The organism is Marinobacterium sp. BA1 (assembly GCF_041155135.1).
Lineage (GTDB): Bacteria > Pseudomonadota > Gammaproteobacteria > Pseudomonadales > Balneatricaceae > Marinobacterium > Marinobacterium iners.
Genome location: NZ_BAAFHC010000001.1, coordinates 691,692 through 749,362, shown reverse-complemented (window position 1 = coordinate 749,362; position 57,671 = coordinate 691,692). Strand labels below are relative to the sequence as shown.

General features: G+C 55.0%; 55 protein-coding genes (2 of these 55 cut by a window edge). 31 read left to right on the top strand and 24 right to left on the bottom strand.

The features are described 5' to 3' along the window. Positions 1–1,301, bottom strand: the 5' portion of a protein-coding gene (locus ACAM29_RS03655; RefSeq protein WP_369623224.1) for an ATP-binding cassette domain-containing protein. Its footprint begins 574 nt before the window's first position; 1,301 of the gene's 1,875 nt are visible here — the first part of the coding sequence; its start codon is at positions 1,299–1,301; the stop codon falls past the left edge of the window. A 152-nt stretch (positions 1,302–1,453) separates the two neighbouring features. Between ACAM29_RS03655 and ACAM29_RS03650 the strand changes: the two genes are divergently transcribed. Further along, complete coding sequence (locus tag ACAM29_RS03650) at positions 1,454–3,388, top strand: transglycosylase SLT domain-containing protein (RefSeq protein ID WP_369623223.1); 1,935 nt, start codon at positions 1,454–1,456, stop codon at positions 3,386–3,388. A gap of 7 nt (positions 3,389–3,395) precedes the next feature. Here ACAM29_RS03650 and ACAM29_RS03645 read toward each other — a convergent pair whose 3' ends face one another. Further along, a complete protein-coding gene (locus ACAM29_RS03645) occupies positions 3,396–3,647 on the bottom strand; it encodes a glutaredoxin family protein (protein WP_242529962.1) in 252 nt (83 codons plus the stop codon). Between the two features lie 300 nt (positions 3,648–3,947). Between ACAM29_RS03645 and ACAM29_RS03640 the strand changes: the two genes are divergently transcribed. Next, a complete protein-coding gene (locus ACAM29_RS03640; protein WP_091823200.1) occupies positions 3,948–5,690 on the top strand; it encodes an alpha/beta hydrolase in 1,743 nt (580 codons plus the stop codon). 56 nt (positions 5,691–5,746) lie between these two features. On the opposite strand, the gene ACAM29_RS03635 is transcribed toward ACAM29_RS03640, so the two are convergent. Further along, complete coding sequence (locus ACAM29_RS03635; protein ID WP_369623222.1) at positions 5,747–7,198, bottom strand: NAD-dependent succinate-semialdehyde dehydrogenase; 1,452 nt, start codon at positions 7,196–7,198, stop codon at positions 5,747–5,749. 172 nt (positions 7,199–7,370) lie between these two features. On the opposite strand from ACAM29_RS03635, the gene ACAM29_RS03630 reads away from it, so the two are divergent. The 4 genes from ACAM29_RS03630 to ACAM29_RS03615 are packed head-to-tail and all read left to right on the top strand — an operon-like array spanning position 7,371 to position 12,503. Continuing rightward, on the top strand, positions 7,371–8,771 hold the full coding sequence (locus tag ACAM29_RS03630; RefSeq protein ID WP_369623221.1) for an MATE family efflux transporter: 1,401 nt from the start codon (positions 7,371–7,373) through the stop codon (positions 8,769–8,771). Then, positions 8,716–9,789 carry a DUF3080 family protein gene (locus ACAM29_RS03625; RefSeq protein WP_369623220.1) on the top strand — a complete coding sequence of 358 codons (1,074 nt, stop codon included), beginning with the start codon at positions 8,716–8,718 and terminating at the stop codon, positions 9,787–9,789. Before ACAM29_RS03630 ends, ACAM29_RS03625 begins: the two co-directional genes overlap by 56 nt. A 57-nt stretch (positions 9,790–9,846) precedes the next feature. Then, entirely contained in the window at positions 9,847–10,560 is a 714-nt protein-coding gene (locus ACAM29_RS03620; protein ID WP_242529963.1) for a transglutaminase-like cysteine peptidase, read from the top strand. Further along, positions 10,560–12,503, top strand: a complete 1,944-nt coding sequence (locus tag ACAM29_RS03615; RefSeq protein WP_206834407.1) for an EAL domain-containing protein — start codon at positions 10,560–10,562, stop codon at positions 12,501–12,503. Before ACAM29_RS03620 ends, ACAM29_RS03615 begins: the two co-directional genes overlap by 1 nt. A gap of 3 nt (positions 12,504–12,506) precedes the next feature. On the opposite strand, the gene trxC is transcribed toward ACAM29_RS03615, so the two are convergent. The 3 genes from trxC to tusA all read right to left on the bottom strand — a co-directional run bounded on the left by trxC (position 12,507) and on the right by tusA (position 13,822). After that, positions 12,507–12,941 carry a thioredoxin TrxC gene (trxC, locus tag ACAM29_RS03610; protein WP_354406036.1) on the bottom strand — a complete coding sequence of 145 codons (435 nt, stop codon included), beginning with the start codon at positions 12,939–12,941 and terminating at the stop codon, positions 12,507–12,509. A gap of 65 nt (positions 12,942–13,006) precedes the next feature. Then, a complete protein-coding gene (locus ACAM29_RS03605; protein WP_091823218.1) occupies positions 13,007–13,576 on the bottom strand; it encodes a ProQ/FINO family protein in 570 nt (189 codons plus the stop codon). Then, positions 13,577–13,822: a sulfurtransferase TusA gene (gene tusA, locus ACAM29_RS03600; protein ID WP_091823220.1), complete on the bottom strand. Its 246-nt coding sequence runs from the start codon at positions 13,820–13,822 to the stop codon at positions 13,577–13,579. It lies immediately after the preceding gene. A gap of 134 nt (positions 13,823–13,956) precedes the next feature. On the opposite strand from tusA, the gene ACAM29_RS03595 reads away from it, so the two are divergent. Then, a complete protein-coding gene (locus ACAM29_RS03595) occupies positions 13,957–14,238 on the top strand; it encodes an antibiotic biosynthesis monooxygenase (RefSeq protein ID WP_091823223.1) in 282 nt (93 codons plus the stop codon). A 6-nt stretch (positions 14,239–14,244) separates the two neighbouring features. Here ACAM29_RS03595 and rlmM read toward each other — a convergent pair whose 3' ends face one another. Next, positions 14,245–15,318: a 23S rRNA (cytidine(2498)-2'-O)-methyltransferase RlmM gene (rlmM, locus tag ACAM29_RS03590; protein WP_369623219.1), complete on the bottom strand. Its 1,074-nt coding sequence runs from the start codon at positions 15,316–15,318 to the stop codon at positions 14,245–14,247. 400 nt (positions 15,319–15,718) lie between these two features. Here rlmM and ccoN point away from each other — a divergent pair, with 400 nt between their 5' ends. From ccoN to queE, 14 genes are all read left to right on the top strand, one after another. Beyond that, positions 15,719–17,149 (top strand): cytochrome-c oxidase, cbb3-type subunit I, encoded by a 1,431-nt coding sequence (gene ccoN / locus ACAM29_RS03585; RefSeq protein ID WP_091823228.1) that lies wholly within the window; start codon positions 15,719–15,721, stop codon positions 17,147–17,149. Between the two features lie 22 nt (positions 17,150–17,171). After that, on the top strand, positions 17,172–17,792 hold the full coding sequence (gene ccoO / locus ACAM29_RS03580) for a cytochrome-c oxidase, cbb3-type subunit II (protein ID WP_354406031.1): 621 nt from the start codon (positions 17,172–17,174) through the stop codon (positions 17,790–17,792). 6 nt (positions 17,793–17,798) lie between these two features. After that, positions 17,799–18,005 carry a cbb3-type cytochrome c oxidase subunit 3 gene (locus ACAM29_RS03575; protein WP_206834414.1) on the top strand — a complete coding sequence of 69 codons (207 nt, stop codon included), beginning with the start codon at positions 17,799–17,801 and terminating at the stop codon, positions 18,003–18,005. Then, positions 18,002–18,898 (top strand): cytochrome-c oxidase, cbb3-type subunit III, encoded by an 897-nt coding sequence (gene ccoP, locus ACAM29_RS03570; protein WP_354406028.1) that lies wholly within the window; start codon positions 18,002–18,004, stop codon positions 18,896–18,898. Before ACAM29_RS03575 ends, ccoP begins: the two co-directional genes overlap by 4 nt. 133 nt (positions 18,899–19,031) lie before the next feature. Next, complete coding sequence (gene ccoG / locus ACAM29_RS03565) at positions 19,032–20,456, top strand: cytochrome c oxidase accessory protein CcoG (RefSeq protein ID WP_369623218.1); 1,425 nt, start codon at positions 19,032–19,034, stop codon at positions 20,454–20,456. A 70-nt stretch (positions 20,457–20,526) separates the two neighbouring features. Next, complete coding sequence (locus ACAM29_RS03560) at positions 20,527–21,042, top strand: FixH family protein (RefSeq protein WP_091823241.1); 516 nt, start codon at positions 20,527–20,529, stop codon at positions 21,040–21,042. A gap of 7 nt (positions 21,043–21,049) precedes the next feature. Next, positions 21,050–23,512 (top strand): heavy metal translocating P-type ATPase, encoded by a 2,463-nt coding sequence (locus tag ACAM29_RS03555; protein WP_369623217.1) that lies wholly within the window; start codon positions 21,050–21,052, stop codon positions 23,510–23,512. After that, a complete protein-coding gene (gene ccoS, locus ACAM29_RS03550) occupies positions 23,512–23,727 on the top strand; it encodes a cbb3-type cytochrome oxidase assembly protein CcoS (RefSeq protein ID WP_091823247.1) in 216 nt (71 codons plus the stop codon). The genes ACAM29_RS03555 and ccoS overlap by 1 nt, the downstream gene beginning before the upstream one ends. Positions 23,728–23,729: 2 nt before the next feature. Beyond that, a complete protein-coding gene (locus ACAM29_RS03545; RefSeq protein ID WP_091823250.1) occupies positions 23,730–24,398 on the top strand; it encodes a sulfite exporter TauE/SafE family protein in 669 nt (222 codons plus the stop codon). 69 nt (positions 24,399–24,467) lie between these two features. Then, positions 24,468–25,859 (top strand): oxygen-independent coproporphyrinogen III oxidase, encoded by a 1,392-nt coding sequence (hemN, locus tag ACAM29_RS03540; protein ID WP_369623216.1) that lies wholly within the window; start codon positions 24,468–24,470, stop codon positions 25,857–25,859. Between the two features lie 105 nt (positions 25,860–25,964). Then, on the top strand, positions 25,965–26,741 hold the full coding sequence (fnr, locus tag ACAM29_RS03535) for a fumarate/nitrate reduction transcriptional regulator Fnr (RefSeq protein ID WP_091823256.1): 777 nt from the start codon (positions 25,965–25,967) through the stop codon (positions 26,739–26,741). A gap of 230 nt (positions 26,742–26,971) precedes the next feature. After that, the gene (locus tag ACAM29_RS03530) at positions 26,972–27,514 is read left to right on the top strand and encodes an adenine phosphoribosyltransferase (RefSeq protein WP_369623215.1); all 543 of its coding nucleotides are present in this window, start codon (positions 26,972–26,974) and stop codon (positions 27,512–27,514) included. A 79-nt stretch (positions 27,515–27,593) separates the two neighbouring features. After that, on the top strand, positions 27,594–28,508 hold the full coding sequence (locus ACAM29_RS03525; RefSeq protein WP_369623214.1) for a recombination-associated protein RdgC: 915 nt from the start codon (positions 27,594–27,596) through the stop codon (positions 28,506–28,508). After that, entirely contained in the window at positions 28,495–29,127 is a 633-nt protein-coding gene (queE, locus tag ACAM29_RS03520) for a 7-carboxy-7-deazaguanine synthase (RefSeq protein WP_369623213.1), read from the top strand. Before ACAM29_RS03525 ends, queE begins: the two co-directional genes overlap by 14 nt. Here queE and ACAM29_RS03515 read toward each other — a convergent pair whose 3' ends face one another. After that, entirely contained in the window at positions 29,128–30,009 is an 882-nt protein-coding gene (locus ACAM29_RS03515; RefSeq protein ID WP_369623212.1) for a bile acid:sodium symporter family protein, read from the bottom strand. 345 nt (positions 30,010–30,354) lie between these two features. Between ACAM29_RS03515 and ACAM29_RS03510 the strand changes: the two genes are divergently transcribed. After that, complete coding sequence (locus ACAM29_RS03510) at positions 30,355–31,524, top strand: cation diffusion facilitator family transporter (RefSeq protein ID WP_091823270.1); 1,170 nt, start codon at positions 30,355–30,357, stop codon at positions 31,522–31,524. A gap of 81 nt (positions 31,525–31,605) precedes the next feature. On the opposite strand, the gene gor is transcribed toward ACAM29_RS03510, so the two are convergent. Next, a complete protein-coding gene (gene gor, locus ACAM29_RS03505; RefSeq protein WP_369623211.1) occupies positions 31,606–32,961 on the bottom strand; it encodes a glutathione-disulfide reductase in 1,356 nt (451 codons plus the stop codon). Positions 32,962–33,138: 177 nt separating this feature from the next. Between gor and xthA the strand changes: the two genes are divergently transcribed. Further along, the gene (gene xthA, locus ACAM29_RS03500; protein WP_206834431.1) at positions 33,139–33,954 is read left to right on the top strand and encodes an exodeoxyribonuclease III; all 816 of its coding nucleotides are present in this window, start codon (positions 33,139–33,141) and stop codon (positions 33,952–33,954) included. Positions 33,955–33,963: 9 nt separating this feature from the next. Here xthA and ACAM29_RS03495 read toward each other — a convergent pair whose 3' ends face one another. Beyond that, positions 33,964–34,902 (bottom strand): universal stress protein, encoded by a 939-nt coding sequence (locus tag ACAM29_RS03495; protein WP_369623210.1) that lies wholly within the window; start codon positions 34,900–34,902, stop codon positions 33,964–33,966. A 147-nt stretch (positions 34,903–35,049) separates the two neighbouring features. Here ACAM29_RS03495 and ACAM29_RS03490 point away from each other — a divergent pair, with 147 nt between their 5' ends. Both ACAM29_RS03490 and ACAM29_RS03485 read left to right on the top strand, forming a co-directional pair. Further along, on the top strand, positions 35,050–35,463 hold the full coding sequence (locus ACAM29_RS03490) for a DUF2892 domain-containing protein (RefSeq protein ID WP_369623209.1): 414 nt from the start codon (positions 35,050–35,052) through the stop codon (positions 35,461–35,463). Between the two features lie 103 nt (positions 35,464–35,566). Further along, positions 35,567–36,850 (top strand): GGDEF domain-containing protein, encoded by a 1,284-nt coding sequence (locus tag ACAM29_RS03485; RefSeq protein ID WP_369623208.1) that lies wholly within the window; start codon positions 35,567–35,569, stop codon positions 36,848–36,850. Positions 36,851–36,888: 38 nt separating this feature from the next. On the opposite strand, the gene ACAM29_RS03480 is transcribed toward ACAM29_RS03485, so the two are convergent. Continuing rightward, positions 36,889–38,292, bottom strand: a complete 1,404-nt coding sequence (locus ACAM29_RS03480) for a xanthine/uracil/vitamin C permease (RefSeq protein ID WP_206834434.1) — start codon at positions 38,290–38,292, stop codon at positions 36,889–36,891. Between the two features lie 393 nt (positions 38,293–38,685). On the opposite strand from ACAM29_RS03480, the gene ACAM29_RS03475 reads away from it, so the two are divergent. Continuing rightward, on the top strand, positions 38,686–38,973 hold the full coding sequence (locus ACAM29_RS03475; protein ID WP_242530195.1) for a helix-turn-helix transcriptional regulator: 288 nt from the start codon (positions 38,686–38,688) through the stop codon (positions 38,971–38,973). A 6-nt stretch (positions 38,974–38,979) separates the two neighbouring features. Here ACAM29_RS03475 and ACAM29_RS03470 read toward each other — a convergent pair whose 3' ends face one another. The 3 genes from ACAM29_RS03470 to ACAM29_RS03460 all read right to left on the bottom strand — a co-directional run bounded on the left by ACAM29_RS03470 (position 38,980) and on the right by ACAM29_RS03460 (position 42,788). After that, a complete protein-coding gene (locus ACAM29_RS03470) occupies positions 38,980–39,309 on the bottom strand; it encodes a branched-chain amino acid transporter permease (RefSeq protein WP_091823294.1) in 330 nt (109 codons plus the stop codon). Next, complete coding sequence (locus tag ACAM29_RS03465; RefSeq protein WP_369623207.1) at positions 39,285–39,986, bottom strand: AzlC family ABC transporter permease; 702 nt, start codon at positions 39,984–39,986, stop codon at positions 39,285–39,287. Before ACAM29_RS03465 ends, ACAM29_RS03470 begins: the two co-directional genes overlap by 25 nt. Before the next feature lie 66 nt (positions 39,987–40,052). Then, on the bottom strand, positions 40,053–42,788 hold the full coding sequence (locus ACAM29_RS03460; protein WP_206834436.1) for a GNAT family N-acetyltransferase: 2,736 nt from the start codon (positions 42,786–42,788) through the stop codon (positions 40,053–40,055). Between the two features lie 217 nt (positions 42,789–43,005). On the opposite strand from ACAM29_RS03460, the gene ACAM29_RS03455 reads away from it, so the two are divergent. Both ACAM29_RS03455 and ACAM29_RS03450 read left to right on the top strand, forming a co-directional pair. Next, positions 43,006–44,736 carry an alpha/beta hydrolase gene (locus ACAM29_RS03455; protein ID WP_206834437.1) on the top strand — a complete coding sequence of 577 codons (1,731 nt, stop codon included), beginning with the start codon at positions 43,006–43,008 and terminating at the stop codon, positions 44,734–44,736. Between the two features lie 254 nt (positions 44,737–44,990). Beyond that, positions 44,991–45,197, top strand: a complete 207-nt coding sequence (locus tag ACAM29_RS03450; protein ID WP_091823303.1) for a PA3496 family putative envelope integrity protein — start codon at positions 44,991–44,993, stop codon at positions 45,195–45,197. Positions 45,198–45,221: 24 nt separating this feature from the next. Here ACAM29_RS03450 and ACAM29_RS03445 read toward each other — a convergent pair whose 3' ends face one another. The 5 genes from ACAM29_RS03445 to ectA all read right to left on the bottom strand — a co-directional run bounded on the left by ACAM29_RS03445 (position 45,222) and on the right by ectA (position 49,978). After that, positions 45,222–46,184 carry a tetratricopeptide repeat protein gene (locus tag ACAM29_RS03445; RefSeq protein ID WP_091823306.1) on the bottom strand — a complete coding sequence of 321 codons (963 nt, stop codon included), beginning with the start codon at positions 46,182–46,184 and terminating at the stop codon, positions 45,222–45,224. Beyond that, positions 46,172–47,602 carry an aspartate kinase gene (locus ACAM29_RS03440; RefSeq protein ID WP_369623206.1) on the bottom strand — a complete coding sequence of 477 codons (1,431 nt, stop codon included), beginning with the start codon at positions 47,600–47,602 and terminating at the stop codon, positions 46,172–46,174. Before ACAM29_RS03440 ends, ACAM29_RS03445 begins: the two co-directional genes overlap by 13 nt. A 95-nt stretch (positions 47,603–47,697) precedes the next feature. After that, positions 47,698–48,096, bottom strand: coding sequence for an ectoine synthase (locus tag ACAM29_RS03435; RefSeq protein ID WP_369623205.1), 399 nt, complete (start codon positions 48,094–48,096; stop codon positions 47,698–47,700). Between the two features lie 81 nt (positions 48,097–48,177). Continuing rightward, positions 48,178–49,452, bottom strand: a complete 1,275-nt coding sequence (gene ectB / locus ACAM29_RS03430) for a diaminobutyrate--2-oxoglutarate transaminase (RefSeq protein WP_091823316.1) — start codon at positions 49,450–49,452, stop codon at positions 48,178–48,180. Positions 49,453–49,465: 13 nt separating this feature from the next. Next, a complete protein-coding gene (ectA, locus tag ACAM29_RS03425) occupies positions 49,466–49,978 on the bottom strand; it encodes a diaminobutyrate acetyltransferase (RefSeq protein WP_206834439.1) in 513 nt (170 codons plus the stop codon). Between the two features lie 270 nt (positions 49,979–50,248). On the opposite strand from ectA, the gene ACAM29_RS03420 reads away from it, so the two are divergent. Next, positions 50,249–50,776, top strand: a complete 528-nt coding sequence (locus ACAM29_RS03420) for a MarR family winged helix-turn-helix transcriptional regulator (protein WP_091823820.1) — start codon at positions 50,249–50,251, stop codon at positions 50,774–50,776. A 92-nt stretch (positions 50,777–50,868) separates the two neighbouring features. Next, a complete protein-coding gene (hisC, locus tag ACAM29_RS03415; protein WP_369623204.1) occupies positions 50,869–51,930 on the top strand; it encodes a histidinol-phosphate transaminase in 1,062 nt (353 codons plus the stop codon). Positions 51,931–51,948: 18 nt separating this feature from the next. Here hisC and ACAM29_RS03410 read toward each other — a convergent pair whose 3' ends face one another. Then, positions 51,949–52,842, bottom strand: a complete 894-nt coding sequence (locus tag ACAM29_RS03410; RefSeq protein WP_369623203.1) for a GGDEF domain-containing protein — start codon at positions 52,840–52,842, stop codon at positions 51,949–51,951. Positions 52,843–53,086: 244 nt separating this feature from the next. Between ACAM29_RS03410 and ACAM29_RS03405 the strand changes: the two genes are divergently transcribed. Next, a complete protein-coding gene (locus tag ACAM29_RS03405; protein WP_369623202.1) occupies positions 53,087–54,325 on the top strand; it encodes an EAL and HDOD domain-containing protein in 1,239 nt (412 codons plus the stop codon). Positions 54,326–54,365: 40 nt separating this feature from the next. On the opposite strand, the gene ACAM29_RS03400 is transcribed toward ACAM29_RS03405, so the two are convergent. From ACAM29_RS03400 to ACAM29_RS03385, 4 genes are all read right to left on the bottom strand, one after another. Then, complete coding sequence (locus tag ACAM29_RS03400) at positions 54,366–54,668, bottom strand: cytochrome c5 family protein (RefSeq protein WP_369623201.1); 303 nt, start codon at positions 54,666–54,668, stop codon at positions 54,366–54,368. Positions 54,669–54,793: 125 nt separating this feature from the next. Next, complete coding sequence (htpG, locus tag ACAM29_RS03395; protein WP_369623200.1) at positions 54,794–56,707, bottom strand: molecular chaperone HtpG; 1,914 nt, start codon at positions 56,705–56,707, stop codon at positions 54,794–54,796. Positions 56,708–56,781: 74 nt separating this feature from the next. Beyond that, positions 56,782–57,243, bottom strand: coding sequence for a PaaI family thioesterase (locus ACAM29_RS03390; protein ID WP_091823336.1), 462 nt, complete (start codon positions 57,241–57,243; stop codon positions 56,782–56,784). After that, a protein-coding gene (locus ACAM29_RS03385) for a PaaI family thioesterase (protein ID WP_091823339.1) crosses the window boundary here: on the bottom strand, positions 57,227–57,671 show its 3' portion. It continues 41 nt past the right edge of the window; 445 of the gene's 486 nt are visible here — the last part of the coding sequence; the start codon falls outside the window, past its right edge; the stop codon is at positions 57,227–57,229. The genes ACAM29_RS03390 and ACAM29_RS03385 overlap by 17 nt, the downstream gene beginning before the upstream one ends.

Here is a 57,671-nt window from a genome sequence, read left to right as displayed (position 1 = left end):
ACCGGGGTCCGCGCACGCTCGGGGCTGAACAGAAAATCCTGCAGATAACTGATAATGTGGCGCGACTGACCGTTGACGTCAATACTCTCGCGCCCACCTGATACGTTGTCGATCACGCTTTTTTCGGGGTCAAGCTGTCCTCTTAGCTGGTCGAAGTAGGCCACCTCCAGCTTGGTGCCGAGCCTGACCACACCAGACTCCGGCTCAAGCTGGCCGAGTACAATCTTCAACAAAGTGCTTTTGCCGCTGCCGTTAGGACCGATCAAACCGATTCGGTCACCACGCTGAATCTTGAGTGAGAAGTCACACAACAATGGTTTGCCGGCGTAACTCATCGAGACATGCTCCAGCTCTGCCACCAGCTTGCCTGACTTCTGCGCCTCTTCAAGGCCAAAGCTTGCCCCGCCCTGGCGCTCACGGCGCTGTGAACGCTCGCGTCGCAGTTGCTCCAGCGCACGAACTCTGCCTTCGTTGCGGGTGCGGCGTGCCTTGATCCCCTGACGAATCCAGCGTTCCTCCTGGGCCAGCTTCTTGTCAAATTCGGCGTTGTGACGCGCCTCCTCATCCAGCAGCTGTTGTTTCAGTTCCAGGTAACGGCTGTAGCTGCCCGGAAAGCTGGTCAGCACACCGCGATCCAGCTCTACGATGCGTGTTGCCAGCTTCTCAACCAGCGCACGGTCATGCGAGACAAACAGAATGGCTCCCCGGAAGTCGAGCATCATCTGCTCAAGCCATTCAATGGTTTCGATATCGAGATGGTTGGTCGGCTCATCCAGCAGCAACAGATCTGGTTTCTGCACCAGTGCCGCCCCCAGGGCGGCACGGCGACGCCAACCACCGGACAGCTCTGCCATACGGGTATCCGGCTGCAGCCCAAGCCAATCCAGCACAGATTGTACTTGTTGTTCAAGATGCCAGCCGTCACGGGCTTCCAACTGATGCTGCAGCTCTTCCAGCTGCTTCAGTGAAGCGGCATCCGTGTTGTGTGAAAGGGTATCGTAGGCACGGCGCAGCTCAACCACTTCGGCAAGACCGGACGCTACCACATCATGTACCGTCCGCTCATCGGCTGCCGGCAGCATCTGGGACAGCTGAGCGATACGAATGGCCGGATCCCGCCAGACAGAGCCCTGATCAGAATGAATCTCGCCGGACACCAGCTTCATCAGGGTCGACTTCCCCGCCCCGTTGAGGCCAACCAGTGCAATCCGCTCGCCTGGATCAATCTGAAAATCAACACCATCCATCAGCGGCGCAGCACTGAAGCTGACCGACACACCTTCCAATTTTATCAGCGGCATACAAACCCGTACCTTACAAACATTCAAGCACGCTAGTGTACCTGAATTCAGTGCTTCTGTTGAAAACAGCAGAACAATGGTTATTTTTGCTTTTAGAGCAGGATACACTGGCCGACAGTATTCAGATTGGTTACGGCTGTTCGGAGATTATTATGTTCAGGCTGAAGTTATTGTTATTGTTGCCGCCACTGCTGCAAGCTGGCGTATCCAGCGCACACGATCATCACGATGAACTGCGTGAACAGTTCAGAAGCGCCTTGCTGCAGGCCACCCCGCTCAGCCATGAGCAAAAAACCGCATTCAGCGCATATCCTCTGTACCCCTATCTCGAGTACCAGCAAATCAACAGCCGGATCGACAGCGCTTCTGCTGAACAACTGCAGGCATTTATCGATGCCAATGCGGATACCCCATTGGCGGGTCGACTGCTGTTTGCCTGGGCTCGCAGCAGTGGCGAAAAAAAAGACTGGCCAGCTTTCAGCCAAGCCTGGCAACAAATTCAGCGCCCCGACACTCGGTTGCAGTGCCTGCATGCGAGCTACCTTCTGGACACGCAGCAACAGCAGGACGCCTGGGAAGCGGCCCGCACGCTCTGGACCGTTGGCCATTCACAGCCTGACGAATGCGACCCCGTTTTCAGTCAGTGGCTGAAATCAAGCCACTTCAGCCAGCAGGATGCACTCAATCGCCACTTGGCTGCATTGATGCGGGGACGCCCCGGCTTGGCAACCTATGCGGCACGCTTCATTACGCAAAGCGAGTTGCAGCAGCAGGCAAAACTGGCTCGTTCCCTGTATGACAACCCGGAGCAACTGACACAGCAACCCCAGTTGCTCAGCCCCGAAACACCGCATGCCGATCAGCTGCTGGTATTGGCGGTCAACCGACTGGCACGTCAGGACCTTGAGCAGGCCATTCGACTCTGGGTACGTGAGCGCGAGCGATTGCAGGTACCGGCCGAACAATACGACTCCGTCAGCAGGCGCCTGGGCGTGCTGATGGCAAAGCGCTTCCCGGCCGAAACCGATCCCCTGCTGGCCTCACTGGATCCCGAGCATAAACTGGCAGACCTTTCTGGGTGGCGAGTTCGTCTGGCGCTGGTACGACAGGACTGGGCCGAAGCGCTGTCCCTGATTGAAAAGCTGGACGAGGCTGAGAGACACACCGACCGCTGGCGCTACTGGAAAGCGATTGCTCTGGAACAGCTAGGTAAGCCCGGCCGAGAGACTCTGTTGCGAGATCTTGCCACCGAGCGCTCATTCTATGGCTTTATGGCAGCCCAGATGCTGGACACACCCTACCAGCTCAATGATACGCCACTGGTTCAGAGCACAGACGCCAAACAACAGCTGGCACAACTGCCTGCGTTTGTCCGCATTCGTGAATTGCTCGCGCTTGAGCGCTATTATGACGCCCGCTCGGAGTGGAATCTTGCGATCAGCCACATGAAGCCCGAGCAAATTCACGCGGCCGCCCACCTGGCCAGAGAATGGGGCTGGTACGATCAAGGCATTCGGGGCGCCATCAGCAGCCAGCGCTGGAACGACATGCAGCTGCGCTTCCCCAACCCCCTGCCGGAGCTGTTTGAACAGCACGCCCAGAATCGCGCCATCGATCCGGCCTGGGCGGTTGCCATTGCCCGTCAGGAGAGTGCATTTTGGATGCAGGCACGCTCCCATGCCGGCGCGCTGGGATTGATGCAGTTGATGCCGGCAACGGCACGCGCCACGGCCAAACGCCATGCCATTCCGTTGCCCAGGCTCAGCCTGCTGTCCGAGCCAGACACCAATATTCGCCTGGGCACCGCCTATCTGAGCGAGATGGCTGAGCGCTTCAACGGCAACCTGGCCTATGCATCAGCCGCTTATAATGCCGGCCCCTATCGCGTCAGCCAATGGTTGGATGCACGGGGTGACCTGCCACTGGACATCTGGATCGAAACCATCCCCTTCGACGAAACCCGCAACTACGTCCAAAACGTTTTGGCATTCAGAGTCATTTACGAACGTTTGGCTCAGCGCCCGGTGACCCTGTTCAGTCCACAGGAGTTCAATATGCTGGCACTGTATCAGCAGAACGGCGGTTAACCTGACCCTAAGGCTGAGCGCAGTTTTGCAGAAACTGCGCCAGCCGCTGACCATCAAAGGGCCAATCAAGCTCGCCACCACTGACCCGATCAACCAATACGGGAATCCGTGTCGCATAGCGCTCCATCAGCGCTTCATCGTAGACAATATCAACCAGATCCACTTCAGCCTCATCCGGTTCAAGCCCCAGCTGAAGTATGGCAACGGCATCATCACACAGGTGACAGCCCTCTGTGGTCATCAGGTCAAGCTGGTACATGATCACTTTTCATCCTGTTTTTAAGCGCATGCAACATTATTACTTATACTGACACAACCTTCACCTCGGCCATGCTCTCTCGACAGCAAAACGCGAAATATTGCATCGCAGTAACACAGGTGCAATAGCAAAGCCTGATGCTAATACTTTATGAGGGCTTGTCAGTGCCATAGGCACCGGTCTATGCTCAAAACAGTTTCCCGCTACAAGCCAAAACCACAGGTTGATTCCGGCGTAAGCGTATTCAGGGCCAGGGAGCCTGCGTTCATACCGGACAACAGAGACCGAAAGCAGGCAGTTATGACGGATAAACAAGGCAACATCGCAACAGACCCGCAGGAATTCATCAATTACGTCAATCACGAGACCAGCAAAATGCTGGAGATGTTCTCGGCAACCGGCGGTGACGATATCCTGCGTCAGTTCACGCAATCATGGACTGAACTGGCCACCCGCTCTCTTGAAGATCCGACTGTATGGGTACGTGCCATCGCTGACTATCAGCAGGCGCAATTCAACCTTTGGCGCAACCTGTTGACGGGCAATACCAGCAGCCCGGTTGCCGAACCACCGCCCGGCGATCGCCGCTTCAAGGCGGATGAATGGTCCAAAAACCCGGTTTTCGACTATATCAAACAGTCCTATCTGCTGACTTCACGCATGCTGACCGAGATGGCCCACAATGCCAATCTGTCGCCACAGGAACAGCAGAAGCTGGAGTTTTACACTCGCCAGTATGTGGATGCGCTCTCCCCCACCAACTTTGCCATCACCAACCCCGAAGTGCTGCAACAGGCACTGGAAACCAAAGGGGAAAGTCTGGTTAACGGCCTGAAAAATCTGCTCGGTGACATCGAGAAAGGCCGCATCTCAATGACCGACGAGTCGTCATTTGAACTGGGCAAGAATCTGGCAACGACTGAAGGTGCTGTTGTTTTCCAGAATGACATCTTCCAGTTGATCCACTACAAACCGCTGACCGAACAGGTTTACGAGCGCCCAACCCTGATCGTGCCGCCAAGCATCAACAAGTTCTACATTCTGGATCTGCAGCAGGATAACTCGTTTGTCCGCTACTGCCTGGAGCAGGGACAGGATGTTTACCTCATCTCCTGGACCAACCCCGGTGCAGAGCAACGCGATTTGAGCTGGGATGACTACGTTGGCGACGGTATTCTGAAGGCACTTGAAGTCACCAAGTCAATCAGCGGTCAGGAAAAGGTCAACACCGTATCCTGGTGCGTTGGCGGTACCCTGATGGCCTCGGCCCTCGCTGTGCTGGCCAACCGCAAGGACAACTCGGTCGGCAGCTGCACCTTCCTCACCACGCTGATCGATTTCAGCAACCCCGGTGACCTGTGCGTATACATCGATCAATATCAGGTCAAGCAGCTGGAATCCAAGGTCAACAGTGAAGGCATTCTGCACGGCCGAGAACTGGCCACATCCTTCAACATGCTGCGCTCCAATGACCTGATCTGGTCCTATGTGGTCAACAATTACCTCAAGGGACAGACACCACCGCCGTTCGACATCCTCTACTGGAACAGCGACCCGACCAACCTGCCGGCAGCGATGTACACCTATTACATAAACAATATGTACCTAGAGAACAAGCTGGTTGAGCCTGACGGTCTGACCATATGTGGCGAGCCGATTGATCTGCGCAAGGTCAAGACTCCCTGCTACTTCCTCTCAACCATGGAAGACCATATCGCCCCCTGGAAAGGAACCTTCAAGGCGCTGGATCTGTTTGGCGGCACAGTGGAGTTTGTGCTGGGTGCCAGTGGACACGTTGCCGGCGTTATCAATCCGGCGAAAAAGAATCGCCGCAATTTCTGGATCAAGGGCGAAATGGGACGCGGTCCCGAAGCTTGGCTGGAAACCGCTGAGCGCCAGGAAGGCTCGTGGTGGAACAACTGGAACGACTGGCTGCGTCGTCGTGCCGGCAAGAAGGTTGATGCACCGAAGGATTACGGCAACAGTGATTACAAGGTGATTGAGCCTGCCCCCGGCAGCTATGTCCGCAAGCGTCTGGACTGATTTAGCCACGCTTTAAAAAACGCCGGGGCGGCATACACAGCCCCGGCGTTTTTATGTCAGATACCACCCATCAGCATGTATTTGCACTCCAGGTACTCTTCCAGCCCCTGGCGCGCCCCTTCACGCCCCAGCCCGGATGCCTTCACCCCGCCAAACGGTGCCAGCTCGGTAGATATAATCCCTTCGTTGATGCCGATCATGCCGTATTCAAGGCCTTCAGCCACCCGCCAGACCCGTCCAAGATCACGACTGAAAAAGTAGGCCGCCAAACCATATTCAGTGTCATTCGCCATGGCGATGGCCTCCGCTTCATCACTGAAGCGAAAAACAGGAGCAAGTGGCCCGAAAGTCTCTTCTGTTGCCACCTGCATCTGTGGCGTTACATCACGCAGCACAGTAGGCTCGAACCATGTGCGTCCCAAGGCATGTGGCTTGCCGCCACACACCACACTTGCTCCCTTGGCAACGGCATCATCAATGTGGCTCTGGATCTTGGCCACTGCAGCGGCGTTGATCAGAGGCCCCTGCTGCACATCTGCGTCAGTGCCACTTCCCACTTTCAGCTGTCGCGTGCGTTCAGCCAACGCCTCGACAAAGCGGTCATAGATTCCGTCCTGCACCAGAAAGCGGTTGGTACAGACACAGGTCTGGCCGGCATTGCGATATTTGGATGCCATGGCGCCATCCAGCGCCCGTTCAAGATCCGCATCATCAAATACGATGAAGGGGGCATTACCACCCAACTCCAGAGAGACCCGCTTCACTGTATTGGCACACTGCGCCATCAGCAGCTTGCCAACCGGGGTGGAGCCGGTAAAAGACAGCTTGCGGACCAGCTCATGCCCGGTCAGTACCGAGCCCAACGCCCTTGGATCTCCCGTAAGAATGTTGAACACCCCGGCCGGAATACCGGCACGGTGAGCCAATTCGGCCAGTGCAAGTGCAGAAAGCGGTGTATCTTCTGCCGGTTTGCAGATGAAACTGCAACCTGCTGCCAGAGCAGGAGCGGCCTTGCGGGTAATCATGGCGGCAGGGAAGTTCCAGGGCGTGATGGCGGCAACCACCCCGACCGGTTCACGACTGACCAGAATGCGAGCATCCTGCTTGTGAGTTGGAATCAGCTCGCCATAGGCACGCTTACCTTCTTCGGCAAACCATTCGACAAAGCTTGCAGCATACTGCACTTCGCCACGAGCTTCGGCCAACGGCTTGCCCTGCTCAAGCGTCATCAACAGTGCGAGGTCTTCCATATTGTCCTGCATCAATTGATACCAGCGTCGCAGCACGGTCGCTCGCTCCTTGGCGGTTGTCGTACGCCACTGCTTGAAGGCCTCATGAGCGGCGGCCACGGCTGCCTTGGCATCCGCCTCTGACATCAGTGGCACCCGGACCAGCTCGTCACCCGTAGCAGGGTTGAAGACAGCGAAGGTCTCTCCACTTTTCGCGTCAACCCACTCACCGTTAACATAGGCCTGCCCACGCAGCAGACTGCTGTCTTGCAGCTTCATCACTCACCTCCGGAATTGATCTATCAGTATCATTGCATCTTAGCGTTGCACTACTGTTAGCGCACCCTTATCCTTGCCCCGCCACAGGAGGATATTCCAACATGCGCAGCCACACCGTGAAAAGGACCCGTTCAATGAACACCACACACGCTCAGCACGCCGCACCTGCGACATGTTGAAGTCTGGTTTCAACCGCAGCGAGGAAATTCGCACCCTGCTACTGCTTGGCTGGCCGATCATGGTAGCTCAGCTGGCCCAGAGCGCCATCGGCTTTATCGACACCCTGATGGCTGCTCGTGCGGGAGCCAACGACCTTGCGGCCATTGCACTTGGCAGTAGCCTCTGGTTGCCATTGTTTCTGGCACTGGGCGGTATACTGATGGCCACCACTCCGCTGGTTGCCCACCTGATAGGCGCCCATCGTGAGCGCCGCAGCCGCCAGGTGCTGCAGCAGGCCGTATGGATTGCGCTGCTGTTGAGCCTGCTGGGGGTCCTGCTGTTGCGCAACCCAGGCCCGATACTCGAATTGCTGCAGTTGGAAGCCCGACTGGAGCAGACTACACGTGACTACCTTGATGCAATAAGCTGGGGATTCCCTGCTTTTCTGCTCTATCAGGTGGTACGCAGCTACAGTGAAGGCTTTGGCAAAACCCATCCGGTCATGCGCATCGCCGTACTGGGCATGCTCTGTAATATCCCGCTCAACTATGTACTGATTTTCGGCAAGCTGGGGCTGCCGGAAATGGGAGGTGTTGGTTGCGGCTATGCCAGCGCCGTTGTGATGTGGGTCATGCTGCTGACCGGCATTGCCTACCTGCTGCGCAGCCCCCGCTTCAGGCCACTGCGTCTTTACAGTCACTGGCAGCGCCCCAAAGGCAGTGTGATTCTGACATTCCTTCGGCTCGGCCTGCCGATCGGCTTTGCATTGCTGATTGAGGTCAGCATGTTCTGCGTGTTGGCGCTGCTGCTGGCCCCGCTGGGCGAGACGGTGATCGCCGCCAACCAAATCACCATTAGCTATACCGGCATGATCTTCATGGTACCACTCAGCATTGCAATGGCACTGACCATCCGTGTAGGCCAGCTTGTCGGGGCCGGTCAAGGCGATGCCGCACGACATGCCGTGATCACCGGCGTTATGATCACCCTGACCATCGCCCTGGTCAGCAGCTCACTTTCACTACTGTTGGCCGAGTCCATTGTAGGACTCTACACTGACCGTGAAGCGATTATTGGCCTGGCCGCCACCCTGATCAGTATTGCGGCCGTTTTTCAGTTTTCCGATGCACTTCAGGTCAGTGCAGCCGGCGCCTTGCGTGGCTACAAGGATACGGCCGTCCCCCTGCTGATGGTGTTCATTGCTTATTGGCTGATCGGCCTTCCGGTCGGGTATGTACTGGGATTCACTCAATGGCTGACAGCGCCACAGGGGGCAGCCGGACTCTGGTATGGACTGCTGATCGGGCTCAGCGTCGGTGCCGTACTACTGACAACACGCCTGGTCAGGATTGCACGTCATGCGGATGTTGATAGCAACTCTGGCGCTGCTTCTGTTGAGCGCCTGCAGCACTGAAAATCCCCAGACGCGATTGGAGGACTATGCCAGTCGCGTTGCCAATGCCATCGATTACCCCATCAATCTGGAGCTTGATACAACCATACCGCCTTACCCTCAAGCACGGGAGCGACTGCTTGATATACCTGAGCTGAGAGAGGGCGTTGTGGATGTGTTTGATCTGCGTCGCTGCGGTCTGATGGAGTTGATCGGAGAGCGCAACAGCTCACTGGGCAAACTGGCATTGCCATCGCAGCGCTTGCTCTATGAGCTGCGTTTTTTGCCACCGTTGCGCCACTGTATACATGAGCTTCAACAGCAGCCGAAACGTGACACGAGCGAAAATGAGCTGCTTGAACGGCTGCAGCACATCGAACAGGTCAAACGCCAGCAGCTGCCACGGGTACTGAGTAACGCCATTTTCAATTCCAGCGAAATGGTCTCCCAATTTTCACGCACTCACCCTGCATTAGAGATGAAACAGGCTCAGCAATCCGGAGCGCTCCAGCCCCCTCTGCAGCGTTTCGAGCAACTGCTTAGAATGAGCCAACAGCCTGACTGGTCTCTGCCTTCCTGGAGCGACCAACTTGAGCAATCCTACTTCGAACTTCATACCCGTCCCTTCGGCGCACCCTGGCTGAAAAGTCTGAATATGCTCACCCAAACACTGGACCAGACCGCCAGCGCCATCAATGCTCGGCTCGATGAGCGCCCGATCTGTTTCAATAATCGCCCCAACAACCGAGCGCGTATCATTCAGTCCGTATTGAACGGCTGGTACGCAAGCGAACTGCAACCGATGATGTCCGCTCTGCACCGCAGTGGTGAACAATGGCGCAACGGCCTTGAACCTCTCTACACAGAACTGCCAACCAGCCCGGCCCTGAAGCACTATTTTCAGGCAACATTGTCTGATCACCATAACAGCCTGTGGCAACAGTACATCCGGGCACGAGACCGCCATACCGACGCCTGGCAGCGCCTGCTCAGTCAATGTGGCTTGATGCCTGGTCACTCTGTTCAGGATGACGCTTGAGCGGCGCGCGTTTTTCAACCATCATGAACTGATAAGACCATTAATGGGAAGCCCCGTTTGAGCAACATCCTCATGTGCCTGCGCAGACCCGGACGCTGTCTGTATCGGTGCTGCGTTGCAGCCCTGTTCGCCGGTCTCACACTGCTAGCCACTGCCGACCAGCCCCAACTGCTTTCAGATGCCAGCATTGAAGGCTACCGTGAGCTGTATGGAGAACAGGCAGCACGCAGGCTGACGGCCTGGCAAAACCTGATACGCGAAGGCAACCAGTTGAGCGAACCGGAGAAACTGGAACGGGTTAACCGATTTTTCAATCAGGTGCGTTTTTTGGATGATATTGCTCACTGGGGTAAGGAGGACTATTGGGCGACGCCGGTGGAGTTCCTGATCAGCAATGGCGGTGACTGCGAGGATTTTTCAATCGCCAAGTACTACACACTGAGGGTGATGGGTGTCGCTGAAGAGCGTTTGAGCCTGAGCTACGTCAAGGCCCTTGAGCTGAACCAGGCACATATGGTGCTGACCTACTACCCCAGCCCCACCGCCATGCCGCTGGTACTGGACAATCTGATCAACTCGATTCGCCCGGCCAATGAGCGCCCAGACCTGCTGCACGTCTATACTTTTAACGGTGAAAGCCTCTGGCTCAGCAAGAAAGGCCAGCGAGCCGAGCTGGTGGGTACATCCGATCGCCTCAAGCCATGGGTACAACTGCAGTCACGCATGGAAAACAACCGGGTCAACATTCAACAGTCGCAGGAGCGCCAATAATGTCCCTTACCAACCAACTGATCGCTGCCGTATTCACCGTATTGCTGGGGCTGGTTCTGGGCACCGTATACCTCCTTTCGGACAGCTCGCGCGACACACTGGTACGCCAGCTCGAATCGCATGCCGAAGATGGCGCCACTCATCTCGGACTGTACCTCGCACCTTATATGCAGCAATCCGACAGCGCGACCATCGCAACCGCCGTCAATGCCATTTTCGATAGTGGCTTCTACCAGCAGATTGAAGTGACCGGAAAGGATGGCTCGGTTCTGTATAGCAAGAGCTACAATCCGGAAGCCGCAGTCAATGCTCCGGATTGGTTCATCAGCATGATGCGCATCACGCCGCCCGCCATGTCTCGCGCCATCGCCTATCAATGGCAACAGGTCGGTGAGATCCATGTGCGCAGCCGTGCTGGATATGCCTATGAGCGACTGTGGGCCGGGGTGCGCGATACGATGCTACTGTTCAGCGTACTCGCTCTGGTTTCTGCACTGCTCCTGACACTGCTGCTGCGCTTTATCATGCGCCCTCTACACGGGGTGGAGCATCAGGCAATGGCACTTGCCCGGCGCGAATATATCGAACAACCTGACCTTCCACGAACCCGCGAACTGCGACGCGTTGTTATCGCCATGAACCTGATGGTGAAGCAGGTACAACACATGTTCGAGGAACAGAACCGAAATATTGAGGCCCTTCGCAGCACAGCCTACCGTGACAGCCTCACAGGCTTGAATAATCGTCGCGCCCTGCTGGCCCAGATTCAGGAGCATCTGGAATACCGCCAGGACTTTGGCCCCGCATCACTACTGCTGTTCCACCTGAGAGACCTGCAGCAGGTTAACCGTGATCTCGGTGAAGATGCCGCCAACCATCTGATCAAGGCATGTGCCAGCATGATCGAAGACCTTGGACAATCCACGGGACTCAGTATCACCGGTCGACTCGGTGGCGCTGACCTGGTACTACTGGCAAGGCAGCGCAACTTCGATGACTGGCAACGCCGCCTGCAACCCGGCCTGATGCAGATCAACACTCTGTATGAACAGCTCAGCAAGAAGGACGCGACACCCTCGATACTGTGCATTGGCATCGCCTCCGGTCATGACCACTGTTCACCTGAGCAGCTGATGTCACAGGCGCGCCTGGCTGTTAACGAAGCCGAGGCAGGTCATGATGCAGTGGTGCACTATCACGCACGCCAGAGCCAGCATACCTGGTCCGAGCAATGGCAGTCTCACGTGGCCAATGCAATTAACAATGAGCAAATCTTCCTGCAACACCAGATCCTTAAGTCAACCAAGCAGGAAGCGATTCATGCAGAGGTGTTTGCCCGCATTCTGAACCTCGATAATGAACCTTGCAGCGCCGGCGAATTCATCAGCGTAGCGCTGGATCTCGGCCTGATGGAACGAATCGATCGCGCCATCGTCAGACAGGCTCTGAATTACCTGAGCCACAACCCAGGCGCACCCGCACTCAGTCTCAACCTGGCAAACCAGACACTGGAACACCCGCCCTTTGTGCCCTGGTTGCTTGAGCAACTCAGCGCCAGCTCACACCGAGGACGGCTCAACATTGAAATTAACGAGACCGCAATTCTGGCACATCAGGAATCGATTCTATCCCTGCGTCGTTCAGTACAGCAGCTCGGGGTCAGCTTTGGCGTGGACAACTTCGGCACACACCCCAACGGCTTCAGTTACCTCTATGCATTGAGACCCGACTACCTCAAGATTGATGGTTCACTGATTCGACAGCTGGATCACAGCGAGGAGGATCGTTTCTTTGTCAGTAGCCTGATAAGCGTAGCGCACAGTTTGGAAATAAAGGCCTACGCCGAGCATGTAGAGCGCCCAATGCAGCAGCAGTTGCTGGAAGAGATGCAAATCGATGGCACTCAGGGCTATCTGTATGGCGCTCCGACTCCGCTCCCTTGACGGTCAGAGATGCTGGCGTACCCAGCGGACCAGGCTGACCTGGTCCATGGCACCTGCCTGCCGCGCCACCTCCTGTCCGCCCTGCAGTAGCAATAGCGTTGGAATACTGCGGATCTGGTAGCGTGCCGACAGGTTTTGACACTGCTCGGTATTGATCTTGACCAGACGACATGCAGGCTCCAGCTCGGCAGCCGCACGCTCGAATACCGGTGCCATCATCTTGCAGGGACCGCACCATGATGCCCAGAAATCAACCAGAACCGGCAGGTCCGTATTGGCCTGAACACGAGCAAAAGCGGTTTCATCGAGCTCAAGCGGAGTAGCCATGAACAGCGGTTGGTGACAGCGACCACAGGCAGGTTTCTGTGTGAGCCTGGAAGCGGGAATGCGATTTGTTGCCAAACAGGAAGGGCAGGAAATATGAAGAGAGTCAGACATGGATTGGCCTCCAAAATATTAAAATTGTCTAATAATCTGGAGGCGGCACATCGCTATTTCAAGTATTAACGACCCTTGAGGTTAACCAACGCCTCAAGTTTCCGGCTAAGGCGGTCGTCCTTTTGCTGTTTGCGCGCTTCCTGTTCCTTCATCCGCTCCTGTTTCTGCCGCTCCTTGCGCTCAGCCTGAATCTCTTTCAGGCGTGCCGCCGCATGCTCAGCTTCTGCAGCCGTCACGCTGCCTGCCATTTCACCAGCCAGGTCGACACGGTCAACCCCTTCCTTCACGCTGCGCAGGTAATGGATCGAACGCACATAAGTTGCCAGCGCACGCTTGATTCTGTTGCGAGCCAGTTTGTCATCAGCGATCAAGTCCTCCTGAATACCGATCTTGAGCGGTCGGACGTTGTCACGACTGAAAGTCTGCGGGTAGGCTTCGATCAGTTGTTCCAGAGCCGCCTGATTGGCTGCCCTGTTCTTGGAGCGATTCTTGCTGTTGGCCGTCTGATTCACTGTTTCACTCTCTGTTGTCCGGGGTCCCGTCCGACTGCCCTGCTGCTCTGCAGCCGACAGCCTTTGATCACACTCCTGCAGCAGAGACTCTATCTGTTGCTGCAGATGATTCAGTTCTGACACTCAGCCAGCCCCTTTGCGAATTAAATACTCGAAACTATGCATATCCACTACCCGCTGCTTTACGAGCTCATGTCCGAGAAAAGCGCAGAACTTTGGTATGTCGCGCTGGGTAGATGGATCTGTGGCCAACACCCTCAGCAACTCTCCTGCCTGCATCTCCCGCACCTTGTTGTGAAGCATCATTACCGGCTCAGGACACAGCAGGCCGCTGGCATCCAGCAGGTGGTCAGCAACAGGGTCACTCATGGATTACAACTACCTTGAATTACAAAGCGCTATTGTCGCAAATTAAACCCGGGCGCGGAACCGCTCATACAGGCTTGCACACGCCTTGGAAGCGATTATCCTGATATAAACACCATCTCTCAAGGAGTCATGCCATGATTCGTGTTCTGATTGAGCGCCACGTCGCCGATGAACTGGAACTTCATTACGACCGGGTAGCACGTGAAACCCTGCAGAAAGCCATGCACGTCCCCGGCTTCATCTCTGGCGAGGCATTGCATAATGTTGACAGCCCCAACCACCGACTGATTCTGGCCACCTATCGCAGTGAAAACGATTGGCTGCAGTGGTACCACTCGGAAGAGCGCCGCGAAATGATGGAGCAAATCGCCCTCATGCTGGAGGGCGAAGAGAAGATTACGGTATTTGCTCACTGAAGCCTCTCAGGGTTCCAGTGACAGCCAGCAGGTGATCTCTTCTCTATCGTGGTAGAGCTGCCGCGCCTGCAGTCGGAACCCGATACCTGCATTGGCCAGGGAGTCGCGCAGATAGCCAAGGCAGCTTTCAGTTTCAGCAAAACGTTGCTTCATCGGTAGCTTGAGGTTGAAAATTGCATGCCGGCACCAACCGTTTTCGGCCCAGTGCAACACCAACTCGGTCACGCGCGCTGGCTTGTCAACAATGTCGCATACCATCCAGTCAACCGGCTTGGGTGGCACAAAGGTAAATGCATCTTCACGCCGGTGTTCAACCTGCCCACTCTCCATCAAGTCAGGGTTCATTGGGCCATTGTCGACAGCAATGACAAACATGTTCTGCTTCACCAGCTGCCATGTCCACCCTCCGGGGGCCGCGCCTAAATCGACCGCTCTCAACCCTCCACCAAGCAGCTCATCCTGCCACTGTGCCGGTATAAAGTAGCGCCAGGCTTCTTCCAGCTTGAGCGTTGAGCGACTGGGAGCCTGCTGAGGAAACTTCAGCCGGAGAATACCCATAGACCAGGGTGAACTGTTACCTATCGGTGCGGCGCCAAGCCAGAGCGTACGGCCATCAAGCACCAACATATGCAAGCGCCAGTCGGCACGACGCTTGCGTTCAAGCAGAATCGACTCACGTCGCAACGCCTGCGACAGGGCTGAGCCAAATTTGCGCGCAAAGCTCTGCAACTCACGCCCTTCAGTGGTATCCACCACTTCAGCAACCAGCTCACTTGCAACAGGCAGGCTACCGGCACAGGCCAGAATCGGCGTAATGCGATCATCCGCAGGAAGCTGCTCGAACAGTGGTAAAGCCGCAAACCACTGTCGAATGAAAATCAGGTCGCGAAAACGCAGCCGCTGAATCGCATCTGTCGCACCATCGGGTTGCTGACAGTGAAATACCACATAGGCCTGCCCCGTTTCGAAACGTGGATAGCCATAAATACCCATGTCAGAAAGACGAGTGGAAATTTCAGCTGCGCACTCCTTCTCGAATCCGGCACGGCAATACAGTACCAGCGTATTGAATTCACTCATTACTTTCTCCTGACTCGGTGGGCGCACTATAGTAATCCTTTAGTCTGATAACAACAGAAGCCATCGCACAGTGGCATGGAAAATGACCTCAAAAAAAGCGCTTGATCCATATCAAGCAAAAGATCAAATCAACACTCGAGTTCAGCGAAAGACCATTGAAAACCGTGCTTCTGAAGCATAAACCGCTTTACCACGACAGCACACAAAACCAATTACCAAATTAAATTCAAACAGTTACAAAAAACCGTCTTTTTTGATCGGGTATATAATGAAGATAAATGCCCCCTGCGACAATAAACCACAGTTAAAGGTTCCATCGCATTGAAATGGCGTGGGTATTCCCAGATAATTGCGGGTGGAACTCTTCTTACTACTATTAGCTTGTTGATGAGAGCCTGACATGAGCACTGCAACTGAACACCCGACTTACAACTACAAAGTCGTGCGCCAGTTCGCCATCATGACGGTGGTCTGGGGCATCGTCGGTATGGGCGTCGGCGTTTTGATCGCCGCCCAGCTGGTGTGGCCTGCACTGAACTTTGATATTCCCTGGTTGACCTACGGACGTATTCGTCCGTTACACACCAACGCGGTAATCTTCGCGTTTGGTGGCTGTGCACTTTTTGCCACTTCCTACTATGTGGTGCAGCGCACCTGTCAGACCCGTCTTTTTTCGGACGGCCTGGCTGCGTTCACTTTCTGGGGCTGGCAGGTAGTGATTCTGGCAGCTGCTGTTACCCTCCCGCTGGGTCTGACCTCCGCCAAGGAGTATGCAGAACTGGAGTGGCCGATCGACATTTTGATCGCCGTGGTTTGGGTCAGCTATGCCATCGTCTTCCTGGGCACTGTCAAGAACCGCAAGACGTCTCACATTTATGTGGGTAACTGGTTCTACATGGCGTTCATCATCACCGTTGCGGTGCTGCATATCGTCAACAGCATGGCGATGCCGGTATCCCTGACCAAATCATACTCCATGTACCCGGGTACCGTGGATGCGATGGTTCAGTGGTGGTATGGCCACAACGCGGTAGGTTTCTTCCTGACTGCAGGCTTCCTGGGCATGATGTACTACTTCGTACCCAAGCAGGCCGAGCGTCCGATCTACTCTTACCGTCTGTCCATTGTTCACTTCTGGGCGCTGATCGCGACCTACATGTGGGCCGGTGGTCACCACCTGCACTACTCTGCCCTGCCTGACTGGACTCAGTCTGTTGGCATGGTCATGTCACTGATCCTGCTGGCGCCTTCTTGGGGCGGCATGATCAACGGCATGATGACCCTGTCCGGCGCCTGGCACAAACTGCGTACCGACCCGGTACTGCGCTTCCTGGTGGTATCTCTGTCCTTCTATGGTATGTCTACCTTCGAAGGCCCGATGATGTCCATCAAGACCGTCAACGCCCTGTCACACAACACTGACTGGACCGTTGGCCACGTACATGCTGGCGCTCTGGGTTGGGTTGCGATGATTTCCATTGGTGCCGTGTACCACATGATCCCGAAACTGTTCGGTAAGGCTCAGATGTACTCTGTTGGCCTCATCAACACACACTTCTGGCTCGCAACCATCGGTACCGTGCTGTACATCTGCTCCATGTGGGTTAACGGTATCCTGCAGGGTCTGATGTGGCGTGCAGTTAACGAAGACGGCACTCTGACCTACAGCTTCGTCGAAGCGCTTGAAGCCAGCCACCCGGGTTACCTGGTGCGTTGGATCGGTGGCATGTTCTTCCTGACCGGTATGCTGCTGATGGCCTTCAACGTTTGGCAGACCGTTCGCAGCGGCAGCTCCGTCAAGGCAGCTGAACCCTCTGCGCAAGCGGCCTGATTGAGACGAGGAGCAGAAGAAAATGATCAAACACGAAACGATTGAAAAGAACATCGGCCTCATGATCCTGCTGATCATTATCGTGATCAGCGGCGGCGGCCTGGCGGAGATCGTTCCGCTGTTCTTCCAGAGCTCTACCACCAAGCCGATTGATGGTCTGCGTACCTATTCGGCTCTGGAGCTTGAAGGCCGTGACATCTACATCCGTGAAGGCTGTCACGTCTGCCACACTCAGATGATTCGCCCGTTCCGTGCTGAAACCGAGCGTTACGGTCACTACTCCACCGCTGACGAACACGTATGGGAACACCCGTTCCTGTGGGGCTCCAAGCGTACCGGTCCTGATCTGGCCCGCGTAGGTGGACGTTACTCTGATGACTGGCAGCGCGCGCACCTCTACAACCCGCGTGATGTGGTTCCTGAATCAAAAATGCCCTCCTACCCCTGGCTGTTTGAAAACCGTCTGAGTGGCAAGGAAACGGCAGCGAAGATGGAAACTCTGCGCAAGCTGGGGGTACCGTATACAGATGAACAGATCAGCGCTTCCCGTGAAGAAGTAGCAGGTAAACCCGAGATTGACGCTCTGGTCGCCTACCTGCAGTCACTGGGTAAAACACACTCTGTTTACACCAACAAGCGGTAATTTTCAGTGAGTTACGAGGTTTATGGTCCTTACATACCGGTCATAATGCTGATCACCTTCATCGGCCTTTTCATCTGGGTTCTCCTGCCGGGGAACAAGAAAAGGTTCGATGAAGCCTCCCAGCTTCCTTTTGCTGATGAAGAACAGCACAAGAAAAGCGAAGAGGAGCAGGGCCGACCGGAAGAGACCCATAACAGGAGAGACGACAAATGAGTGCTTTCTGGAGCGCGTGGGTAACAGTCATCACCCTGGCCGTTATTTTCGGCTGTACATGGCTGCTGCTGGCTACCCGCAAAAGCGAAAAATTCAAGGAAACGACCGAGAACACCCTGGGTCACGAGTTCGACGGTATCGAAGAATATGACAACCCCCTGCCGCAGTGGTGGTTTTACATGTTCGTCGCAACCGTGATCTTTGGCCTTGGCTACCTTCTGCTTTACCCGGGTCTTGGTAACTTCAAAGGCCTGCTGGGCTGGACTTCCCACGGTCAGTGGGAAGAAGAGATGCAGCATGCCGAAGAGGTATACGCCCCGGTGTTCGCCAAGTATGCTGCTCTTTCCATTGAAGAGTTGCAGAAGCCGGAGAACGAAGGCGGTCTCAAGATGGGACAGCGCATGTTTGCCAACAACTGTTCCGTTTGTCATGGCGCTGCCGGCACCGGTGCGGTTGGCTTCCCGAACCTGACCGACAATGATTGGCTCTGGGGTGGCAACCCTGACCAGATCAAACACACCATCACTCAGGGTCGTAACGGCGGCATGCCTGCATGGGCCGATGTACTGGGTGAAGACGGTGTGCGTGACGTGGCCAGCTATGTCATGACCCTGAGCGGTAAGGAAGCTGTGGCCGGTACTGATGTGACCAACGGACAGAAACAGTTCCAGGCTCTGTGTACTGCTTGCCATGGCGCTGAGGGCAAGGGCATGCACGCTTTGGGTGCTCCCAACCTGACTGATGATACTTGGCTCTACGGTGGCAACTTTACTCAGATTGCTCACACAATCCGTGTGGGTCGATTTGGGGTGATGCCTGCTCAGAAAGATCTTCTGTCTGAAGACAAGATCCACCTGATCACAGCATACGTCTACAGCCTGTCCAATAAATAAGCACTGGACAAGCACCAAAAAAAGGCGACATGATTCAAGTCATGTCGCCTTTTTTATTAGCGGCTTAGTATAATATTCGACGCTCCTAATGGAGCGCATGGACCTGTCGACACAACCAGCAGTAGGTACTGGCATGAATCAGATACCGGTAAAGGACGTAACCCCGAGCAAAAAAGGCAAAAAAGAGGCCGAATCCTATAACCTCTATGCCAAGCGGGAACACATTTACGTCAAGTATTACAAAGGCTTCTTCAAAAACTTCCGTACCATCTCCGGTTTCATCATGCTGGCGATGTTTTACGGCGCCTCTTGGCTTCAATACGATGGCCGACAGGCCATCCTGTTTGATCTGCCCAACCGGCAATTTCATATTTTCGGCATGACTTTTTGGCCCCAGGATTTCATGCTGCTCTCCTGGCTGCTGATTATTCTGGCTTTTACTCTGTTTTTCGTAACAGTCTTTGCAGGGCGCCTCTGGTGCGGTTATGCCTGTCCCCAGTTTGTCTGGACCTGGCTCTTTATCTGGGCCGAGCGTATCACCGAAGGCGACCGCAACAAGCGCATGCGGCTTGATAAACAACCCATGTGCGCTGAAAAGTTCCTGCGTAAGAGCGCCAAGCATGCCATCTGGATTATCATCGCCGTCGCCTCGGCTATAGCATTTGTCGGTTATTTTTCTCCAATCCGTGAGTTGGTACCCGATGTTTTAGCGTGGGATTTGGGGCCATGGGAAACCTGGTGGCTGGCGTTCTTAAGCGTAGCTACCTATGGTAACGCTGGCTGGCTGCGTGAGCAGGTATGTATCTACATGTGCCCCTATGCCCGCTTCCAAAGCGTCATGTTCGACCAGGATACCCTTATTATCTCCTACGATGAGAAGCGTGGAGAACCTCGTGGCAGCCGCAAAAAAGGGGTCGACAAGGAAGCGGCAGGCCTGGGCGACTGTATCGACTGCTATGCCTGCGTTCACGTCTGCCCAGTCGGTATTGATATACGTGACGGTCTGCAGTACGAATGCGTGGCCTGTGGTGCCTGCGTTGATGCCTGCGATGACATGATGGAGCGTGTCGGCTATGAACCCGGGCTTGTACGCTACACCACTGAACACGCCTTGAACGGCAACACAACCAAACTGTTGCGCCCCCGCCTGATCGGTTACTTTGTTGCACTGATGGTGATGTTTGGTGCCTTCATCTGGGCCATCGGAGACCGCGTTCCGCTTGAAGTTGACGTGATCCGTGATCGTGGCCAGCTGTACACCACTACCCCGTCCGGCATGATCGAGAACGTTTTCACACTCAAGATCGCCAACAAGGAGCAGATAGACCACAGCTACCGCATCAAAATTGATGGTCCGGAAGGACTGAACATGATCTCGGCAGATACTGTGACAGTAGAGGCTGGAGAGCTTCTGACATACCCTGTCAGGGTTCAAATAGAGCCAGGTCAGTTGAGTCAGGCCAACACTCCTTTCAGCTTTACTGTCGAAGCCGCTGAAGATCCTTCAATCCATATTGAAACTGAAAGCCGTTTCCTGGGTCCCACTCCACAGCGATAGTGCCTCATTCGGCTTAATTAGGTTAGAATAACGGCCGGTTCATTCCGGCCGTTTCCATTCAAGGAATGTCATGAATACACACGCAACTCCCCCCGCCCCCTGGTACAAGCAGCCCTGGCTCTGGTTTATTTTGGCGCCACTGATTGCGGTGTTCATCTATGCTTCATTTTTCATGTACATTGCAGTAACCACCAGCGACGGCATTGTTAAGGAAGACTATTACAAGGTCGCCCGCGGAATGAATATCGACACGTCCAAATCTGATGCAGCAAGCAGACTGGGACTTGAAGGCACCCTCAACTTTGATACCGTAACCGGTGATATCAACCTGCGCCTGAGTGGTATGCTGACAAGCTTCCCGCAGACTCTCAGTCTGAATATCATTCATCCAACCCATCAGAAATTTGACCAAATCCTGATTCTGAAAAGCGTTGATGGCAAAGGCATCTATTCCGGCAGCCTCACTGCAGGTCTGATCGGAAAACGCTACCTTTCCCTGTCTCCTGCCGACGAAAGTTGGCAGCTGCGCCAGGAAATGGTACCGCCTTATTCTGAACTGATTAGCCTTACGCTCACTGCGCAATGAGCCAGCCATGACCGCACAACAGCCCCCGGCGCGCACGCCCTGTTATCACTGTGGCCTGCCTGTTCCTCGCGGCAGCCAGTACACTGTCAGCATTGAGGGCAAACAACGCTCCATGTGCTGCCCTGGCTGCCAGGCGGTTGCACAGACCATCGTAGATGGGGGGCTGGACAACTTCTATCGCCATCGCGACAGTCAGAGTGCCGACAGTGAGCTGATCCGCACCAACAGCGGCAGCCGGCGCAAGCAAGAGTTGGAGCTGTATGACAACCCCGAAGTGCAAAGCAGCTTTGTACATAACGCCGGGGCCGATCAGCGTGAAGCTGTGTTGGTTATTGAGGGCATCACCTGTGCCGCCTGTGTCTGGCTGCTGGAAAAACACCTGACAAGCCAACCCGGTGTTACCGCTGCCAGTGTCAATATGACCACCCACCGTGCCCGTATCCGCTGGCACAGTGGAACCACACGTCTGAGCCACCTGCTGGCAGAAATTGATCGCCTGGGCTACCAGGGCCACCCCTATCAGCCCAACCGCGAAGAGCAGTTGCTTGAGCAAGAGCGTAAACGCGCCGTGCGCCGCCTTGGGGTGGCGGGTGTATGCATGGCTCAGACCATGATGCTCGCCGCAGCACTCTATGCCGGCGAACTCAGCCATTCCATGGACGCCCATATCATCACCCTGATGAACTGGGCATCCATGGTTCTGGCAACCCCCGTAGCGCTTTACTCTTCCGTGCCCTTCTATAAAGCCGCCTGGCGCGACTTGCAAACACGCAGCCTGAGCATGGACGTGCCAGTCGCATTGGCAATTTTGCTGGCCTATTTTGCCAGTGTCTGGTCAACGGTTTCTGGCAGCGGCGATGTCTACTTCGAGTCAGTCACCATGTTCGCCTTTTTCCTGCTGGTCGGGCGTTTCATGGAAATGGCCGCTCGTCATCGAACCGGCAGGGCCGGCAACGCACTGCTTGATCTGCTGCCAACCAGTGCCATTCGCCTTGACGGCGATACCGAAACGCTTGTGCCCGCCACTCAACTGCGAACTGGAGACAGGGTCTTGGTCAAGTCGGGGCATACCATTCCGGCTGATGGCCGTGTTATCGAGGGGCGCAGTTCAGTGGACGAGTCGGCTCTGACCGGTGAGTACCTGCCCCAGTCACGAAGCACTGGCGAACTGGTCATCGGCGGCACTCTCAATATCGAGCACCCGCTTCAGATCGAAGTAACCGAGACGGGCAGTGAAAGCCGCCTGTCCGCCATTGTCCGCATGCTGGACCGGGCCCAGGCAGAGAAGCCGAGCGTTGCTCGCATAGCCGACCGTGTTGCCAGCCAGTTTGTGGCAGCCACGCTTTTGACGGCAGCAGCCGTGGCGGTATTCTGGTACTTTTATGACCCTGCACGCGCATTCTGGGTCACGCTGTCCGTGCTGGTCGTCACGTGCCCCTGCGCCCTTTCACTGGCAACGCCTACCGCCTTGACTGCTGCCACAGGCACTCTACGCCAGCGTGGCATGTTGATCAGTCGCGGGCACGTGCTGGAAAGCTTTGCCACGGCAACCCACATTATCTTCGACAAGACCGGTACATTGACCGAGGGCAACCTTAACATTGAGGAGATATGTCCTGTCAGCACACTCGACAGCCAAACACTGTTGAGTATTGCCGCCGCACTCGAAAGCCGTTCCGAACATCCTATTGCCCGTGCCTTTCGTGCCCACGCTGTTCAGGCCGCCACAGATGTACAGGTGCATGTTGGCCAAGGCCTTAGCGGTATGGTTGAGGGCAAGCGCTATCGAATTGGCAAACCCGGTTTTGCCTGCCCTGACGATACGCCTCAACAACCCAAAAGCAGCGGGTTGTGGTTATTACTTGCAGATGCTGAACAACCACTGGGTTGGTTCCGGCTCGATGATCAGATTCGCCCCGAAGCCGCACAAACACTCACTGAACTGCGCGCACTTGGCCTGACGCCACTAATGCTCACCGGTGATGCCTCCGATGCTGCACAAAAGGTCGCCTCTCATCTTGGAATTGATCAAGTATTCAGCGGTATGAGCCCTGAACAGAAACTGGCACACTTGAACCAACTGAGCCAGCAGGGAGCTGAGATCATTATGGTGGGCGATGGTATCAATGATATCCCCGCACTGGCCGGTGCCCGCACTTCGGTTGCGATGGCCAGTGCAACCGATCTGGCCAAGACCAACGCTGATGCAGTCCTGATTGCCAACGACCTGATGCGATTGGCCGATTGTGTGCGCATGGCACGCAAGACACGCACCATTATCCGTGAGAACCTGAGCTGGGCGCTGCTTTACAACCTTCTTGCCCTGCCCGCTGCAGCCGCCGGTCTGGTGCCACCCTACTGGGCCGCGATCGGCATGTCCGCCAGCTCGCTGGTAGTGGTCGGCAATGCGATGCGACTGAGTCGCCGCCACGTCGCGGCTCAGCCAACCAATGAGGGAGCGGAACGTTAATGGATATTGTTATCCTGTTAATACCCATCGCGATCATTCTGGCAGGTTTTGCGATCTGGGCATTCTTTTGGAGTGTGAACAGTGGTCAATTTGATGACCTTGAGTCACCGGCTCATCGTATCCTCTATGATGATGATGAAGACCTTATTCCCGAGGATGCACGACAGAAAAAGGATAATCCCGAGCCGGAAAGCCAGGATCAGGATACCCGTTGAGCATGCCTGAACCCGCCCTTCTTGCTTCCGCCCTGTTGTTCGGCCTCGCCGGCAGCACTCACTGTATCGGAATGTGCGGCGGAATCGCCGGCAGTCTGGCCATGAGTGGCGGTGAGCGAGTCCTTCGCTTTCAACTGGCCTACAATCTTGGTCGCCTGTTCAGTTATGCCCTTGCGGGTGCCCTGATCGGTCAGCTGGGCCAGCTGTTTACTCAAACGGCTGAGCTTACATTGATTCTGCGTAGCGTTGCTGCGCTCATCATGGTTGTGATGGGTTTATACATTGCCGGCTGGTGGCAAGGCGCGGCCTATCTGGAACGAGCCGGAGGTGTTGTTTGGCGCCGGTTACAGCCTTTCACCCACACCCTGCTGCCCGCCGACACCCTGCCCAAGGCGCTGCTCCTGGGCGCGCTCTGGGGTTGGTTGCCGTGCGGTCTGGTCTATACGACTCTGCTCTGGGCCGGTACGGTGAGCAACAACAGCCTCACCAGTGCGAGTCTGATGCTGGTATTCGGTGCCGGTACTCTACCTGCTCTGCTCACATCGGCGCTCCTGGCACGCCAATTGAAACAGTTATTACAACGCAGTGGTGTAAGACAGGGGGCGGGGCTTTTGGTAATTCTGTTTGGTCTGGCAACCCTGCCATGGACCGGCCTGTTGCACCCGCATTGATATCCATCAACAACCGCCCGGTCACTCTTCCCTATAATGCCCGGCCGGCCAACAAATAGAGGTACTGAGGTGAACAACCAGACAACCATCAGTTGGGATATGGACCTGATCAAGCGTTATGACCTGTCCGGCCCCCGCTATACCTCGTACCCGACTGCGATCCAGTTCGATTCCGGCCTGAGCCCCGAGAAGTTGATCGAAACCGGGCGCTCCACAAGTGACCCTCATGCACCCTTGTCGCTGTATGTGCATATCCCTTTTTGTGCTCACGTTTGCTACTACTGCGCCTGTAACAAGGTGATCACCCGCAACCGCAAGAAAGCTCAGCCCTATCTTGATACTGTTTATCGTGAAATGGCAAAGCTGTCACAGTGGTACCGTGGAGACCGGCAGGTAAATCAGCTGCATTGGGGTGGTGGTACCCCGACGTTTATCAGCGATGATCAAATGCGTGAGCTGATGCAGGCACTGCGCAGTAATTTCAATTTGCGTGATGACGACAAGGGCGACTATTCAATTGAGATTGATCCGCGTGAAGCCAGTGACCAGACTCTGGAGGTTTTGCGCGAGATCGGCTTCAACCGTATCAGTCTTGGTGTACAGGATGTGGATGCACGGGTACAGGAGGCGGTCAATCGCGTCCAGCCCACCGAGATGACCGCGCGCGTACTGCAATGCTCGCATGAACTGGGATTCAAATCGATCAACATGGACCTGATCTACGGCCTGCCGCATCAAAGCGAAGAAAGCTTTGCCGATACCCTCGACACCGTCATTGCCATGAGCCCTGACCGCCTGTCAGTGTTCAACTATGCGCACCTGCCAGATCGATTCCGCTCACAGAAACACATTCGTGCTGAAGACTTGCCCAGCCCCGAAACCAAGCTCAACATACTGCAAAACAGTATCAATCGCCTGCTTGAGGCCGGTTACGTTTATATAGGCATGGACCATTTCGCCAAGCCCGATGATGAACTGGCCCTCGCCCAGGCGGAAGGCAAGCTTCATCGCAACTTTCAAGGTTACACCACCCATTCCGATTGTGACCTGGTTGCCATGGGCGTATCAGCCATCAGTCAGATTGGCGATGTCTATTATCAGAACGAGCATGATATTGCCGCCTACAGTCAGGCCGTTGCTCAGCAGCAACATGCCGTCAAGCGCGGTGTAACACTGAGCCGTGATGATCATATTCGCCGCGCGGTCATTACTGAGTTGATCTGTCAATTTGAACTAGATGTTGCGGCCGTCGAGCAGCGCTTTGATATTCAGTTTGGCGATTATTTCAATGCCGAGCAGGCTGAACTGCAGCAGTTCAGTACTGATGGCTTGATCGAGTTGTCATCCAGTCGCATTCGCGTGACTGCAGCAGGCCGCCTGCTGATAAGACGCATCTGTATGGCGTTCGATGCCTATATACCGAAACATGAAGCCACACGGAGTTTCTCGCGTATCATCTAAAGTCGAGGCCCGTTAACCGGGCCCGGCGCTTCACCCTCTGGGGTAAATGTTACATAATGCGGGAAAGCACTCGCAGCGTGACGAACCCAAAATAAGGATGACCCCATGGCCGACTGGAAATCTCAAGGAAAGCTTCACAGCCTGCAACAGGTCCATTGCAAGACCTGCAGCCTGAGCTCACTCTGTCTTCCGGTATCGCTTGACCTGACCGAGATCGACCGGCTCGATGATATTATCGAGAAAAGCCGCCCGCTCAAGAAAGGTGAACACCTGTTCCATCAGGGTGAACCCTTCAGCTCCGTGTATGCCCTTCGGGCCGGCACAATCAAGAGCTACACGCTCACCAATGAGGGTGAAGAGCAGATCACTGGCTTTTATTTCCCGGGCGAACTGGTCGGCCTGAGTGGATTTGATGCCGAAACCTATCCCATGTCAGCCAAGGTACTGGAAACCACGACCGTCTGTGAGATCCCCTTTGAACGTCTGGATGAACTTTCAGGTCAACTGCCCGAACTGCGCCGTCAGATGCTGCGCAGCATGAGCAAGGAACTGCGAGATGATCAGCAAATGATGCTGTTGCTGTCGAAGAAAAATGCAGAACAACGCGTGGCAACCTTTCTGCTCAAATTGTCTCAGCGCTTCAAGGCACGCGGGTACTCTGCATCCAACTTCCGTCTGTCGATGTCACGTAACGAGATCGGCAACTATCTGGGCCTGGCCGTGGAAACCGTCAGCCGCATCTTTACGCGCTTTCAAAAGATGGACCTGATGCAAGTGGACGGCAAGGAAGTGGAGCTGACCAACCTGGACGAAATGTATCGTTTGTCTGGCGAGGCACGCCAAGGTGAATGCTCCCAGCATCAGGAAAACCAGACCAGCTGACACCATGACGGGGAAGCTGCCAACATTATCAAGCCCATCCATACGGTTGGCGGTTTATAACCGGGGCCAGTATCACGCCAATAAAAAAGGCATGGCCTCTTTCGAAGCCATGCCTCAAGTTGCACAATGAAGTAGCCATCTCAATGTGTAACCCAACGAAGCCATTACACCCTTAATCCGCCCTCGCAGCATTGAGTTATGTCAATTGAGCGCCTAACCGGGAGATATTTATGTCCTACGATGAGTTTTATGTGAAGTCTGTCATCCGTTCACTGCAGGACTGGCCCGAACCCGGTGTAACCTTTCGCGATGTAACTCCCATTTTCAAAGACCCCAAAGCGATGCGTATGGTGTCGGATGCATTCATCCAGCGTTATATCGACAGCGACATTACGCATATTGCCTGTATTGACGCCCGTGGCTTCCTGTTTGGCGCGATCCTGGCGCACCAGCTTAACCTGCCGCTGGTGCTGGAGCGCAAAAAAGGCAAGCTGCCGGGCGAAACCATTCATCAGGAATATACGCTGGAGTACGGTACCGCCGCAGTTGAAATGCAGATTGACTCGGTTGAGTCCGGTGATCGCGTACTTCTGTTCGATGACCTGATTGCTACCGGCGGCACCATTTTGGCCGCCTGCACCCTGATCAAGAAACTTGGCGCGGAGGTTATCGAGGCCGCCGCCCTGATCGATCTGCCGGATCTGCAGGGTTCCACCCGCATTCAGGAACTGGGCATCCCCGTCTACTCCCTGCTCGCCTACGAAGGCTGCTGAACTTCCCATCTGATGCACCGGGTACGCCTTCCCGGTGCACACTGTTATAATTCACCCCTTTTGCACCTCTGGAGAGTCCATGCTCTGGTTCCGTAATGCCATTGTCTATCGCTTTGAACCCACCCCGGGGTTTACCCCTGAACACCTGAGCGAAGCCCTGTCAGAACATCCATTCACCCCCTGTGGCAGTCAGGAACTGAGTCGCAGCGGCTGGAGGGCACCAGTGAGCGAAGCTGACGAGATGCTGGTATTCAGCAGCAACGGCTTCATGCTGATCAACCTGCTGCAGGAAGAGCGCATTCTGCCCGGCAGCGTTGTACGCGAGGCATTGGATGAGCGTGTTGCCCTGATTGAAGCCGAGCAAAGTCGTAAGGTCTACCGCAAAGAGAAGCTGCAACTCAAGGATGAAGTCATTCTGGACCTGCTACCACGCAGCTTTACCCGTCGTCGCCGTACATACGCCCTGCTGATGCCACAGCAGGGCTGGCTGCTGGTGGATGCCTCCTCGCACAAGCGTGCAGAAGATCTGCTGAATCAGCTGCGCCAGGCGCTGGGATCACTCAAGGTACAGCTGGTGCAAACTCAAGTGCAGGCCGATAAGGTCATGACAGCCTGGGTACAGGGTGAAACCATGCCACAGGGCTGGGCACTGGAAGATGAGTGTGAGTTGCGTGACCCGATGACCGAGGGCAGCAAAATCAGCGTCAAGGGCCAGGAACTGCTGTGTGACGAGATTGCAGCACATATCAGTACCGGCATGCTGGTCAAGCGGTTGGCGCTGGAATGGCAGCAGCAGATCCGGCTGGTCCTGCATGAAGACCTGAGCCTGCACCGCCTGCGCCTGTGCGATGAGTACCGTGATCAGCTCGAAGCCGACACGCCTGAAGAGGCACTCGCGGCCCGTGATACCGAACTGGCTCGCATGGGGCTCGAGTATGCCCGCCTGCTGCCTGAGCTGATCGCGGCGCTTGGAGGCGAGCATGTACAGCGTTAAGGAGATCTTCTATACGCTGCAGGGAGAAGGTGCTCAAGCAGGACGGGCAGCGGTATTCTGCCGTTTTGCCGGCTGCAACCTTTGGTCCGGCCGGGAGCAGGATCGATCTAAAGCAATCTGTGACTTCTGCGACACGGACTTTGTCGGCGTCGATGGACAAAATGGTGGTAAGTTTGCCAGCGCGGCCAAGCTTGCACAGCGGGTTCGCTCGTTCTGGCCGGACTCCCCAGACGGCAAGCCCTACGTTGTCTGCACTGGTGGAGAGCCCGCCCTGCAGCTTGATTCAGATCTGATTGACGCTCTGCACGGCGAGGGTTTTGAGATTGCCATCGAAACCAACGGTACTTGCCCTCTGCCCGAAGGTATCGACTGGATCTGCGTCAGCCCCAAGGCCGGCAGCGAACTGGTTGTACATAGCGGTAACGAGCTGAAGCTGGTCTACCCACAGCCACTGGCTCAACCCGAACGGTTCACTGAAATGCACTTTGACCATTTTTATCTGCAGCCAATGGATGGCCCTCTGCAAACTACCAATATCCGCCGCTGCATCGACTACTGCATGGCGCATCCACAGTGGAAACTGGGTCTGCAGACGCACAAGATCACCGGTATCGACTAATCATTGAATGCGCTGGCGCACCAGCACCAGATCACGGTTGCGCCAACCCACCAGCAGCAAGGCCGGCAATTGCATCAACACCCCGTAGATCAGCGCACTGGCAGACATTTCAGCACTCTGCAGCAAACCGCCCGTCACAAGCAAAGCCGTCCCCGCATTTTGAATTCCCACTTCAATACTCAGGGTCACCTGCTGCGATGCCTGTAGCCGCATCAGGCGAGCCAGCAAGTAGCCACTGCCCATTGCCAAAAGTGCCAGCAGCAACGCTGCAGGCCCTACAATGGCAACCAGAGCCGGCAAGCGTCCCCAGTTGGCCGCCACAATTCCGGTAACAACCACAACCATAAACACCAGCGACAGTATCTTTACAGGCCTTTTAACCCGTTGGCTGAAGCCAGGGCTGCGGCCACTGACAAGCATGCCCAGTAACACCGGCAACAATGTCACCAGTACCAACTTCATCACCGACTCCAACACAGGAAAATCGGGCAGTACAGCGTCTCCCTGCCAATGACTCAGGGCCATCAACGTCAACAACGGCAGCGAAAAAGGCGTAATCAGGCTTGAAATAGCGGTTAGCGACACCGACAAAGCCGTGTCGCCCCGCGATAACAAGGTTAGCATGTTGGAGGTAGCGCCACCCGGTGCAAAGGTCAGTACCATCAAGCCAACGGCCAACAATGGCGGCAACTCTAGCGCCGTTACCAACATCAGCCCCAGGCAAGGCAGTAACAGCAGCTGTCCCAGCAACCCCACCAGCACAGCGCGGGGTGCCTTGAGCACACGCCGGAAGTCATCAACCCTGAGCGTCATACCAACCCCCAGCATGATGACAAACAGCGCCAGCGGCAAAAACCATTGGGTCATGACTGAGGTTTGCATTTTCGCTCCCGTGAAGGTCAAAATTCAAAGCAACATCTTAGGTTACTCTCGCCTAGAGGGACAATCGCTCACACAGACTTTACCGCCATCCCCCATTACCTCTGGGCTGGCCGGGTATACCCACATCTGCTGTGGATAACACTGTGAAAATTTGATTACCAAACGGCTTCAGCAGGCATGTTCTCTTGCTCTTCTACAGATTGATTATTTTTTGATCAGCTGTATTTATTCATTTATTATCAATATGTTACATAACGCAAGTGTTAATTTTAAGGCCTTTGCGCTGGTTCTGGCCGAGTGTTGCAGGTATCATCCCCCGCTGTCGGATGAGAGAGCTTCGGATTGATGCAAGAGCAACTGGACATACGCCGCAAGGCAGCCGAAAAAGTCACCATCATTGGTGCTGTTCTGGACACCGTACTCGGCATCCTTAAAATCCTGATTGGGGTCATCGCCAACTCCACTGCGCTGGTTGCGGACGGTATCCACTCATTGTCGGACCTGGTCACCGACTTCATGGTGGTCATCGTGTTGCGTCTGTCTCACCAGGCACCTGACGAAAACCACCCCTGGGGCCATGCGCGTTTTGAAACCGTCGGCACGGTTGCGCTCGGCGTGATTCTGGTAGGTGTCGGTGGCGTGATGGCCTATGACAGTCTGCAGCTTCTGTTCAGCGAGCAACCAACAATTCTGCCCAGCTGGCCGGCACTGATCGTTGCAGCACTTTCCATTGTCAGCAAGGAATGGATCTTCCAGTACACGTTCAAGGTAGGCAAGAAGCTGGACTCTGACCTGATCATCGCCAATGCCTGGCACAGTCGTACTGATGCCTTCTCATCCATCGTCGTACTGCTGGCTGTTGCAGGCGCCATGGCCGGCATCTGGTGGCTGGACGCCCTTGCAGCAGTACTGGTTGCGCTAATGGTCGGCAAGATAGGCTGGGACCTGGTCGCCAAAAGCATTACCGAACTGGTCGACACGGCTCTGCCGGAAGAAAAGGTCACCAAACTGCGCGAGCAGGTGCTGAGTGTTGACGGCGTAATCAATGTGCATAGCTTCAAAAGTCGTCGCATGGGTAGCCAAAGCCTGTTGGAAATGCACCTTCAGGTTGCTCCTCACCTCAGTGCGGCGGAAGGGCACTTCATCGGCGACAACGTGGTGTGTCAGCTGCAGAGCCGCTTCGATGATATCAGCCATATCATTTTCCATATCGATACCTACGATGATGAAGAATTCCATGACGAGGTATTTTGCCCTGTCATGCCAACACGGCCTGAAGTCAGCCAACATCTGGACGCTATCATCAGCCGTATTCTGGGTGACAATCCCGACTACGAGCTGATCCTGTACTACCACCCTGAGTATATCGACCTGGACATCAAGGCTTCTGAGCAGTTTCACCAGCTTATGCTGCACACAGGCCTAACGGCGCGAGAGTTGCAGGAGCGTCTGCGTGAGCAACTGACCGGGTTGAACTGGTTTCGTACACTGCATCTTTGGCTGCCGCCACGATAGACAGCAGCGACTCCTCTCTGGCTGAGCTGAACGAAAAAGGCCGGGACTGATGCCCGGCCTTTTTTGCTGCTTAAGCCTGGATCACCTGACCGGCTCACGCATGGTGACAAACTCTTCCGCTGCCGTCGGGTGGATGCCAATGGTGCTGTCAAATACCGCCTTGGTTGCGCCTGCCTTGAGTGCCACACCGATACCCTGAATGATCTCACCGGCTTCTGCGCCCACCATGTGTACGCCAAGCACGCGATCGGTGTCAGCATCCACTATCATTTTCATCAAGGTGCGCTCGTCACTGCCGCTTAACGTGTGCTTGAGCGCACGAAACTCGGAGCGGAACACCTGAATATTGCTGTACCGCTCACGCGCCTGCTCTTCACTCAGACCAACCGTTCCGATATTGGGCTGACAGAATACGGCCGTGGGGATCAGGTCGTAATCCACCTTGGGTGAACCCTTGGCATAGAGGCTTCGCACCAGCGCCATGCCTTCGGCCAACGCCACAGGGGTCAGCTGCACCCGGTCAATCACATCACCGATGGCATAGATCGACGGCACCGAGGTCTGAAACTGATCGTTGACGATTACGGCTCCGTTTTTTGCCTGTGCAACGCCCAGTGCTTCAAGCCCAAGCCCATCGGTATTGGGTACACGACCGGTGGCATACAGTATCTGATCGGCTTCCAGGATACGCCCATCCGTCAGGCGGGCACTCAAGCGGCCGCTGGCTAACCGCTCAATCGACTCGATATTGGTATCGAAGCTGAGGTTTACACCCTTCTTCGCCACTTCCTGGGCCGTGAATTCTCGCACTTCCTGATCAAACCCGCGCAGAAACAGCTCACCGCGATAGATCAGCTCAGTGCGCGCACCCAGGCCTGCAAATATGCCGGCAAACTCAACCGCAATGTAGCCTCCGCCAACGACGATCACATCCTCGGGGAACTGTTCCAGATCAAACACTTCGTTGGAGCTGATGACATGTTCCTTGCCTGGCAGGTCCGGCACAAAGGGCCAGCCTCCGGTAGCCACCAGAATCCGCTCTGCAGTATAAGTCTTGCCGTTGACACTGACCTCATTAGCCCCTGTGATGCTGGCGCGGCCATCCATCAACTCACAGCCGGCATTTTTGAGCAGGTTGGTGTAGATCCCGTTAAGACGGGCAATCTCCTGCTTTTTGTTGTCTCGCAAAGTCGCCCAGTCAAATTGGACAGACTCCGCCTTCAAGCCGTAGCCCTCGGCTTCATGCAAGGACTCAGCATAATGTGACGCATAGACATAGAGTTTTTTCGGCACGCAGCCCACGTTAACGCAGGTACCACCAAGATAGCGATCTTCGGCTACAGCTACCCGAACTCCCATGCCGGCAGCCATCCGGCCAGCACGTACACCGCCCGACCCGGCGCCAATCACAAACAGGTCATAATCGAATTCTGCCACTGTGCTCTCCTTAACAATCCATTCGTTCATTAGAGACATTGTATCGGGCTGTAACACGATAGCCCAATAGAACTGCCGCCCCGCAGTAATAGCCAAAAACTATTGCATCGCACCCACCTGGCTGGCCGTTTCTGATAATATGATTCACCTGACCCGCAGCTTCCTTCAGGACAGAGCATGAAACTGATCTCTTTCAATACCAACGGTATTCGCGCACGCATGCACCAGCTTGAGCGATTGATCGAAAAGCATCAGCCGGATGTGATCGGCATTCAGGAAACCAAGGTAGCCGATGACCAGTTCCCGCGAGAGCAGATCGAGGCGATGGGATATCACGTTGTCTATCACGGTCAAAAGGGACATTACGGCGTGTGCCTGATTTCTCGTGAGCCTGCGATTAATGTTGAATACGGTTTTCCGGGGGATGAGCCTGATGCCCAGCGCCGCATGATCATGGCCGAGTTCAACTCGGCCAGCGGCAAGCCCATCAAGGTTCTTAACGGCTACTTCCCCCAGGGCGAGAACATTGCCCACGAGACAAAATTCCCGGCCAAGCGTCGTTTCTATGCTGATCTGCTGGCTTATCTGCAGTCCAGCTGCAACCCCGAGCAGCCGCTGGTGGTGATGGGTGATCTTAATATTTCGGCTGAAGACAAGGATATCGGTATCGGTGAAGTCAACCGCAAACGCTGGCTGAAAACCGGCAAAACCAGCTTCCAGCCGGTTGAGCGCGAGTGGCTTGACCAGCTTAAGCAGTGGGGCCTGGGTGACAGCTTCCGCATACTGCACCCGGAGGAGGACAACCTGTTCAGCTGGTTCGATTACCGCAGCCGTGGTTTTGACGACGATCCTCGTCGCGGCCTGCGCATTGACGCGATTATGGCCACGCCCGTATTGCTGGAGCGCTGTCGAGATGCCGGTATCGATTACGAGATACGAGGCATGGAAAAACCGTCCGACCATGCCCCTGTATGGGCCAGCTTCGAGATTTAGCCCTGCTGTCTAGAACTCTGTCACCGGGCAGTGAAAGCTGTCCGGTTTGACGATCATCAGGTCACAGCGGACCTGATCCAACAGACGCTCAGCAGAACTTCCCAGCAGCAGTCGATCGATAAAACCGCGCGCCAAAGACCCCATCACCAGCACATCGATTGACTGTTCATCGATCAGCTTCGGCAATACCTGATGAAACTCACCTTCCCTAAGGTGAACGCAGGGGTCTCCGACCTCCAGTTGCAGTGGCGCAATCATTTCACCAATCCGCTGCCGGTGCTCTATTGCCACTTTTTTCTGCAGCTGCTCGTAATCCACAACCAGGTGCTCATCGAAAATGGCCGAGTGTGGCAGCGTATTGAATACGTGAATCACATGCAGTTCTCCCCCCAGCTGTGCCGCCAACCGTGTTGCATGGCTCAACAGCTTCTGATCCAGCTCAGCAGCGGCATCATCAAGATGAAAAGGGTCGATGGCGGCTGCAATGCGAGGACGCTCAGACCATTGACGTGTCTTGCTTAGCAGCAGTGGTGCCGGGCACTGGCGCAGCAAACGCCAGTCAGACGCCGCCAGCAGCTGGCTCAGCACCCTGGGATGAGGCTCCAACGCATGCAGCACCAGCTCGGGCTGATAGCGCAGCGCCTTGCGTACCACGCCTTCAGCTCGATCCCGATCCCAGTAGACATCCGCCCCGGCCTCAATCTCCTGCTGTACCAGCTTGTCCATATGGGACTGCAGACCTTTTTCCACCTTTCTCAAGACGGACTGAATCGCATGCTGGCGCCCATCAGCGTCGAACAGATGACTGCTGTCCAATCCCGCCGAATAGACACAGGAAAACAGTTCAACCTGACTGTCGGGCGTCAGCAGACGCCGCATCTTCTGCAGCAGCTCGCCCCGGTGCTCATCCTCAGCAAGATTCACCAATAAACGCCTGAACTCACTCATGCCGGTCTCCTGTCAGAATTTTTTCCAGCATAGCCCGACTGAAGGAGCATGGAAACGACAGCATTGGATATTCAGTCGACTTTTGACTATTAATATTAGACATTAATTATATATAATTCAGAAAACGCTAATCAAAGGAGATGCTCGATGACATTGAATGCTGCCCTGCGCCTGATGGCCGGTACCGTTGTGCTGATAAGCCTGGCTCTTAGCCAATACCACTCTGCCCTCTGGCTCTGGCTAACTGCCTTTGTCGGTTTCAACCTGCTGCAGTCTGCCTTTACTCGCTGGTGCCCCGCCATCACGGTGTTTCGCTTGCTGGGCCTGAAGGAAGAGGTGTGTGACTCCAAGGGCATGAGCGTCAACCAGGGCGTTCATATTATTGCCGGTATTCTAATTCTCGCCACCAGCTTGCCCGTAGTATTGGGCATGGTCGGCCCAACCCTTTTGATCCTGCCGCTGATTATTGGGCTTAGCTTGATTCAGTCAGCCTTTACCGGCTGGTGCCCTGCCATTCTTATCGCTCGCATGATCGGATTCAAACCGACTCATCACGCCTGACACCACACCTGCCGACTGTGCTCAACAGCACAATCGGCAGGCTCATTCTCTCCGGGCGTGTTAAACTTGCGACTCTTGCCCGGATAATGGAGTGGGTGTTCACGTGATTCTGAAACTGGCGTTGCGTTTGCTGCCGTTGCTGTTGCTGCCGGTTCCGTTTTTGCTGCGTGATCAGCTCCACCTGCTTACGCCCGGTCACCAGCTGCTGTTGAATACCCTACCCTGGCTTCTGGCGCTGATGGTGATGCTGTTGGCTATCGGCTTTAAGCATGGCCGAATTCTCCTGCTGTCACTGCACTTTGCCTGTGCCGCCACCCTGCTGCACGCCACAGCCGATGCCGGTCCCGATAATCCGGCCAGTTATGTGCTTCTGGTTTTGCTGAGTCTGTTCTGGCCCTTGGGCCAGATTGTATTACTGCTTCTGCCTGAACGAGGCCTGCTGTCTCGCAGCGGCATGCTTCGCTGCGGCTGTTTGATTGTCATCTATCTTGTCCCGGGACTTATCTGGCTTGAGTCTCCCCAACTGCTGACACAGCTGCTGCCGCTTCTACCACTGGCATTACTCAACTTTATTGCTCCGGGACTGGCTCTTCCAACAGCTGCCTTCTGGTGGAATCTGCTCCTGTTGCTGCCCATCTGCCTGCTGCGATTGCGGCGCCAGCCGGTAGATGCACTGGCAACTGCTGCGCTGTCGTTCGCATTCCTGATCAGCCTTAGTCAACCGGGACAGCCTCTGCTCAACAGCGGCTACCATCTGCTGGCACAACTGTTACTGATTGGCGCTCTGATTCATCACGGCTACGGTATGGCATTTATTGACACACTCACCGGCATTCCCGGTCGCCGTGCACTTGAACATTATCTCATTGGACCAGGCCGACACTATTCGATTGCCATGTTGGATATCGATCATTTCAAGAAATTCAATGACCGCTATGGGCATGATATCGGAGACCAGGTATTACGGATGGTTGCATCACAGTTGAATCTGGTGCGCGGTGGCGGCAGGCTGTTTCGCTATGGTGGTGAGGAATTCACAATTGTGTTCAAGCGCCGCTCGGAGCAGGAAGCCTTTGATGCACTTGAGCAGGTACGCCAGCGTGTTGCAGACTACCCGATGAAGATACGTGATCAGAACCGACCGGACGATGATAAGAGTGGTCGCAATCAGCGAGGCAGCAACTCCGTTGATACCAGCATCGTAAAGGTGACGATCAGTATCGGTGTGTGCCAGAACAAAACCGGTGAAACACCGCAGGAAGTCATCAAGCGTGCCGATCAGGCTCTCTATTTGGCCAAGGAACGGGGCCGCAACTGTACTCAGGCGGGCAACAACAAGCCGGCTGCTCAGCGTCGCAAGAGCCGCACCGACTTTGCCAGAGCCTGAGTTGGCTGTGGTGCATCCTTGCACCGACAGCCCCTGTTTCAACGGTTACCGTAATCCTCGGCTATTTCTTCAATGTGTATCGGTTCTTCCGGCATTTCGCCGGCGTGCTCTTGCAATGCCTTTTTCGAGCGGCGCTCCAGCAGCAGGTAAAGAATGATACCCACAGCCAGCCCATAGGCTGCGCCGTAGACTGACAGCACAACCCCCATGGTGCCGGCAACGCCCATGGAGGTGGCGTTATCGATCTGCTCAACGCCCACACTGATACAGAGATAGCCGGTGATCAGCAACGTCAGGGACAGAGCAATCGGCAGCACAGGCTTGAACAGGGTCACCAGTGGCAGCATGAACAATGCAATAAACCCGACAATCCAGAAGATGCTGGCCCCGCTGTAGATGGTATCCATCGCCTTGCGACCGTAACGATAGCGCTCCGCAATGGTTGCCATCGCACCAGTGAACAAGGGGCCAGCCAGACCCGGATAGGGGGCCAGCAGCGAATGCATCAGGTTACGCATGGCGGTGACAAGGTGCACCCGGTCAACATTGACTTCAATTTTTTCATCAGGGCGCAGGTGGTCCACACGGTTGAGCAGGCTTTTACCCACGATGATATCGCCGAACGCGATAATATAGGCGATCACAGCGGTCGGAATTGCCATCCAGACCATCTCAAGGGATGGCAGGCCAACACCGAATACGGTGTAGTCCAGCACCTTGTCAAACGCAGGTGCAGACAGGCCAAACTGGACCTCAGGAATTGGATATTCACCTACGGCCCAACCGATGGCCATCGCCACCAACGCACCCGGGACCATACCATAGCCGGCGATTACCCTTGCCCAGCGGTGTTTTTCCGTCCAGTCACGAAATGACAGTGAAAACAGAACGTACCCGGTCACGGCACCACCGATGATCAGAGAAACCGGCGTTTGCTCAAGTCGGCCACCCGCCACAATTTCACCGGATATGGCGGCAATACCCGCTCCCATCAGAATGCCACCCTTGATCGAATCCGGAAACATGTCGACAAGCTTGCTGCCCAGCCGCGTGATGCCGAGAACAAAGAAGATCAGGGTGACGACCAGCTGCAGCCCGATCAGTGCGCGTATTGCTTCGGGACCGGGTTCAAAATTGCCAAGAAACAGCACCACGACCGGAATCGCGGGTGTTATCCAACCCGGCACCATCGGAACTCCCAACACGGTTGGCAGCATAAAGCCAAAACCACAGATCACCACAAACGCCAGTGCCACATCGTAAGGCAGGCCAAGATACTGCTCCAGCAGCGGTATCATTGCCATGCCAACCACGAACATGATCAAGGCCTGGATGGTTTCTGGCCATTCCCAGCGATGGTGAATGAATGGCAGACGAATTTTGAAAGGGCCGAACTTCCAATACGGATGCTCCTCCCCATGCTTTCGCTGATAGAGTTCCATAAGTGCTCCTCTGGCATTGACCAGTGTTTTATTTCTATTTAAGGAAAGCAGGGGGCTCCCCAACCCCCTGACAACAAGCAGGCGGAACGTTATAGGCGAAGGCAAAGCAAGTCGAGGTGTCAACAATCGACTTTAGTCGCGAGCTGCACCAAAGTATAAGGGTTTCCCCTAAATCATCGTCACATACACGGGCGCGAGGGTCTGAAGTGTCGGCACGTTATGACATAAGAGAAGACTAATATTCGTTCTAGGTATATTAGTTAAATTGGATTAACTGTAGTGATAGGCTAGAATTGCCAACAAATAACAAGATTGGAGTATTGTGACGTGACTCACACGGACCACCGCCCTGCCGAACCTGCCCCACAGTTAAGCCCTGACAGCATCGAGATGATGAAGCAGAATGCAGCATCTGCCGCGAAACTGATGCGCGTGCTGGGCAACGACAGTCGCCTGCTGATTCTGTGTCACCTCGACGGCAAGGAGTTGTCCGTATCTGAGCTCAATCGCTGCCTTGATCTGAGCCAGTCAGCCCTGTCGCAACATCTGGCCGTGCTGCGCCGGGATGGATTGGTACGTACTCGACGCGAGTCCCAAACCATTTTTTACTCGCTCAACGGTAACACCGCGATCACCATTATACGCACCCTGCACGACCTGTTTTGCCCCCATCAGCCCTGATATATGTCAGCCAGTGGGCATTGTCTGGATCAACAACATATAAAGACCGGTACCGGACAAAATGCTGATCAGCGGATTGCGCAGCAGCCAGTGCAGCGCAGTCACAAGCCCCAGCGACAACAGCGAGGGCAATAGATATTGCCCCGTCATCAACGCGTCCCTCAATGCGTACAACAGCAGCAAAACCATCAGCACAGGTGGCAAATAGCGCCCCAGATGCTTCAGCAGCGGGTGGTCAGCCCAACGATAAAGCAGCACAAAAGGCAGTGCTCGTGTCAGAAAGGTGGCCAGAGCAGCCACGGCTATGACACTCAGAAGATACGCAGTCGGCTCCATGCCTCTCCTCCTCTGGCCATGATCAACAATGAAACGGCCATTCCTATGGATAACATCAGCATGTTGTCGGCACTGATCAAAAGCGCCAGCAGGCCGATTACCAGTGCCAGAACAAACACACCCGGTCGGCGTACCACTCGATATTGTTCCAATGTCAGCACCAGGAACAGTGCAGGCAGCGTGAACTCGATACCCGCCGTTGAAAAGCTGATTTGCCCACCCAGCCAGGCCCCCAGGGTACAACCGATCACCCAGTAGAGGTGATTCAGCAGTGCCAACCTGAACTGAAGCCGAGCGCGTATTCGATCACAGCCGGCCTGCAGCATGGTCAGCAGCGAATAGGTTTCGTCGGTCAGGGCGTAGATCAGATACCAACGGCGCGAGCCCTGCAGTGTGAGGTTACTCAAGAGTGACAGGCCATATACCATGTGACGGGCATTCAGCAATAGTGTAGCCACGAACACTTCAACCAGACCTGCCTGATTGGCCAGCAGGCCCACTGCCATGAACTGGCCAGCCCCGGCATAGATCACCAGCCCCATCAGGGCTGCATACAGCCAGTGATACCCCAGCTCGGAAAACAGGACGCCAAAGGCCATCCCCAGCGGTATATAGCCAAACAGTACCGGCAACGAAAGACGGAAAGCGGATTGATCGGGTTCGGTTGCTGTGCTCATAATACGTAACAATACCGGACGCCCACTCGGGAGCGTCCTGTCGGCTGGATTGGTCGGTCAAGGAGATCAGTGCTGCAGGCGGTAGATCTGCCAGTCTTCAGTGGGCTCGTTCAGCATCATTTTCATATCAACCACATCCTCTTCCATGTTGTAGCTGATCTTGAAGCCAAGCTTGCGAGCTAACCCCTGCATACCTTTATTGCTGGGCATGGTGGACCCCACCAGCTGCAAAGTGCCACGACTGGTGCAGTAATCGATGGTTTTCTGCATCAGCATTACCCCAAGCCCTTCGCCCTGCATGTCGTCCCGGATCACGATGGAAAACTCGCTGCGTATATTATCGGCATCGGTCACGGCTCGCACTACCCCCAGGGTTTCAAATCCTGCACCACTGAGTTTCGGTGCCGACACAATGAAAGCCATTTCACGGTCGTAGTCGATCTGGGTCCAGTTGGCCAGCTCCGCATGGCTGGGCACACCTCGACTGTAAAAATAACGCAACCGGATCGACTCCGGGCTAAGCGAGTTGAAAAACTCCAGGTGAGCCGGCTCGTCCTCACCACGAATGGCGCGCAGAATCGCCTTGCGTCCAGAGCGACGCAGAGAGACATTCTCGCTGAGATGTTCCGGGTACGGAGATATCGACAGCCTCGCGGCCTCACCCAGCGATACGGCGCAATCGACGGCCAGCAGCCCACGCTTGTTCAGCAGCAGCGGATTGATCTCCAGACATTTCAGTTCAGGCAGATCAACCACCATCTCCGACAGGCGTATCAGTAGCTCACACAGATGATCAACATCACGCTCAACCTGATAACTGTTTTCGCTGATGATGTTGTACACCCGCGAGCGCTTGACCAGCTGACGCGCCAATGCGAAGTTCAGCGGCGGCAGCATGATATTGCGATCGGCCAGTACATCAATCGCATAGCCACCCACACCGAACAGAATCAGTGGGCCAAATACGGGATCACGGGTCACACCCACATTGATCTGGAGGGATTGAAAGCCACGTTTCATCTGTTGTACCACGAAGCCGTGGGTCTGCTCTGGCTGGTACCGTTCACTCACTCTGTAGGCCAGCTTGGTGGTGGCATGGCGCACTTCGCTGATGGAGTACAGATCCAGCGCCAGATCACGCCAGCGCTGGTAGGCGCTACTGTCGTAAAAGAAGGGGTACAGATTGTCCTGGTGCAGCGCCTTGACGGCTACCGAACCACCCATCTGCCGTGCCAGCTCCACGACCCCGACGATATCATCGGCATAGCCGGTATTGGGTGTCGGGATTTCGTACAGATCCAACAGATCACTGGCTTCAGAGTGGGTCAGATAGTCCCGCCCCTCTGCATGCGCATCCTGCAGCATCTGCCGTGCCCGCTTTCGATTTGGCAGGTTATGCAAATGGTATGGCGCCGGCGTCTGGCGCATGGCGGCCTGATTACGGTGGTAATCAACCATCTGCATAAAGGCGTCCACCGACTCTTCCGGGGTCATAAAGGTGGGAATACCAGCTGCGTTGCAGTGGTTGCGTGCCTCGATGGCCGAAAAGCGGCCCATCCAGCAGGTCAGCACATTGCGCGGTGTCTTGCGTGCCACCTTGATCACCTCATCGGCTGTCGCAACGCTGGCAGCCATGCGTGTCGGTGCATGAATGGTCAGTACTGCATCAACGTTAGGGTCCTTGGTCAACAAACGAATGGCTTCGGCAAAACGTTCCGGGGTCGCATCGGCGTTGAGATCAACCGGGTTACGCCCATTCCACTCGGCCGGCAAAATGGCCTCAAGTGCGGTCCGAGTCTCTTCGGTAATTTCACTCAGCTTGCCCTGCTTGCGCAGCAGTCGATCATTGGCCAATGCGTTGGGGCCCATACCGTTACAGACAATGGCGAGGCGCTCACCGCGCATCGGCTTCATTCGTGACAGGGTTTCCAGTGCATTAAACAGCTGGTCCGAGGTTTCAACCCGCACGGCGCCGGCTCGGCGCAGGGCCGCATCATATACACGGTCTTCATCATCAACGCCGGGGGCCAATTCCACCGACATACGACCGTCCTGGATGATATTGGATTTGAGTACCAGCACCAGCTTGTTGCGGGACGCAGCCCGTACCGCTGAGACAAAGTCGCGCGCAGAACCGATAATACGATCCATCTGCAACAGAATGGCATGGGTGGTGGGATCTTTTGCCAGATAGTCGATAATGGCAGGCAGATCGACGTCAACACCTTCACCCAGTGTAAGAAAGTGGGAGAAACCGATCTCCTGCCCGCTGGCCCAGTCAATCATGGCCGTGCCCAGCAGCCCTGACTGACCGACATAGGCCACCTTGCCCTTGCTTATGTTCACATGCGCGTAGCTCGCATTGAGCTTTGATCCCGGTACCAGCAAACCCATGCAGTCTGGGCCCAGAATGCGAATGCCATAGGGGCGTGCTGCCTCACGGACCTCTTCGCGCAGTGAACGGGAATGATCACTGTCCGAATTGCTCAGCCCTCCGGTCAGAATCATGGCTGCCTTGACCATATTGGCGCCAAGTTTGCGAATGATACCCGCCACGCTTTCAGGCGGTGAACAAATAATGGCCAGATCCGGCATTTCAGGCAGGTCTGACAGCGATCGATAGCAATGAACACCGTTAACCTGCTCATACCCTTGAGCATTGACCGCCATCAGCTTACCCGCATAACCACTGTCCAGCAGGTTACGCAGCACGATTCCGCCCATGCTGTCCTCGCGCTCGGAAGCACCGAAAATGGCAATGGATTCGGGTTTGAAGAAGCGTTTGAGGTATTTGGTCGACACTCGCTTTGATCCCCTGATCGCCGGCTGCGCCGGTGTGCATTCAAGCATAACGTAATATAAGCTATTCTATATTTTTCGCACCTGCAGCAAAAGTCGAAAAGTGAGGTTATTGGCAATTCGACTTTGGGTTAAAAAATAGTCATACACCGCCCCTATACTGACTGTTACTCTTAACACTAAGGTTCCGGGCCCCCACCGGACAAGAAAGGAGATTCGAATGACCCGCATGCCACTACCGGACATTAAGAACAGCATAGACCGTGTCATCCATGCCATCGAGGGACGTTACACCAACGGCATGTCGCCCGCCTCTCTGACCCTGGCCTACATGGACTGGCTGATCCATACCAGCCATTCACCAGGCAAAATGAACGAGATGCGTGAGAATATGGTGCGCAAGCTCAGTGCATTTTCTCTCTGGGCCGGCCGCGCCAGTCTTGATGCCAACGCGCCCCCTTTCATCAAGCCACTGCCGGGAGACCGTCGCTTTCGTGACGAGGCCTGGAAACGCTTTCCCTACAATGTGATGTCACAGGGTTTTCTGCTGCAGGAACAGTGGTGGCACTATGCGACTACCGGAATTCCCGGCGTTGCCCCCCACCATGAGAATATGGTGTCGTTTGCCGCGCGCCAGTGGCTTGACCTGTTCTCGCCGACCAATTACCCAATGACAAACCCGCTGGTGGTAGAGAAAACCGTTAATACCGGCGGCCAGAATCTGGTACAGGGACTGCAGAACATGCTGGAGGATATCCAGCATAACCTGTTGAGTGAAACGGATGATATCGACCCCGAATTCATGCCCGGCAAGAACCTGGCGGTAACACCCGGCAAAGTGGTGTTCCGTAACCGCCTGATTGAGCTGATTCAGTACTCGCCCACAACCGACAAGGTTGCCGCCGAGCCGGTTCTGATTACACCCGCCTGGATCATGAAGTACTACATTCTTGACCTTTCCGAGCACAATTCCATGGTCAAGTACCTGGTTGACAAGGGCCACACGGTCTTCATGATCTCCTGGCACAACCCCACCGCCCAAGACCGTGACATGGGCATGGGTGATTACCTGCGCCGTGGTGTGATGGACGCACTGAAAGTGATCAACTCGGTGGTACCTGAGCAGAAGGTACACCTTGTCGGCTATTGCCTTGGAGGCACGCTTGCCACCATTGCCGCCTCGGCCATGGCACGAGACAACGATGATCGCCTGAAATCACTCAGTCTGTTTACGGCACAGACCGACTTTACTGAAGCCGGCGAGCTAATGCTGTTTATCGATGAAAGTCAGCTCAGCTATATGGAAGACCTGATGTGGGACCGCGGCTATCTGGATACACAGCAGATGGCCGGTGCCTTCACGCTGCTGCGTTCCCATGACCTTATCTGGTCGCGAATAGTCAGCGAATATCTATTGGGTGAACCGCCACACATGAACGACCTGATGGCCTGGAACGCCGACTCCACCCGCATGCCTTACAAAATGCACTCTGAGTATCTGCAGCGCCTGTTCCTGAAAAACGACCTTGCCAGCGGGCGTTTCCGTGTGGGTGATCGTGCCATCTCGCTGCGAGACATTCGCGTTCCCGTTTTCTGCGTCGCAACCCAGACCGACCATGTGGCACCGTGGCGATCTGTCTACAAGATCCATGACCTGATGAACACTGAAGTGACATTTGTACTCACCAGTGGCGGCCACAATGCCGGTATCGTCAGCGAGCCCGGCCACCCGAGACGCAGCTATCAGGTGGGTGTTCAGACTGCAGAAGACAAACATATTCCGGCTGATGACTGGCTGGTTCGTCATGAGAGCCAGGACGGCTCCTGGTGGGTGCCCTGGTGCGAATGGCTGGACAAGCACTCCGGCAGCAAAGTTGCCCCCCCGACCATGGGATCAAAGGAATATCCACCACTGACAGTGGCACCCGGCACCTACGTTTTCGAAAAGTAATCCCCAAGGGCTGCCAACCGGCAGCCCTTCTCCTCTCCTGATAGCGCATTCTCGTCTTTTTTAATCCAGGCGATAGCAATTTTTTATTTTGAAGCCGACCGGCCACTGAACTATATTCGCGGAAGTGGAGACGGGGCTCAAACCCAGTCATGACGCGGCCTCGGCGGCAACCTTAAAAACCGGTCCGAAATCGCTCCCACATACATGACGCGGCCCTGCCGCACCTGTTAAACCTGATAAATGAGATCATGTCGATGGGCACCAAAATCCGTGTCGATCAAGTTGCAGATGACGATCTGGACGACTGGAACGAGCAGTTTACCGAAGAGGAAGAGATCGGCCGCAGCCGTGTACGCTATAACGGCAAGCGCCGCCGCCAGATCGAAGACCTAATGGAAGAGCGTCGTCTGATGCGCCAAATTGGCGACATCTTCGACGACCAGGATCTCTACCTGCATTAATCCTTGAATTACGCAGCAAAGAGTCTAGTCCTCTTTGCTGCTTCCTTCCTGCTGTTGCGTAAGTACTGACACGAAATCAGGCTCCTGCGACAGTGACAACAGACGCTGCTCCTGACGGCCCTGCTCCCGATACTCATCCGAAATCTGTACAGCCTGTTTCAGATAATCCAGCGCTATGCGGCTGGCCCCCAGGTCAGCATAGGCACAGGCCAGCTGAAAGTAGGCATGACCACTGTCAGGATCTACCGTCAAGGCACGGTTACACAGTGAGATCGCCCACTGATGCTGGTTCAGTTCGAGCGCCGCATCGGCCTTATAGGTTAGCGCTTCCGGATTATCCGGGCGCAGCTCAAGAATACGATCATACAGCCGTATTTTCTGCTCCCAGGACGTTTCCTGAGTCGCCTTGACCCATAGGGTCTGAACTTCATTGGTAATCTCCAGCTCATGCTGGTTTTCCTGAATGATGCGGGATTTGCGCAGCAGTTCCTTCTCGACCCGATCAAGCCGCTCCTCATACTCCTGCACCAGTTTGCCCACTTTTTCATCCGCAATGCTCTGTACCCGTTCACGAATCTCACGGATTGAGCTCCAGCCCACAATCAACAGGATCGATGATGCAGCTGCAATCAGATAGAAAAAATAGGTTACCGTGTCGGTGGCATAAGAGATCGAGGTGTTGGCCACCTTCAGCTCACGGTCGGTAATCTCCCGAATCATTTCGACCCGTTGCCGCTCCATGTCGGAGCGCAGCGCCTTGATTTCATCGATCATGTAGCGTTCGATAAACGGATTGTAGAGCGGCTCCTGCAGTTGCTGAACGTGTTGACGCAACTCCTGACGCTGCTCCGAACGCAACTGATCAGACTCGGAAACGACCACTGCCGCCTCGGAGGCGGCAGTGGTGTCAGACGAAGGAGACTGGGCCTTTGCCGATGGCAACGCCAGCAGCAATCCAGCCATCAGCAGCGCACTCAGGCGGCGCATATAACGTCCCCGTGATCCTCCTGTTCGATCAAGGCGTGATGCAACGCACGTACCGCAGGCTCATAATCCTCCTGGTTCACGATACACTGCATCTCAACCTGACGCATGGACTGATGCAGCGCCTGTACACTGATTCCGGCAGCCGCCAATGCGGAAACCGTTTTAGCCAGAATACCAGGCACTTTCAGATCCGAGCCGATGGCCGAGACAATTGCAACCTTGTGCATCGCCACCTCGGCACTCACGTATTTTTCGCTGATCAAGCGCACAGCACGGTTGACCATCTTGCGGTTACCCGCCACAAAATAGGTGATACTGTTGGCGTCGGAATCACGGTTGACAACATAGAGCTTGAGCTCATGCAGCAGGCGCGACAGCTCAATGTCGTAGCGCGCCTCGCCCAACATATCCTGATCGAAAATTTCAATACCGAATACATTGGAACGGCCAGCGATAATCTCAACGCAGGGTTTGGCACTGCAGTAATCCGTACTGATAACAGTACCGGCATGATCAGGCTCGAACGCGTTTTTGATGCGCAGTTCAATCTCCTGTTGACGCAGGCCCTTGGCTGCCTTGGGGTGGATCGCTTCCATACCCAGGTTGGACAGCTGATCGGCCACGTCATAGTTAGTTCGACCAATCGTGACGACATTGTCCAGCCCGACAATACCCGGATCGGCTGTACTGAGGTGGAACTCCTTGTGGATTACCGCCTCGACTGCGCCCGTCTTGGTCGCGATCTTGCTGAAGGTCATCTCGCTGTAACCACGGTCGAAGGTACGCATCAGCCCTTCCTTGCAGTGGGTATAGCCGGTGACAATCGGCATTTCGCGGCTGACATCAATGTCAGCAAAGCTCTGTTCGATCATGTCATCAAACGCCAGCGGCTCTTCCTGATCCCAGCCTGAAAGGTCAACAAACCGTGCATTGACGCCAGCCTTGCGCAGCGCAAGCACGCTGTTGTGTGCGCTGTGAGACTCACCAATGGCGGCCAGCATTTCGCGCACCTTCATCAGGTGGTCATCGAGCTGGAAATGACCGTAGGAACAGAGCTCCTCCAGGTTGGACATAATCGCCTCGACATCCCCAATACGCTGGGTAATGAAGGCATCCGCTTGTGTGCGCTCGTCGGTATCACCAAACAGCTCCCGGTTGATCTCGACCATACGTGCCTTTACTTCGGCCAGCGCTTCACGCCAGGCACTTTCGCTTTCGGCGTTGGCAAAGCGGGCATAGGCACCGGGCTCACCGGTTTTCTTGTGTTCAAGGAGCAGATTGGTGATACCGCCATAGGCGGAAACAACGAAGATGCGGTTGTACAATTCCTCTCCGCTGCGGTCACCAATCAGAATAGTGTCCATCAGTTCGCTGAAGCGACTCATTGAGGTGCCGCCGATCTTCTCTACAGTATGCATGTTATATCCTGTTGGCTTCTCTCATGGATTTGCCGTTGAACGGTTGCGCTCTGGTACGACCGGATATCCCTCAGGCGAAGGATATCCGGGGCAGATCAGGCTTCGATCGGGTCTGCATCGATCGGGTAAACGCCGTTCTCGTCATGTACTTCCTTGCCGCTCAGCGGCGGATTGAATACACATGCCAGCTTGAGTTCGGAGCTGGCACGCAGCAGATGCTCGTCATGCTTGTCCAGAATGTACAGTGTACCCGGGCGGATTTGATAAATCTTGCCGTCAGCCAAAGTCTCGATTTCGCCTTCACCGCTGATGCAGTATACGGACTCGAAATGGTTCTGGTACCAGATGTGGGTCTCGGTACCTGCATAGATGGTGGTGATATGGAAAGAGTAGCCACAGTTGTCATTTTTCAACTGCATACGGGTGCTTTCCCAGTTCTCGGATACGATACGACGTTCCGAATTTTCACATTCCTGCAGGGTTCTTACGATCATTGAATCTGTTCTCCGTTGAATTTATGCAGTGTGCGGAGCGCCCGCAGGCGCTCGTGGACTTCCAGGTCGGAAGCCCGAGATTCAGGAAGCCTTACGCTCACGTTTTTCCATAGCCGCTGCAAATGCCTTATCCAGCACTTTCATACCAAAATCGATCTGCTCATCAGTGATTACAAGCGGCACCAGGCATTTGACCACTTGGTCATGCGCACCACTGGTCTCAATTACCAACCCCTGTTCAAAGGCACCCTTGATCACCGCACCGGCCAGATCACCATCCGGGCACTCGATACCGCTCATCAGGCCACGACCCTTCAACTCCAGGGTTTTGTTGCCGTGCTTGCGAATAATCGCCTGCAGACCTTCACGCAGCTTCTTCGCCTTGCGCTGCACTTCTTTCTGGAAGCTGTCATCGCTCCAGAACGTCTTGAATGCAGTGGCAGCGGTTACGAACGCGTGGTTGTTACCACGGAAAGTGCCGTTATGCTCACCCGGGCTCCAGATATCCAACTCAGGACGGAAGATGGTTACTGCAAACGGCAGACCATAGCCACTGAGGGACTTGGACAGAGTGATGATGTCAGGTTTAATGCCGACCTCTTCGAAGCTGAAGAAGCGCCCTGAACGACCACAGCCGGACTGAATGTCATCGACAATCAACAGCATGTCATGACGGCGGCATACCTTCTCAAGGTTACGCAGCCATTCAAAAGAGGCTGCGTTCAGGCCGCCCTCACCCTGGATGGTTTCCACGATTACCGCAGCAGGGTGATCAACACCACTGCTCGGATCGCTCAGCACCTGCTCCAGATATTCTGTTGTATCAACACCTTCACCCAGGTAGCCGTCGAACGGCATGCGAGTCACGTCCGGCATGGAGGTTCCCATACCACCACGATGATGCTGATTACCGGTAGCAGCCAGCGCTCCACCAGTCACACCATGAAAGCCGTTGGTGAAGGAGATGATGTTGCTGCGCCCCTTCACCTTGCGCGCCAGCTTCAACGCGGCCTCTACCGAGTTGGTACCCGTCGGCCCCGTGAACATGACTTTGAAGTCACCCATGCCACGCGGCTCAAGGATCAGGTCGCGGAACGTATTCAGGAACTCGGCCTTGGCTTCGGTCTGCATATCCAAACCATGAGTCACGCCATCTGCCATGATGTAGTCAACCAGTGCCTGCTTGAGAACATCGTTGTTGTGGCCGTAGTTCAGTGTTCCGGCGCCGGCGAGGAAATCGACATAGTCCTTGCCCTCATCAGTGGTCAGTACAGCACCTTTCGCCTTGGTGAACGTCACCGGGAAAGAGCGGCTATATGTACGAACTTCAGATTCAGTTTTCTGGAAAATATTCATCGATTTCTCCTGGTTATGCATTCGGGGGAGTGAGCTTGAAAGGGCCTGCACGGTACAGCACTTCATCATCGTGCTTGCCTTCAAAGTGCTCATCACGTGAGAACAGGACCGAACGCTCTACCGGCGCTGACAAGGCCGCAAACACGCGAGCAAAAAGAGTTTCCGAGGCGACGTTACCGGGCGTGATGGTGGTCTCGATAAAACGAACACCTTCAGGTGCCAAACGTTCAGCCAGCTCAAACAGCATTTTCTGGCCAAGCTTTTTACCGCGGCAACGTGAGTCGACTGCCACCTGCCAGACAAAAAGAGTGTCCGGACGATTCGGCGGACGGTAGCCGGAAATGAAACCGACCAGCTCACCGTTTTCGTCTTCCGCCGCTACTGCCGTGTCAGCGAAGTCGCTGCACTGAAGCAGATTGCAGTAGACAGAGTTGGGATCAAGCGGAGCACAACGCTCCACCAGCTTATGTAGAGCATAGCCATCAGTGGCCTTGGGTTTACGCAAAGTAATAATGTCAGATTCCATAGTATTTGATTTATTTCGCATTGCTATGGTTTTTATTATAAAACACATCTAGAATGGCATTGCAAGCTCACAAGTCATCGTAATGCTCTACATATATTAGTCCATTTGAGCGCATTTCAAGGCTATATACACGGCAAAACCTGAAATCTTACATTGCTTTGCATTACAAAATACTTAACAAGGAGTGACAAACTTATTTTGCAATACTTTACGAATCAGGCTAAAAAGCGCGATCAGTTCACACCTGCTTCCGGAGATCTGCTGAGCGCCATGGAAAAAAGTCAGGACGCACTGGTGCTGTTGCGCCAGATTATTCGTGCCACCGATCTGCATGACAAACATTTGAGCCGCCTGACCGGGCTCACCATGCCACAACTGATGGTCATGCAAACGCTGCGCATCAACGGCCCGTTGACAATTGGCATGCTGGCCAAGGAAATGAATCTGGCGCAGGCAACTGTCACCAGCATTCTTGACCGGCTTGAACGCAAGGAACTGGTCCGCCGCGAGCGCAGCCACACCGACAAGCGCAAGGTTCTGGCCTGCCCCACTGAAGCCGGTCTCGAACTGCTCAAGTCAGCCCCAGCCACCTTGCAAGACACCTTTATCCGCGAGTTCGAGGATATGCACGACTGGGAACAATCGATGATCGTTGCCTCTCTGGAGCGCGTATCCCACATACTGGGTGCACACCACATTGATGCGGCTCCGATGCTCGATATCGGCGCACTGGACCGATCTACCGAGAACGGTGTCCCCGACTACCTGCGTGATGAACAGAGCCCGCTGAAGAACTGAACTGCACCCACATTCAGGCGCGTCATTTCTTCCCACCTGCCGGCTCTGTTATCATGCAGCCTTAAATTCAATTGCTGCAGGGCAGTCCGAGCATGAGTAAATTCTGGAGCCCGGCCATCCAGTCACTGGTCCCCTATACACCCGGGGAACAGCCCAAGATTGATGGCCTGATCAAGCTCAACACCAATGAAAACCCCTATCCCCCGGCACCCGGCGTACAGCAGGTGATTGCCACCTTTGATGCCGAGCGACTGCGCCTCTATCCGGATCCAGACTGCCAGGCACTCAAACAGGCACTTGCTACCGACCAGGGGCTGCTGCCAGAGCAGGTTTTTGTTGGCAATGGCTCTGATGAAGTGCTGGCACTGGCTTTTATGGCCTTCCTGCGCCAGAGCCAGCCATTGCTGCTGCCGCAAACCAGCTACAGCTTCTATAACGTTTACATCGACCTGTTTGGCATTGAGGCACGCCACATACCTCTGCACGCCGACTTCAGTATTAACCTGGATGACTACCAGGGCAGAAATGGCGGCATCATTTTTGCCAACCCCAACGCCCCTACCGGCATTTCCGTACCCTTGAGCGAGATTCGCCGCCTGCTTGAGCGCAATACGGAATCTGTTGTCATTGTGGATGAAGCCTACGTGGACTTTGGTGCTGAAAGCGCTACCGCGCTGGTGAGTGAGTTTCCTAACCTGCTGGTCACCCAGACATTTTCAAAGTCTCGCTCACTGGCAGGCATGCGAGTCGGATTTGCCTATGGTCAGGCAGAATTGATCGATGGGCTGGAGCGGGTCAAGAACAGCTTCAATTCCTACCCGCTGGATATGCTGGCACAACTAAGTGCCGTTGCAGCACTGGAGGATCAAACGTACTTCAGCCAGTGCTGCCAACAGATTATGGCAACCCGGGACTGGACTACGACACAGCTGACTGCTTTGGGATTTGATGTACTGCCATCCCACACCAACTTCGTGTTTGCCAGCCACCCAAAAGTGACCGGGGCCGAGCTGATGCAGTACTTGAGAGACAATCGGATTCTGGTGCGGCATTTCACCAAACCGGGTATCGACAACCACCTGCGTATCACCATCGGCACAGAAACACATATGCAGGCCTTGATCGACTGCCTGCGCAACCATCCGGCACTTTAGGTCAACAAGGCGCTCTGCTCAGAGCGCCTCACCCTCAACGCGGTTGGCTCCACTGTGCTGGGCAATCAACAGATGCTCATGAGCCCGACGCAACACACTCACCGCATCATCCTCCAGATTGAGGGCAGACGCCACACCCACACTGACCGTCCAGCTCAGATTACCCGTAGGATAGGGAATTTCAAGCGCTTCTACCGCAGAGCGCATGCGTTCACCTGCCAACATCGCCTGTTCGTGATTGGTTTCAGGCAGCACCATCACCAGCTGATCATCACTGTAGCGGGCGACAAAGTCCGATGTCCGCTTGAGTCGGTGCAACTCGGAAACCGTATGCTGTAAAACCTGATCACCGGCATCCCAACCGTGCTGCTCGTTGATATTGCCGAAGCCATCAATATCAATCAATAACAAGCTGCTTGCACCGTCATATCGCAGCGCCTGAGCTACCGACACTTCAAGCACCGGTACCAGCGCACGCCTGTTATAGGCGCCGGTCAGCGGATCACGCTGAGCCTGGTGCGACAGCTTACGTTCAAGCTTTTTCTGCGCCGTGATATCACGGGCACTCCAGACTATTTCACCGGCAGCGGTTACCACCCAGGTGCCACGATACCAGATAGCTTCGTGCAGCCCCAGCGCCCTCAGCTCCGGCAGATGCTCAGGCCTCAGCTGGTACTCATGCTGAACAGGAGCACTTTCCTGGCGGGCTCGCTCAATCAGCGAACGGGCCTGGATCAACAGATCCTCAGCCAGCAAGTCCGACAGCACCTTGCCTTTCATCTGCTCAGGCTTTAGCCAGCCGGCACTACCCGGCACGGCGTCCACAATCCGTTCGCCATCCAGAATCAGCAGCGGGTCTTGACAGACCTGTAGCAATGCCGTGTAACGAGCCTCGGTTGCATCCGTTGTCATTTCATCTCTCCAGACATGCGGTTTAATGTCTCACCCGGGCGGCGGGCTGATTACTTCTCAGACCGATAATACCCCCGATACGGGGTCAGTATGCAATCCCTGCATTAACACATGATCCAGAACAGCACTCAAACGAAGTGAACACTTGAGCTTGCGTGCAACCTGCATGACAATGTTAACTGTTGCCTGAAGGCATCACTAATAAGGGTTAACGACCCCCAAAGGCGACAGATAGAGGCTGCACATGACTGACAGCGCGAAAATCCTGATGGCCCGCCAACCCATATTCAATCTGGATATGAAGGTTGTGGCCTATGAGCTGCTTTATCGCAGCGAAGATGGGATTAACCCTCTGCCACTGATTAGCGGTGATCAGACGAGAATCAGCGGTGATCAGGCGAGCAGCCGCGTCATTCTGCACTCCTACACCAGCATCTGTGAGGCTGGCAGCTTGCGCATTCTGCCCGCTTTCGTCAATTTCACCCAGCAAATGCTGGAAGCCGACAGCCTGCCGCCTGTACCTCCACAAGAGATGGTAATCGAGATTCTCGAGGACAGTGTCGTCACCCCCAAACTGATACAAGCTGCCAAGCGACACGCGGAAGCAGGCTACCGCATCGCGCTGGATGATTTCATATACGATGAAAGCTTCGACCCCCTGCTTGAAATCGCGGACATCGTTAAGGTTGACATTCGCGCCATGCATGCGTCACAGCTGAAGGAGCAGGTAGCGCTGCTGAAGCGCTTCAAGGTCAGCCTTTTGGCTGAAAAGGTCGAGACACACGAGGAGTATGCCTTTTGTCGAGAACTGGGCTTCAACCTGTTCCAGGGCTACTTTTTCAGCAAACCCGAACTGCTGAAAGGCCACAGCCCACAAGGCAACAAACTGATTCTGATGCAGTTACTCAGTGCACTGAACGACCCAGACGTACAGATCGAAACACTGAAACAGCTGATCGAGCGAGACCCGGCTCTGACCTACAAACTGCTGCGACTGGTCAACTCTTCCGCCTTCGGCCTCAGGCGCGAAGTCAGCAGCCTGCAGGAAGCGCTGATCTACCTCGGCATGAGTCAGCTTAAGAAGTGGATTTCACTGATTGCACTGGCCGACAACTACGGCAAGCCATCAGAGCTTACACGACAGATTCTGCTTCTGGCGCGCATGTCGGAACTGGTTGCCACTCCCGCAGCCGATGTGGACGCTGAGCAAGCCTTCATGGCCGGGCTTCTGGTACATCTTGACGCACTGCTCAGCATCAGCCGAGATGACATCCTGTCTCAGGTCGATGTCAGCGATACTATCAAGGGTGCACTCAGAGGTGATGACTCACCCCTTGGCAATCTTCTGCAACAAGTGCAGCAATTCATGCAAGGCGAATGGGAAAACAAAGACCTGGTTCGAATGAAAGCGATGCAGGCATGCTACGTCAGCAGCCTGGAATGGACCCACGAGTCAATGCAATTGATGAGCACACAAGGCTGATACAGTCGTCTGCCCGCATGCTCGACTTGAGGCTTCAGAATTATTGCAGTGGTGCCGTCATCGCTTCAACAGCTGAGCGAATTTCATCTTTACTGCAGCTGCCACAGGTTCCTTTAGGCGGCATGGCTCCCTTGCCTGCCAGCACAGTGGCGGTCATCGCATCCACACCGGTCGCAATTCTTGGCGCCCAGGCAGCCTTGTCATCCATTTTGGGTGCTCCGCCCAACCCGGCCTGATGGCAGGCAACACAATGTTTTTGCACCACTTCATCGGCACTCATGGCCTGAACGCTCAGCGGAAGAGACAGTAGGGTTGCAGCAGTGATGGCGAGCAGAGGCTTCATGGGAGATCTCCATTTTGTTAATTGATAACAGCTTACAACCTCAATATGGGAATGTCCTTGATCCGGAACAGATAAAAAAACGGACGGCACTGAGCCGTCCGTTTTGCTCATACAACCTCGCGCTTTCAGCGGCTCAATTCAAGCAACAGCTTATTGAGACGTGACACATAGCTGGCAGGATCGTCCAGTGCAGCACCTGCGGCCAGTCCCGCCTGGTCAAACAGCACCAGAGCAAGCTCGCCAAAGCGTTCTTCATCCGGCTCCTTGTCCAGTTTGTCGATCAACGGGTGTTCCGGGTTGATCTCGAAGATCGGCTTGGTATCAGGCACTTTCTGGCCGGCAGCTTCCATAATACGACGCATCTGCAGCCCCATATCGTAGTCACCGATCACCAGACAAGCCGGTGACTCGGTCAAACGATGGGTGATGCGGATGGAGTCGACACGATCCGCCAGTACCTTATTCAGGCGCTCCACCAGCCCTTCGTGCTCTTTCGCCACCTCTTCGAGCTTTTTCTTATCCTCTTCGCTTTCGGTCTCACCCAGATCCAGCTCACCCTTGGTGATATCCTGGAAACTATGGCCGTCAAAGTCGAACAGCTGGCCCATCATCCATTCATCGATGCGCTCAGACAGCAGCAGCACTTCGATCTCTTTCTTGCGGAAGATCTCAAGGTGCGGGCTGTTTTTGGCGGTATTGAAGCTGTCAGCAACGATGTAGTAGATCTTTTTCTGACCTTCCTTCATGCGAGTGACATAGTCTTCCAGCGAAACGTTCTGCTCGGCATTGCCACTGTGGGTTGAGGCAAAGCGCAGCAGCTTGAGGATTTTGTCACGGTTGGCGTAGTCCTCGGCCGGCCCCTCTTTGATGACCTGACCGAAGGTGGTCCAGAACTTGGCGTACTTGTCAGCATCGTTTTTAGCCAACTTCGACAGCATATCCAGCACACGCTTGGTCAGCGCTGAACGCAGCTTGTCGACGTTGGGGTCTTTCTGCAAAATCTCGCGGGACACGTTCAGTGACAGGTTGTTGCTGTCGACCACACCCTTGATAAAGCGCAGGTACAGCGGCAGGAACTGATCTGCCTGATCCATGATAAACACGCGCTGCACATACAGCTTCAGGCCACGCGGCGCTTCGCGGTTCCAAAGATCGTATGGCGCATTTTCCGGCACATACAACAGGCTGGTATATTCCAGGTTGCCTTCAACCTTGTTGTGTGACCAGGTCAGTGCATCTGCAAAGTCATGCGATATATGCTTGTAGAACTCTTGGTATTCTTCGTCCGTCAGGTCAGATTTGCTGCGCGTCCAGAGTGCAGTGGCCGAGTTGACACTTTCCAGTTCGGCTTTCTGCTCGGTCTGCTCTTCGCCCTCTTCTGCCGGCTGCTCCTCTTTCAGCATTTTGACCGGAATGGAGATATGGTCAGAATACTTGCGCACCAGTGAGCGCAGACGCCAGCCATCGGCAAACTCTTCTTCACCCTCTTTAAGTTTGAGTACGATGCGGGTGCCACGGGTGGGTTTGTTAATGCTGCCAACGGTAAACTCACCTTCACCGGCAGACGACCAGTGCACACCGTTCTCGGCGGGCTCACCGGCACGACGGGTATAGACATCAACACGCTCGGCCACAATGAATGCGGAATAGAAACCGACACCAAACTGGCCAATCAGCTGACTGTCTTTGGCCTGATCTCCAGTAAGGTTGGACAAGAAGCTGGCCGTACCGGACTTGGCAATGGTGCCCAGGTGCTCAATCACATCCTGGCGGTTCATGCCGATGCCGCGGTCTTCGATGCTGACGGTTCCGGCGTCTTTATCGAATTCGATGCGGATATCCAGATCCGGGTTCCCTTCATACAGTGCATCGTTATGCAGCGCTTCAAAACGCAGTTTTTCCGATGCGTCAGAGGCGTTGGAGATCAACTCACGCAGGAAGATCTCCTTGTTTGAATAGAGGGAATGGATCATCAGATTCAGAAGCTGTTTAACTTCCGTCTGGAAACCGAGTGTCTCTTTCTGAGTATCTGTGCTCATGGCGGGCTTATCTACCTCCGAAAACTAACGTTCAACGTCACGGATATGGGGGCCCGCCCCGGGATTTCAAGCGCTTATCGCTGAACAGGCGTTAAAGTACCGGCATCCAGAAGAAAATGTGCACGCGCCTGTGCAATCGGTTTGCTTTTGCGTTCCTGCCAGGCCAACACCGAGCAGTTGCCGACCCGACGCCCCTGTCGGCTGACATCACAAATGGCGAATGTGTCTCTATCAAGCCCCGCCCGCATGTAATCCAGTGAGAAGTCGATAATCTTGGCCAGTCCAGGCTGCGGCAGCTGCAGGGTGAGCTGGAACAGCGCTGTCAATTCCATGAAGGATGCAATCACACCTCCGTGAATGGCAGGAATGGTGGGATTGCCAATGTTGCCGGGATTGGCCGGCAGTCGAAAGATAATCTCCTCACCATAACATGCACACTGCACACCCAATACCCGCGCATAGGGGATCAGATCGACCAGCGGCTGATAATCTCCACTTTCCTGTGCCTGACGTACCAGCTCAAGCAGTTGTTGCATTGTCCCCTCCCTCAATCAGGCGACGAAACTCGGACTCGGTGCTTCCACCCTCAGGCCGCATGAAGGTTGCAATGGCATAGGCGACCGGCCGTTCGGGATCGTCCTGATAAACCGACGCACGCGTGAACAGGACGCTACGGGTCACGCGGTAGCATTCTGCATTTACGTAGAGGGGCTGACTCTGGGCCGGGGTCCGCATATGGTCGATACGCAGATCCAGCGTCGGGCAAAGCTCAAACCGATCCAGGGCGCACAACGTCGAAACACTGCTGGCGGCATCCACCAGTGTGGTCAGTACACCGCCGTGCAGGTAGGTATCCAGTACTGGGCTGATCAATTGAGGCTGCACCGGCAATACCAGTACAGCACGCCCCTTCTCCGCCTGTATCAGGCGGATGCCCAGCTTCATCATATGAGGCTGGGCGTTC

Bases quoted from the DNA above. Each gene is read 5' to 3' on its own strand.
- ACAM29_RS03650 (WP_369623223.1), top strand. From the start codon at position 1,454: ATGTTCAGGCTGAAGTTATTGTTATTGTTGCCGCCACTGCTGCAAGCT.
- ACAM29_RS03645 (WP_242529962.1), bottom strand. From the start codon at position 3,647: ATGTACCAGCTTGACCTGATGACCACAGAGGGCTGTCACCTGTGTGAT.
- ACAM29_RS03640 (WP_091823200.1), top strand. From the start codon at position 3,948: ATGACGGATAAACAAGGCAACATCGCAACAGACCCGCAGGAATTCATC.
- ACAM29_RS03635 (WP_369623222.1), bottom strand. From the start codon at position 7,198: ATGAAGCTGCAAGACAGCAGTCTGCTGCGTGGGCAGGCCTATGTTAAC.
- ACAM29_RS03630 (WP_369623221.1), top strand. From the start codon at position 7,371: ATGTTGAAGTCTGGTTTCAACCGCAGCGAGGAAATTCGCACCCTGCTA.
- ACAM29_RS03625 (WP_369623220.1), top strand. From the start codon at position 8,716: ATGCGGATGTTGATAGCAACTCTGGCGCTGCTTCTGTTGAGCGCCTGC.
- ACAM29_RS03615 (WP_206834407.1), top strand. From the start codon at position 10,560: ATGTCCCTTACCAACCAACTGATCGCTGCCGTATTCACCGTATTGCTG.
- trxC (WP_354406036.1), bottom strand. From the start codon at position 12,941: ATGTCTGACTCTCTTCATATTTCCTGCCCTTCCTGTTTGGCAACAAAT.
- tusA (WP_091823220.1), bottom strand. From the start codon at position 13,822: ATGAGTGACCCTGTTGCTGACCACCTGCTGGATGCCAGCGGCCTGCTG.
- ACAM29_RS03595 (WP_091823223.1), top strand. From the start codon at position 13,957: ATGATTCGTGTTCTGATTGAGCGCCACGTCGCCGATGAACTGGAACTT.
- rlmM (WP_369623219.1), bottom strand. From the start codon at position 15,318: ATGAGTGAATTCAATACGCTGGTACTGTATTGCCGTGCCGGATTCGAG.
- ccoN (WP_091823228.1), top strand. From the start codon at position 15,719: ATGAGCACTGCAACTGAACACCCGACTTACAACTACAAAGTCGTGCGC.
- ccoO (WP_354406031.1), top strand. From the start codon at position 17,172: ATGATCAAACACGAAACGATTGAAAAGAACATCGGCCTCATGATCCTG.
- ccoP (WP_354406028.1), top strand. From the start codon at position 18,002: ATGAGTGCTTTCTGGAGCGCGTGGGTAACAGTCATCACCCTGGCCGTT.
- ccoG (WP_369623218.1), top strand. From the start codon at position 19,032: ATGAATCAGATACCGGTAAAGGACGTAACCCCGAGCAAAAAAGGCAAA.
- ACAM29_RS03560 (WP_091823241.1), top strand. From the start codon at position 20,527: ATGAATACACACGCAACTCCCCCCGCCCCCTGGTACAAGCAGCCCTGG.
- ACAM29_RS03555 (WP_369623217.1), top strand. From the start codon at position 21,050: ATGACCGCACAACAGCCCCCGGCGCGCACGCCCTGTTATCACTGTGGC.
- ccoS (WP_091823247.1), top strand. From the start codon at position 23,512: ATGGATATTGTTATCCTGTTAATACCCATCGCGATCATTCTGGCAGGT.
- ACAM29_RS03545 (WP_091823250.1), top strand. From the start codon at position 23,730: ATGCCTGAACCCGCCCTTCTTGCTTCCGCCCTGTTGTTCGGCCTCGCC.
- fnr (WP_091823256.1), top strand. From the start codon at position 25,965: ATGGCCGACTGGAAATCTCAAGGAAAGCTTCACAGCCTGCAACAGGTC.
- ACAM29_RS03530 (WP_369623215.1), top strand. From the start codon at position 26,972: ATGTCCTACGATGAGTTTTATGTGAAGTCTGTCATCCGTTCACTGCAG.
- ACAM29_RS03525 (WP_369623214.1), top strand. From the start codon at position 27,594: ATGCTCTGGTTCCGTAATGCCATTGTCTATCGCTTTGAACCCACCCCG.
- queE (WP_369623213.1), top strand. From the start codon at position 28,495: ATGTACAGCGTTAAGGAGATCTTCTATACGCTGCAGGGAGAAGGTGCT.
- ACAM29_RS03515 (WP_369623212.1), bottom strand. From the start codon at position 30,009: ATGCAAACCTCAGTCATGACCCAATGGTTTTTGCCGCTGGCGCTGTTT.
- ACAM29_RS03510 (WP_091823270.1), top strand. From the start codon at position 30,355: ATGCAAGAGCAACTGGACATACGCCGCAAGGCAGCCGAAAAAGTCACC.
- xthA (WP_206834431.1), top strand. From the start codon at position 33,139: ATGAAACTGATCTCTTTCAATACCAACGGTATTCGCGCACGCATGCAC.
- ACAM29_RS03495 (WP_369623210.1), bottom strand. From the start codon at position 34,902: ATGAGTGAGTTCAGGCGTTTATTGGTGAATCTTGCTGAGGATGAGCAC.
- ACAM29_RS03490 (WP_369623209.1), top strand. From the start codon at position 35,050: ATGACATTGAATGCTGCCCTGCGCCTGATGGCCGGTACCGTTGTGCTG.
- ACAM29_RS03480 (WP_206834434.1), bottom strand. From the start codon at position 38,292: ATGGAACTCTATCAGCGAAAGCATGGGGAGGAGCATCCGTATTGGAAG.
- ACAM29_RS03475 (WP_242530195.1), top strand. From the start codon at position 38,686: ATGAAGCAGAATGCAGCATCTGCCGCGAAACTGATGCGCGTGCTGGGC.
- ACAM29_RS03470 (WP_091823294.1), bottom strand. From the start codon at position 39,309: ATGGAGCCGACTGCGTATCTTCTGAGTGTCATAGCCGTGGCTGCTCTG.
- ACAM29_RS03465 (WP_369623207.1), bottom strand. From the start codon at position 39,986: ATGAGCACAGCAACCGAACCCGATCAATCCGCTTTCCGTCTTTCGTTG.
- ACAM29_RS03455 (WP_206834437.1), top strand. From the start codon at position 43,006: ATGACCCGCATGCCACTACCGGACATTAAGAACAGCATAGACCGTGTC.
- ACAM29_RS03450 (WP_091823303.1), top strand. From the start codon at position 44,991: ATGGGCACCAAAATCCGTGTCGATCAAGTTGCAGATGACGATCTGGAC.
- ACAM29_RS03445 (WP_091823306.1), bottom strand. From the start codon at position 46,184: ATGCGCCGCCTGAGTGCGCTGCTGATGGCTGGATTGCTGCTGGCGTTG.
- ACAM29_RS03440 (WP_369623206.1), bottom strand. From the start codon at position 47,602: ATGCATACTGTAGAGAAGATCGGCGGCACCTCAATGAGTCGCTTCAGC.
- ACAM29_RS03435 (WP_369623205.1), bottom strand. From the start codon at position 48,096: ATGATCGTAAGAACCCTGCAGGAATGTGAAAATTCGGAACGTCGTATC.
- ectB (WP_091823316.1), bottom strand. From the start codon at position 49,452: ATGAATATTTTCCAGAAAACTGAATCTGAAGTTCGTACATATAGCCGC.
- ectA (WP_206834439.1), bottom strand. From the start codon at position 49,978: ATGGAATCTGACATTATTACTTTGCGTAAACCCAAGGCCACTGATGGC.
- ACAM29_RS03420 (WP_091823820.1), top strand. From the start codon at position 50,249: ATGGAAAAAAGTCAGGACGCACTGGTGCTGTTGCGCCAGATTATTCGT.
- hisC (WP_369623204.1), top strand. From the start codon at position 50,869: ATGAGTAAATTCTGGAGCCCGGCCATCCAGTCACTGGTCCCCTATACA.
- ACAM29_RS03410 (WP_369623203.1), bottom strand. From the start codon at position 52,842: ATGACAACGGATGCAACCGAGGCTCGTTACACGGCATTGCTACAGGTC.
- ACAM29_RS03405 (WP_369623202.1), top strand. From the start codon at position 53,087: ATGACTGACAGCGCGAAAATCCTGATGGCCCGCCAACCCATATTCAAT.
- ACAM29_RS03400 (WP_369623201.1), bottom strand. From the start codon at position 54,668: ATGAAGCCTCTGCTCGCCATCACTGCTGCAACCCTACTGTCTCTTCCG.
- htpG (WP_369623200.1), bottom strand. From the start codon at position 56,707: ATGAGCACAGATACTCAGAAAGAGACACTCGGTTTCCAGACGGAAGTT.
- ACAM29_RS03390 (WP_091823336.1), bottom strand. From the start codon at position 57,243: ATGCAACAACTGCTTGAGCTGGTACGTCAGGCACAGGAAAGTGGAGAT.